Consider the following 57671-nt stretch of genomic DNA (forward strand, 5'->3'; position numbering starts at 1 on the left):
CCGGGCGTCGGCCGTTCGATTTCGGTCCATTGCAGCGTATCCACGCTGCCAGGCCGGGTTTGCACAATGGCGCGCATGCTTGTCCTCATTAGGTTAGGGCCACGCTGGATGCGGCATCCTTCACCTTGCCCGCCTCGTGCGGCAGGGCCAGATAGTCCATCGACTGCATTTCGGTCAGCCGGCTGGCAGTGCGGAAGAACTCGTTGGCGAAGCTTCCCTCGGTATAGATCTGCTCGGCATCGGTGCTGGCCGAGATGATCAGCTTGACGCGGTAGTCATAGAACACATCTACCAGCCAGGTCAGCCGGCGCGCCGCCGAGGCCTCCTTGGCCGTCAGCCTGGGCACGTCGGACAGGATGATGCTGTGGTACTGGCGGGCCAGCCAGAGGTAGTCGGTTTGCGAGCGGGGACCTTCGCACAACTCGGCGAAGCTGAACCAGACCACGCCCGGTGCGTGCCGCTTCGCTTCCAGGCGCCGCGACTCGATCAGCATGCCGGTCGGCAGATCGCCGCCGCTGGCCAGTTTGGAAAAGATCTCGTCCAGCTCGCCATCCGTGGCCGGCGTGATGGGCGTCAGGAAAATGCGGGCCTGGGCCAAGGTACGCATGCGGTAGTCATTGCCGCCATCGACATTGACGACATCGACATGCTCTTTGAGCAACTTGATGGTGGGCAGGAAGTTGCTCCGCTGCAGGCCATCCGGGTAGAGATCGTCCGGCGCATAGTTGCTGGTGGCGACCAGCACGATGCCGAGTTCGAACAGATGCGTGAACAGCCGTCCCAAGATCATCGCATCGGCGATATCGGAGACATGGAATTCGTCGAAACACAACACCCGGGTGTCGCGCGCGATATTGGCCGCCACGGTGGCCAGCGGATCAACCTCGTTCTTGAGCGCCCGCAGTCCTTCATGCACTTCCTGCATAAAGTTGTGGAAATGGATGCGGCGCTTGCGCTTGAACGGCAGTCCTGCAAAAAAGCCATCCATCAGGAAGCTCTTGCCCCGCCCTACCCCGCCCCAGAAATACAAGCCGCGCGGCACGGCCGGCGTGGGTAGCAAGGTGCGGCCAAACAACCTATCACGTTTGCGCTTGAACTCGGTCAAGGCTTCGTATAGGCCTTGCAAGTGGGCAATCGCCTGCGTCTGCGCGGTATCCCGCTGAAAACCCACCTGTTTCGCGGCTTCTTCGTACCATTGCGAAGGAGCGGTGCCGGGCTGGATATGGGCGGTATAGACGTGTTGTGACATGGGAGCTTCGTTGGACGGTGTAGCGAATTATAACTGTCATTAAGCGAAGCAAGACCTGTAGCAATCACTCGTATATATTGGCACCGACCGCGTCCATGCAGTGCACTAAAACCTAATAAAGCGGTCTCATTCCTAGCATGCAAAAACTCAGGAGCAAGCCACTATGGCCAGAATCGCACTCGTCACCGGCGGCATGGGCGGCATCGGAACCGCCATCTGCCAAAAACTCGCCGATGCGGGGTACACCGTCGTCACGACTTACAGCCGTCCCGGCAAGGAAATCCAATGGCTGGCGGACCAAAAGGAGAAGGGCTATCTCTTCCACGCCTATCAATGCGATGTCGCGGACTATGATGCCTGCCAGGCCCTGGCTGTCCGGATCACGGCCGAGGTTGGCCAGGTGGACATCCTGGTGAACAACGCCGGCATCACCAAGGACACCACCTTCCGCAAGATGAGCAAGGTGGACTGGGATGTCGTGATGCGTACCGATCTGGACTCGCTGTTCAATGTCACCAAGCCCTTTATCGATGGCATGACGGATCGGAACTTCGGGCGCGTGATCAATATTTCTTCGATCAATGGCCAGAAGGGCCAGTTCGGCCAGACCAACTATTCGGCCGCCAAGGCCGGCATGCACGGCTTCACCAAATCGCTGGCACAGGAAGTCGCCAAGAAGGGCGTGACGGTCAATACCGTCAGTCCCGGCTATATCGCCACCGAAATGGTCATGGCGGTCAAGGAGGAGATCCGCCAAGCCATCATCGCGGGCATCCCGGTCAATCGACTGGGCCTGCCCGAGGAAGTGGCCGAGCTGGTGACTTACCTGGCGGGGGAAAGGGCTGGTTTTATCACCGGTTCGAATATCGCCATCAACGGTGGTCAACATATGTTTTGATCTTGCGGGCCGGGCGGGCGCTACCGCCCTCCCGGCCATTCGGTCCGGCAAGCGCGCATGCGCCGGACCGAACAAACGCGTACCATTAAATTCCCTTATAAATCAGCAAACTATATTTACGCAATTGCTCCCCGCCGGGTGTGCGCGGTATCCTAACGCTTTGCTCGAATTCAGCTACCGATATGACTATCGTCATCAAGACCCAAGAAGATATTGAAAAAATGCGTATTGCCGGCCGCCTGGCCAGCGAAGTGTTGGACTACATCACGCCATTTGTCGTCCCCGGCGTCACCACCGCCGAACTGAATCGTCTCTGCCACGAATATATGACAAATGTGCAGGGCACCATCCCGGCACCGCTCAATTATTGCCCGCCCGGCTATACGCCCTACCCGGCCGCCATCTGTACCTCAGTCAACCAGGTGGTTTGCCATGGCATCCCCAACGACAAGGCATTGCGTAGCGGCGATGTGGTGAATCTCGATATCACCGTGATCAAGGACGGCTACCACGGCGATACCAGCCGCATGTTCGCCGTCGGCGAAGTCGCCAGCCATGCCAAGCGCCTGGCGCAGGTGACGTTCGAATGCATGTGGATAGGCATAGACCTGGTACGGCCCGGTATCCGCCTGGGCGATATCGGCGCGGCCATCCAACGCCATGCCGAAAAACAGGGCTATTCCGTGGTACGGGAATTCTGCGGCCACGGTATCGGCAAGAAATTCCACGAGGAGCCGCAGGTATTGCATTACGGCAAGCCTGGCACCGGCCTGGAGTTGAAGGCAGGCATGATCTTCACCATCGAACCGATGATCAACGCCGGCAAGAAGGAAATCCGCCCCATGCCCGACGGCTGGACCATCACCACCAAGGACCGGTCGCTGTCCGCCCAGTGGGAACATACCATCCTGGTCACGGAAAACGGCTATGAGGTCTTGACCCAATCGGCCGGCACCCCCGCCAAGCCGGCGCTGGAAGCGCATATGCACACGGCCTGACCGCCCCTCTGGCACTTAACGAGCGCAAGCGAGGCTCCCTCGCGGCGGCGAGGGCGGGGGGAGTTGGATTAAATCAAGCGAGGAGCGGCTGATTTGTCCCTGTGGCTTAACGCCCGGCTTTGCCGGGTGGTGAGTTGCAGTTTGAGTAAGCGCAATGGTTCAGTGCGTCCTCTTGCCGTGCGCTGGAAGCAGGCACGCGGTAAGCTTGGACCATTGCCGGCGCAACGGCTATCCGCGGAGTCTCCAGCATGCTGGTACAGATCGATCTTGCCGATACCCTGCTCGCCCTGGAGCTGCTGCAGGTGCAACGCGTGGCCTACCAGCAGGAAGCGGAACTGATCGGCTATCCCGCCTTGCCGCCGCTGCGGGAAACCTTGCCGGAACTGCTCGATTGCGGCGAGACCGTGCTGGGCTGGCGGGTGGATGGCGAGCTACGCGGTGCCGTGGGTTATCTGGCGCAAGCCGGACAAGCGGATATCTGCCGCCTGGTGGTGGCACCCGCCTGGCAGCGCCAGGGTATCGCCCGCCAGCTATTGCAGGCCTTGATAGACAACGACGAATACGCCGCAATCACCGTCACCACGGCAGCAGCCAATCTGCCGGCATTGGCCTTGTACCGGGAAATGGGCTTTTTACCCTCCACCCCATTTACCACCCCGGATGGACTGGCCCTGGTGCGATTGCAGCGTGGCCCGGCGCCAGACCGGTGCTGACGCGCCCCCCACTAAATACAGTACTTCCCTATCTACCGGCAAAGCGGTAAAGATAGTAGCTGTCCCTCCAGAGCTGGCCGCCATGAACGCTTCACTTCCCATCCCGGATCTGCGCCGGCAGTTGCAAAGCGCGCGAGCCTTGCTGCATCACGACTATCACGACCCCGAACGGGCAGCCGAGCTGGTGGAGGCCGATGCCCGCCTGGTCGATCATTTCCTGGTCGAGCGCTGGCGCGAACTGGAGATCGACCCGCAGGCCGCCTTGATCGCGGTGGGCGGCTATGGCCGTGGCCAGCTGTTTCCCTGCTCCGATATCGATCTTTTGATCCTGCTGCCCGCGAATGCCGGCAAGCACACCCTGCAGAAAGTGGAAAGCCTGGTCGGCCTGCTGTGGGATCTGGGCCTGGAAGTCGGCCATAGCGTCCGCACGCTCAGCGAGTGCCTGGCGGAAGCGCGCGATATCACCGTCAGCACCACCCTGCTGGAAACCCGTCTTTTGGCCGGTTCCGGCCCCGCCTATGGGGAATTGGTGGAATCGGTATTCGGGCAGCTCGATCAGCGGGCCTTTTTCGAGGCAAAGCTGCTGGAGCAGCAACAGCGCCACGAACGCTACCAGGGCTCGGTCAACAAGCTGGAGCCGAACGTCAAGGAGGCGCCCGGCGGCATGCGCGACCTGCACCTGGTCCTGTGGCTGACCGGTGCCTGCGGCCTGGGCGGCGATTGGGACAGCCTGCATAAATCCGGGGTACTGACCGGCCAGGAACTGCGCAAGCTCAAGCGCGCCGAGAAGATGCTGTGGTCTTTCCGCATCGCCCTGCATCTCACCGCCAATCGCCGCGAGGACCGTATTCTGTTCGACTATCAGAATACCCTGGCCAAACGGTTCGGCTATGTGGACAACGGCGCCGATCGCGCCAGCGAGCAGCTGATGGCGGTCTACTACCGGTCCGCCCGGATTGTCGCGCAGCTGCAGCCCTTGCTGATCCAGGCGGTGCGCCGCAAGCTGTATGGCCGGGCGCGCCTGGAGATCGAGGCCATCAACGAACGTTTCGTCGCCCGCGGCCATCTGCTGGAGATCGCCCACCCCGATGTCTATGAACAAACCCCGTCGGCCATCCTGGAAACCTTCCTGGTGCTGCAGCAGCATCCGCAACTCTCCGGCATAGGTGCCGACACCTTGCGGGCGCTTTGGCATGCCCGGCCACGCATCAATGCTGCCTTCCGCCGCGATCCCGTCAATAAGCGGCTGTTCCTGGAGATTCTTCGCCAGCCCTGGGGCACCACCCGGGTCATGCGGCGGATGAACCAGTACGGGGTGCTGGGACGCTATATTCCGGCCTTCGGCAAGATCGTGGGCCGCATGCAGCACGACCTTTTCCACGTCTACACCGTGGACGAACATATCCTGATGGTGTTGCGCAATCTGCGCCGTTTCGCCACACCGGCTTTCAACCACGAGTACCCGGCCTGCTCGCAGCTGATCGAGGCATTCGAGCGGCCCGAGCTGCTTTACCTGGGCGCCTTGTTCCACGATATCGGCAAGGGCCGCGGTGGCGACCACTCGCAGCTGGGCAAGGTCGATGCCCGCGAGTTCTGCGTCTCGCATGGCCTGGACCGCGAAGACACCGAGATGGTGGCATGGCTGGTGGAACACCATCTGACCATGTCCAGCGTGGCGCAGAAGCAGGATGTCTATGATCCTGAAACGGTGGAAGCCTTCGCCCAGATCGTCCGCAACGAACGCCACCTCAATGCGCTCTATCTGCTGACCGTGGCCGATATCCGCGGCACCAGTCCCAAGGTATGGAACGCCTGGAAGGCAAAGCTGCTGGAAGACCTGTTTCGTGCCACGCGGCGCTACCTCAGCGGCGAAACCCTCAATACCATCGACGCCCTCGATGAGCGCCGGCAGGAAGCAGAGAGCCAGATGCGCCGCCATGGCCTGCGCGACGATGCGCACCGGCCACTTTGGAAGACGCTCGATGCGGTCTATTTCCTGCGCCACGATGCGCCGGAAATTGCCTGGCATGGGCGGATACTGTGGGGTCGCTTCGACAAGGATGAAGTGGTGGTGCGGGCCCGGCCGGCCGAGGCCGACGGCGGCTTGCAGGTGCTGGTCTACTGCCCCGACCGTCCCGACCTGTTCGCCCGCATCTGCGCCTTTTTCGAACGTACCGGCTACAGCATTTTCGACGCCAAGATCTACACCACGCTGAAGGGCTATGCCCTGGACAGTTTCTACGTCCATACCGCCGACGGCCACGATACCGAGTACCGCGACCTGGTAGGCTACATCGAATACGAGCTGGCACAGCTGATCGTGCGCGACGATGCCCTGCCCCCACCCTTGAGCGGACGCGTCAGCCGTGTGCTCAGGCACTTCCCCTTGCCGCCGCAGGTATTGATACGGCAAGACGACAAGCAACGCCTGCATATCCTCTCCCTGGTGGCGGGCGACCGGCCCGGCCTGCTGTCGCGCATCGCCCGCGTGCTGTCGGCCCATGCCATCGCCATCCATTCGGCCAAGATCATGACGCTGGGCGAACGGGCGGAAGATACCTTTACCATTTCCGGGCAGGCGCTGGCCGATCCCAAGTCGCTGGTTCGGCTGGAAGCGGATTTGATGGAAACCTTGCGGCTGTAGCAGCGATGCCGCGCAAGCCCACGCCAGGCGACCATCGGCCGGACGGCCTGGTCGGCTATGCTGAAAGCACTCCCACCGGACTAGGCCTCACTCCCTTGCGGATCCAACACGATATGAACGCAGCACCACCCAGCGCGCTTGCCTCCAGCGCCGCCATTCTCGACATGCCGCTGGTCCTGCGTGAAGGCTTGCCGATGGCGGCTTATGCCTGCGATGCCGATGGCCGTATCCGTTGGTTCAACCGGCGGGCGGCGTCACTATGGGGTCGCGAACCGCTGATACAGGATGGCCGCGAACTGTATTGCGGTGCCTATCAGCTGCTCGACCTTGACGGCAGCTCCTTCGCGCATGACAAACAGCCCATGGCGCAGGTCTTGCGCACCGGCACGGGCAACCATGAGCAGGAAGTCATCGTACAAAGGCAGGACGGTACGCGTGCAGTGGCGCTATTGCAGATCGAGCCGGTATTCGACGAAGGCCAGGTACTGATCGGCGCGATCTGCTGCTGTACCGAAACCACCGCGCGCTACCAGACCTTGCAGGCCCTGCATGAAAACCAGCGCACGCCCAGCGAATTGCTGCAAGCGCTGCCGGCAGCCATCTATACCACCGACGCCAAAGGCTATATCACCTCCTTCAACGCAGCGGCCGTGGCGCTGTGGGGCTGGGAACCGGTCATCGGCAGCAGCCAGTGGTGCGGCGCCTGGCGGCTGCTATGGCCGGACGGCACCCACTTGCCCCATGAAGAGTGCCCGATGGCCATCACCCTGAAGGAGGGTCGCCCGCTACGCGGCATCGAAGCAATGGCCGAGCGCCGGGACGGTAGCCGCGTACCCTTTCTGGCCTACCCTTCGCCGATTTGGGATGAGCACGGCACCCTGATCGGTGCGGTCAATATGCTGGTGGACTACACCGCGCAGAAGCACTCCGAAAGGCGCCTGCGCGACGAAGCGAATATCAATGAAACGCTCAGCCATATCAGCGAGATGCTGGTCACCGAACTGGCCTTGCCCAAGATCGCGCAGTTGGTGACCGATGGCGCGACCAAGCTGATAGCCGCGCAATTCGGCGCCTTCTTCTACAACGCCCAGGATGGCCAGGGCGAGCGCTATATGATGTACGCCATCTCCGGCGAGGTGCATGAGGTCGCCTCGCCCTTCACCGTCGCGCCCGACACGGACATGCTGCGCCGCCTTTTCCAGGGCCATGGCGCGGTGCGGGTGGACGATCTGACCCAGGTACCCGGTTACAAGGAAAGCGTACTGGGCCACGCCGCCCAAACGATCAAAAGCCACCTGGCGGTGCCGGTAATTTCCAATAGCGGAGAATTCCTCGGCGCACTGCTGTTCGGGCACTCGCTGGCCGGCGTATTTACCGAACGGCATGAACAGTTGATCGGCGGCGTGGCGAACCAGGCCGCCATCGCCATCGACAATGCCCGGCTCTACACCCGCCTGCAGGAAGTCGCCGAACGGCTCAGCCTGGCATTGTCGGCGGCCAAGCTCGGCGACTGGAGCTGGATGGTCGAATCCGACCTGGTGACCTTTTCCGAAAACGCCGCCAGGATATTCGGCATCACGGCCGAGCCCCTCAAGCCGTGGTCCGAGATGGTCGATATGATTCATGCGGAAGATCGCGAGCAGGTCATCCAGGCGATTGGCCAGGCGGTCATCACCCGTCAACCCACCAGTATCGAATGCCGTATCGCACGGCCCGATGGCCGCAGCGTCTGGGTATCGGCCTGGGGGATGGCCAATAGCCACGTCGATGGCGCCAACCAGGGCCTGTTCGGCGTAATCCAGGACATCAGCGAACGCAAACAGATGGAAGAGGAATTGCGCAAGCGGGCCAGCGCGCTGGCCGATACCGACAAGCGAAAGGATGAGTTCCTGGCAACCTTGGCGCACGAATTGCGCAACCCGCTGGCGCCGTTGCGCACCTCCCTGGAGGTGCTGCAAAGAAAGGACTGTACCGAGGCGCAATATGTGGCCGCCCGTGCGGTCATGAGCCGCCAGGTAGCGCAAATGGCGATCTTGATCGACGAACTCCTGGATGTCTCGCGGATCTCCAGCGGCAAGGTGATATTGCGGCGGGAGAACATCGGGCTGCAGGCGATCATCGACCACGCCCTGGAAATGACCCTCCCCTTGATCACGGAATACGGTCACCGCATCAGCGTCAATATCCCGGCGGCGCCGGTCTATCTGCATGCCGACAAGACCCGCCTGGCCCAGACCCTGTCCAACCTGCTCAACAACGCGGCCAAATATACCCCGAAGGGTGGCGATATCTGGCTGGACGCCACGGTGGACGGCCATGATATCGTGATCAATATCCGTGATAGCGGCATCGGCATCGCATCGGAGATGCTGGAACGGGTGTTCGATGTCTTTCTACAGATCGATCGCAATTTCGAGCAGGCGGAAGGCGGCCTGGGCATCGGCCTGTCCCTGGCAAAACGCCTCACCGCGCTGCATGGCGGCAGTTTGACCGCCCATAGCGAAGGGCTGGGCAAAGGCAGTCTATTCACGCTGCGCTTACCCCTGTTGGCAAACCTGGAGGCACCGATGCACGACACCTTGCCGATATCGGCCGAGCACGGCGCGAGTACGGCGCGCCGCATCCTGGTCGTGGACGACAATGTCGATTGCCTGGAAAGCATGGCCATGCTGCTCGAACTGGAAGGCCACGAAGTCTTGCGGGCCCAGGATGGTTTGGATGCCTACCGGATCGCCATGCAGAAACGTCCCGACATCGTATTCATGGATATTGGCTTGCCCAAGCTCAATGGCTACGAAACCGCGCAAAAGCTAAGGGAAGATTACGGCTCGCAAGCGCTTACCCTGGTGGCGATCAGCGGCTGGGGGCAGGACAAGGATAGGACCTTGTCCTTGCAGGCGGGCTTCGATTTCCACTTGGTCAAGCCGGTGGATTTTTCGGCGCTTACCATGGTGATCAATGAAGGGCGGCCTGGTGCGTAAACCTTATTGACGCGCGCCCAGACCATCCGCCGCCAAACGCGCGCGCACAAAGGCAATATGTTCACGCAGCACATAGATCTGGTCGATAAAGGCAAGCGGCACGGTCAGTTTGTTCACACCCTGCTCGATCTCATCCAGACGGGCCAGCAGCGGACCGCGATCTTCTGGGATGGGCTGGCTGAGCAAGCCGCGCTCCAGCGCCATCAATGCGCCATACCAGGGATAGATACGCGAATGGATCCGCCAGCGGTATAGCCACGGCAACAGGCGTATAGCGGGAATCAGCAGCACCGCGATAGGCAGGACCAGGATCACGATGCGATCCAGCAAGCTGGCCAGCCAGAAAGGCAGATGACGATAGAAAAAGCCCTTGCCGAATTTGTAATAGCGGTCGGCATCGTCGCTGAGCCGGAAATCGCTGCTCTGCGCGACCGGAAACTCGCCGGCTTCCTGCAATAGGCCGCGCCTGCCGTGCACCTCGCGGGCCGCGTCTATCAACAGGTCGGACAAGGCGGGGTGCAAGCTTTCCCGTGCCAGCAGTTCCACGTTTGGGGCGACCAGGGCGATATCCAGACTGGGAATATTGCGCGCCAGGTCGATCGCCCCCATCGGTAGGGTCAATTTACCCAGGGACGGTATGCGACGGGTGTAGGCCTCTGCCTGGGACAAGTTCAGCAAGTGCACATCGGCGGCGAACATCAGCTTGCGCATGGTCGCCAGGCTGGCGGAGTCACCCATCAGAAAAGCTGCATCGATCTCGCCGGCCAGCAGCGCCTCAACCGCGTCTTCCGCTTCCAGGCCCCGCAACTGCGTCGTGCCCCCCTGATCGATACCGTTGGCCTTGAACAAGGCCAGGGCCAGAACACGCGCACCGCTGCCCACTCTGCCGATGGACACACGCTTGCCAGCCAGCTCGGTCAGCTTGCCTACCGTCTCCTTGCCGCGATAGAACATAAACATCGGCTGGTGCGAAATGCTGCCGAGCGAAACCAGCTGGTCGGCCTTCCCCGCCGGCGTGATCCCATCAATGACGAAGCCGAGATCGACCTTGCCGGCGCTCAGGCGATCCAGGTTCTCCAGGGATCCTTCCGATTTGAGCACCACCAGCGTGATGCCGTTACGGGCCAGGATCTTCCGGTACTTCTCCGCATGCTTATGGAAAGCACTGCCTTCCGGCCCGCTGGAAATGGTGATGGTTTTAGGCGGCGCCGGGTCGAGCAGGGTAATGACCGCGGCAATCAGCAGCACCGAGAACAGCAGGAAAGGCCCCAGGGTAACCGCCAGGTCGCGCCAGGACACCGCGCTGATACGGGCGTGGAATCGTGCCGGCAATACCTTCCTGGCGATCTTCCGGCGTATTTCCCGGCGCCGTTGCCGGCCGGTGGGAGGGGTTGTTTCCTGCATGGCGGCTCCTGGCTAGCCCGAGAGTTTGCCACAGCTCGGAGCTAGCCCATACGGTAGCGGCGCCAGAGTGTATCGACGATATTGCGGGCCGCGAGGCAGGCGGTGTGCAGTGCCGACAATTCGCGATAGCGCTCCGGCGTGACCGGCTGGCGCAGTTGCCTGGCCAGCTCTGCCTGCCGAACGGCGAGTTGCTTGATCAACCTGGCGTGATAGCTCCCGTGCTGATCGGCCTGCAGATTGGTTTCCAGTTCGGTGATGCGTGCCATACCCTACCCTCGCTTATAAATACCGGTACGTCCTTACCAGCCAAGCGGCAGGTAAACCACGCTATTGTTCGAAAGCAAGCCTATCCCCTTGTTGGAGAACGAAATGACTTCATAGCCATTGGGTAGGTAGCTACCGGCTTGCAGGCGGAGTCCGTTGGCCAATTCCAGATAGGGCGCGCCACGATTGCCGCCTATGCTTTGCGGCGGGGCGGGCAGGTATTGATTGATGTCCACGGCCGAAGGGATATTCTGGAATGCTGTCTTCAGCCTGAGGTGCGCCTGGCCATCGAACTGCCGCAAGGCCCGCTTCAAATGCGTTTCCGTCGCGGTATCGAGCGCCCCCGTGACCATCATGGTGTCGTTGAGCAAGGTGATGCTCACCCCCTCCCCCAGTCCCTGCTCCTTCAGCCATAAGGCCAGTTGCCGCACCGCGCCATCCACGTCATTGCGCACCTCCCAGGACCGTAGGCCGCTTACCCGCCGGAGATCCTGTAGTACGCCTTCCCAACGCTCGTCCGCGCGAATCGGGCCTTCGATCTTGATCGAATCCAGGCTGTCGCCGTCCCGGACCTCGACATCCCGATAGCCATGCAGCTGGATGATGTTGAGTGCATTGCGTATCAACTGGTCGCGGCATACGGTTTCGTTGCGGAACAGCGTGCCGCTCTGCCTCAGGGCCTGCAGCATCAGCTCCACCTGGACGGAGTCGGCACAAGGCCCGGAGATGGTCAGAACATGCTGCTGGTCCCATTTGAAGCGCAGGCTGCTTAACTCCGGGTTGCGCGGCGGCAACGCGGGCGTCGTCGTGGAATCCGCCGCGCGCGCCTGGGCCGACGGTGTGCCGTCCTGGTTAAGCAACAGATAGGAAAGCAGCAGTATGGCCGCGGTGACGCATACGATAGCCAGCGGTAGCCAGACTTGCCGCTTACCGTGCTTGCCACCCTGCCGGTTCATACGCACCGGCACCGTCAGATTGGCCAGTTCATCCTCGACCCGGCCAAAGACCATGGCCACGCCATCCAGATCGACCGCACGGCCGAGCGGCAGGGGCTGCGCGGTATCCCATACCTCGCCGTCCACCCAGCACGGCGCGGGCGTCGCTACGACGACCCCCTCTTCGTCGATCAGCAACTGTGCCATGCCGCCGCCTTCAAGCGGCACGACGATATCCGAATCGCTGTCGCCATCGCCGATATGTATCGTACCGGGTGGCAATTTCAGTTCGCGCCCGAGCAAGGGGCCATTCAATAGTCTCAGCTTGTACTGGAAGTTCATGAGCTCGTTTAGCCCTTATTGCTGACGGGCTCTGCTTTTATAAGGAACAGGCGGACAACGCGGTTGTTGGTTTTGGATCTGCTGCTGAATAACTTGCCGATAAGGGGAAGATCGCCCAAAAACGGAATCTTGCGCTCGCCCTCTATTTGCTCGTCCTGCACAAAGCCGCCAAGCAGCAAGCTTTGGCCCGCCTTGAGCGAGGCTTGGGTCGTGATTTCGGAGTTCAGTACCTGCGGTAGCGTCTCGGCATGGCTGGTGGGCTGGCCTTGCTTGCCGTCCTGGATATTCAGCATCAGCATCACCTGCTGCTGCCCCTCATCCTCGAACAGGCGCGGCGTTACCCGTAGCAGCGAGCCGGTGGCGATCGACTCCAGCTTGGCGACCTTTTCGCTGGTCACCTTGGTATAGAAAGTAATGTTGCGGTCCAGGATCGCCTGGACATTGTTGAGCGTGACCAGCGAAGGGCGAGACAGCACCTTTGCCTTGGAGTGCTGTTCCAGGGCGCTCAGGCGCATCATGAAATTGCCGGTATTGCTGATGACGGTCGAGAAGCCGCCGGTATCGGGCATGCCGGTATTGAATTCTATGCTTCCCTTACCCAGCTTGGCCGAGGCCGACCAATCCACGCCCAGCGCGGAGATATCGCCGGCATCGACATCGATGATGGCCACGGAGATTTCAATCAGCTTGGGTTTGAGATCCAGTTGCGGAATCAAGTCTTCATAGAGCTTGAGGTTCGCACTATGGTCGCGCACGATGACGGCGTTCTGCCTGGTGTCCGCGGAAAAATAGGCTTGCGCCCGATCGGCCGGCACCAAGGCCTCCTTGCTGCCGTCGGGGGCCAAGCCCCTGGACTGGACCATGTCGCGCAAGACCGAAACAACGCCGGGCACGACGACACGCTGCCCCCGGTAGGTATATTCACCATCGCTGGCCGTGGCGTACTTGAGCGGGAATACCCGTACCGTTTCCTTGTTCTTGTCCTGGTTCAAGGCCTGTTCGTCGAGGCGCTTCGTCAGGCGGTTGACCCGTTCGACGCAGATGGGCACACCGAATACTTCCAGCGCATTGGTCGATGGTAAGGCACGCACCCGGCAAAACCGGCTATCCAGGCGCCCATTCTGGCTCAACTCGGCCATGACCGTGCTGGCCGGCAAATAGACCGGCGTGACCAGATCGGTGCTGACTTCCTGCGCCTGATAGACATAGACGGCTTCACCGTCGTAGTACCACGCCAATCCATACAGGCGTGCGAGCCTATCCAATACCTCGTCGGGCCCAGGCTCGTTCAGCGTGCCGACAAAGACATTGTCGACCTTGCTGCTGACCACGACCGACAAGCCATAGTTCGAGCCCAGATCCTTGAGTAGGCTGGTAAGTTTGATACCCCGGGTGACCAGGCGATAAGGCTCGGTATTGTCGGACTGTAGAACCGGCGGCGCCGCATGCACCCATGCGTGCATCAGTAGGCCCAACACGCCCAGTGACCACCTCATGCCAGTCTTCCAACACCACCCACCACCGCGCGCTCTATTTTCCGCGCCGCATTATTGGCGAGAAAGTGCGCGACGGTCATCAACAGACCAAGATTGGCTTCCCATTCAACCGGCGTCATGGCGAGCGAATAGGTTCGATACAACCACACCTTGCCGCCGTCCAGGATCAGGCAGAATTCTTCCGTGTCGTCGCCGGCGCCCAGCAGCAGGCTGGTCTTGCGCAACCATGCGTCGCTCACATTATTGACATCGATCTGTACCGCAATGCCCGCACGCTCTTCCACTATCCATATCCACCCCGCCGCGCCGGCCACATCAAGAAGGAGACGCGCACCCGAGGTTCCGGTTACCCTTACCGAGGTCAGATTGCCCAACAGTTCCAATACATCCATTGCATCCTCATCAAAAACATGACAACGGGCTCATTGTTGGTCATTTAAACTACTGGACCCATCAGGTAATCACCTGAACCAACTCGGCCAAACAGGCTCTGAGAAGCACGTCGGTGTGTTATCCCGGGTGCATGGCCAGCGGCTGATCCGCCCTGCCCCCTTACGCGCCAACCCTGGTATACAAAGGCTTCCAGCGCGTTTCCGAGGGGTTTGCGATGAATCGCGGGAGGGCTTTGTCGGCTTGCGCTTGCCTAGGCAAGGAAGCTTTAGGTAGTTTCCCGTACAGCGCGCAAAGAATAGAATAAAATAATTCACTAATACTAAAACCGTAGCCGCCTCCGAACAGACCCATATGCAAATAAACCCGCAAGCGCGCGTCAACATCCTGATTGTCGAAGACCATGCCCTCCTGATCGAGGGCATTAAAAACCTGCTGGGCAATTTCCCTCAATACCATGTGGTGGGCGAGGTGGAAGATGGCCTGGATGTCTACCGCGCCTGCCAAACCCATCACCCCGACCTGGTCTTGCTCGATCTGGGACTGCCCGGCATGGATGGCATCGACATCATTCGCCAGTTGCGGAAGCGGTGGCCGGACCTGTTGATCGTCGTGATTACCGCCAACGCCGCCGAGCACAAGGCCAGCGACGCCTTGCAGGCCGGCGCGCAGGGCTATGTCCTGAAGAAGAGTTCACAGCAGATCCTGCTTGCCGCCCTGCAGACCGTCCTGCTTGGCAAGGAATTCATCGACCCGGCGCTGAACGAATCGCAGGTGCGCAAGCAAACCGACCACGGCGAAAACACCGTGCTCACCAGCCGGGAGCGGCAGGTGCTGAAGCTGATCGCCGAGGGCTGCCGCAACCGCGACGTCGCCGAGCATCTGTCCATCAGCCTGAAAACGGTGGAAACCCATCGACTGAATCTGATGCGCAAACTCGATGCGCATAATTCGACGGAGCTGGTGGGGTGGGCGCAGCGGATTGGCTTGATCGAGTAAGGATGGCTGGGCCAGGGCGGCGGCGCCCGTCGAAAACGGTGCGCAGCCGCGCTGTAATTCGCCCTCCTGCAGTCCAGGCACTTATGGCCGACGAGCAATTCGATGTTCAAAGTGCTCGGGCCGGCATCCGAGAAGCAACTGGGCAGCCAGGAGAGTAGGAAAGAAGCCAGCCCACTCGATGCCATCCCGCCCGAGGCGTCGGGCAAGTTATACCAATGAGTGTTTGGGAGTGACCCATTCGTCAAGCGGCTGGCGGCATGGGTCAACGTGCTTGGTTTGGCTGGCTTTGGTTCATGAAGCCCTCACCAATTTGCCGGAAAACATAGGTAGGACTATTGATTTAATAGAGGATTCGTTGACCCATTACCACTATCGATTGGCTGAAAAGCTTCGGTCACGTTGTCCTCCTGATCACTTGGTGAAGAAAGCCTATGCGTAACGCTCGGACCGGTGGGCGAGTCGTCCACCTTGAATGCATTGAGCCATACGGAATCGGGCAACGATTTCCTCGTGTCTTTTATGCTTCCATACCTACTGGCAACAGTAAGGCAATGCACACTTCCTGAACTGTCGGTGTAGAAAGTGATGGCAGAAAAGGAAACGCTGCGGAGCATATGGGATTTGTCTGTCTCATCGAATCCCTTAAACATAGAGGCGATTGCGTGCTTGATTTCCGCTGATGTGGGTCGTTTTTTTCCCAGCATCTTACTCACTTCGTTCAACATGAATCCCAGCAATTTCCCGGCATCGGCTACGTCGCCTGTTTGATTGGCGGTTTTTTTGGTATTAAGCGACACAACCGTCGCAATCGCCGGAGTTGCGTTATTCCCAGAGGCTGCGGCAGGACTACTGTTGTCGGTAGTATGGACAAAGAAAACATTGCTATCGGTATTAAGTTTTAAACGAAACGCACCATATACATTTTCCAATGTATTAGTACCACTCTCAAACGTGCGAGAATTAGCAGTCCCGTCCTTCCAAACTTTGTCATTCTTTCCTTTTGCAGAAATCATTGAGACTGCCGCATCCGCTATAGCGGCAGCTTCTTTATTTAATCCGGTATTAGGTTTCAAGTTATTAAATTTCTCTTTACTTGGCACTGATGCTGGTGATCCCACTTGTGGTTTGTAGTGATCGTGCGGTACGCCATTAGTCCTATTAGTATTTGTTGGAATATCCATGCCAAGCTGGGGCCGCTTTCTTGAACCGGAACAGAAAAGTGTCCGCACAAATGACAGGAAGCTGTCAATTACGCGATCAAAGAAACCATTTTTCTTATCAGCGTTTTGAGCGGCTTCGCTATGATTAATTTGATTACTCTCGCCATTACTTAATTGATTGACTTCGCCGTCCGCGTCCGAATCTTCCACCTCCTTGAAGGAAGTTTCGCTTAATTGATTGATTTCGTTGTCCGCGTCCAAATCTTCCACCTCCTCAATGGCCACCTCCTCGAAGGAAATTTTGCGCAAATCGGGTTCATGCGGCATAAGCTGATGGCTGTCAACGAAGAAGCTTGACGAGCGCAGAGCTTCGAGCGGCGGATCTCCATCTACCTCTAAAGTAGAGTCACTCTGTAAGGTATTGACTTTATTGACTGGCGCAATTTCTCCGACTAGCGTTCCGCCGAATGAACTCGATGAGGAGGGCGACTCAATGGGAGAGGTTTTCATTTTTTCAGTTCCTTTTGATTATCCGATAAAATTAATCTATCCGGCGACTTTGGCAGCAAAAAAGATTGCCACCTTATTAAGTAAAACCAAAATAATTAATAGTTTTTAGTTAAACAGGAAATACGATAGCGGGCTATTGTAAAACTTGCGGCACTTTATGTTTTGGCACTTTTGGCTTTAGAGACGCGCTACAAAAGCCTCTTTTAAGCACCACCCACTAGGTTTTTGGAGCATTTTGGCTGCAAAAGGCCGTCCCCACTCATCTCCGGATCACACTTGCCTTCAGCATTTTTTTGAGCCGGGAGCCACAATCAGGCCCGTGCCATAATGGATTTTTACAGAGCGCCCCTGAATGTATTCAACCATGACCAGAATTTCTCCATGAGCGAGTGATTGCCGGAGCCATCGGGACTCTCTGTGTCACCGCCTACAGCGACCGGGTTTAATATTTCACAGGTGGACAGTGAAGACGGGATTTTCGCCTGTGTGGCTTTTCCTCGCCAAAGGCGTATTTCGCAACCGGGGTCTGACAGCAGCTTCGAAATGTCGCAGGCTGATTTGTCAGGTGATTTTTCAAATTGGTACGGACCAGATTTTTTATCATAACAAGTTGGCGCCATGTACATCAGTGACGCAACTTTATGCAAAATGTTCATCACACTCATTTTGGTCTCCTTTCGCGTGCATCTCTCCGGTAAGATCGGCTATCCGGCGGCGCTGGCAACTGCCAATAGCACATGCAAAAAATAACCTATTTAAAATCTAATCGAATGATAAGGAAGCTGCTATTGTAAAATTTTTGAACTTCATGTTTTGACAATTTAAGTCATGACGCGATGTGTTCAGCCGCACCAGTACGGACGAAGTACGCCATTCAAGACTTGCGCTCACCACTCTCCAGCAAACTCACTTGAAAGGAACCAGGCACACCCCACGGAACAACACGCCGAGCGTGCCATCCAACGTAGGGTGAGCTTGGATCGCCTGGCTAGAAAGCATTCTCGATCAATATCGCAATATCGCGCACATCCAGCTCCGCAGGCCATACCCCGGTCTGCAAACGCGCCTCCAGCTCCTCCACCGCATCCCAGACCAGCTCGGCGCCGCCCTGCCCCGCGCTCCCTTTCAGTGCATGGAGCGCGTCCTTGAGCTGGTTTTCGTCCAGCACGGCCAATGCCCCGGCCACCCGTTCGAGCAAGCGGTACAGCTCATCCTTCAGGCGCATGCGCATGGAGTCGTCGTCCGAATCCAGCATGGACTTCTGCAAATGGGCGTTGGGTGTCAATTCGATGCCGCGGCTCAGTTGCGCGCTGACCGCGAAGTCCACTGCCCAGGCGATATGGTTGATCGACACCGGCTTGGCCAGGTATTCGTCCATGCCCGCCGAGCGTACCCGTTCGCGTTCCGCGGGCAGCGCATTGGCGGTCAAGGCGATAATGGGGCATAGATTGTCCAGCACTTCATAGCGTTCGTCGCGCCACCGCCGGGTGGCTTCCAAGCCATCCATATCGGCCATGCGCACGTCCATCAACACCAGGTCGAACACATGCTTGCGCCCTTGCGCCAGTGCCGCCTCGCCGCTCTCCGCCGTGATGACGTCGTGGCCCAGATGCCGGATCATCTTGCCCACGATATCGCGATTGGTCGGTACGTCGTCCACCAGCAGCACCTTCAGCAGCCAGGGAGATTGCTGGATCCTGGCCGAATCGCTGCCTTCCCCGGAGGGGTTCTGCAGCCGTTGCCATAGCCTGCCCGGCAGGAAGATCAATTCCATGGCGGCGAGCGGTCCGTCGTTGCCCACCACGGGTTCAAAGCCCCACTCGGCCAATTGCTCGTGCAATCCGATCGGCGCGGCCAGGGGGCCACTGAAAGGCAGTGGCTCAGCGCTGCTGCCGGAAAGCTGCAACTTGAGAACAAACCGGGCGCCGCCCTTGGCGCCGGTCTCCAGTTCCACGCTGCCGCCCATCAGCCCGGCCAGGCGGGTCGAAATCGCCAGGCCCAAGCCGCTGCCGTTGGTATGCGGACGAACTTGTTCGAAGGGTTTGAAAATTCTGGCCCGCTCCTCCATGGGAATACCCGGGCCGGAATCGTCCACCGCAATGCACAGCGTGTCGCCTTGTACCGAAACATGCAGCTGGACAAAACCGCGCTCGGTGAACTTGACCGAATTGCCCAGCAGATTGATCAGGATCTGTCGTACGCGAAGCGCGTCCAGCGGTACCGATAGCGGAACATCCTTCTCCACCAAGGTCTTGAGGGTCAGTCCTTTTTCCGCCGCGCGCAGGTGTACCGTCAGCATGGCTTCGTCCAGCAGCGGAAGGAGCTTCGTCGGCTCCACCGATAGCTCCATCTGCCCGGCTTCGATGCGGGAAAAATCCAATAGATTGTTGATGATGCCCAGCAGATAGCCCGAGCTTTTCAAGGCGGTATCGATCAGATCATGCTGGCTGGTCTGCCAAACGCTGTGCTGGAGCAGCCCCAACGCACCGACGATGCCATTGAGCGGCGTGCGGATATCGTGGCTGATGCTGGTGATGTGCTCGCTCTTGCGCTGATTGGCCAACTCGGCGATGTGCTTCGCTTCGTCCAGTTCCCGGGTCCGTTCGGCGACCTTTCGCTCCAGGGTCTCGTAGTGCGCCGAGATCGTATCCAGCAAACCATTGTATGCCTTGGCGATACGTCCCAACTCATCGCGCCGGCGCTGCGGCAAGCGCAATTGCAGGCTGCGCGGCCCGGTCAGATCGATAATGGCGGTGAAATCCTGCAGGGGCCGGGCCAGATCATGCCGAAAAATATAGAACATGGCCGTCAACAGGAAGATGCCAAGGCATAAGGTCATCGGCAACCAGGCCAGCATGGGCTCGAATACGGCCGCCCTGATTTGCCTCTCCGGATACAAGACCAGTGCTTCCCATGGCGCGCCCAGCAGGGGCTTGCAAATCACCAGGTAGTCGGCGGCGGTTTGCGAGGTCAGCTCCTTGCACGGTGGTGTCTGCCTGAATACCTCTTCCACCTCCGCTATCGGCAAGGGATTTTCCGGCACGGGGAGCAGGCGGCCGGAGTGTCTGTCGCGTACCAGCAGGGTGCCAATTGATTCGTTGAACTTGTTGGCGGTGGGCAGATCGATGATGCGCAGGCCGAATCCCGCCATCGCACCGGACTGCGGGTCGATAGCCGCAACGGAAACGCGCCAGCCATAGGCGGGATCGAAATAGGGATCGCTCCATTGGAAGCCATCGCGGATCGGCGCTTTGCGCAGTTGCTGTAGCTCTTGCTTGCGTCGGCCGAGATAGTTCGCATCCGACTCGAGCGGCGGAAACATGACCAGGCCCTCTTCGGGCAGCACCACGAAACTGTCGAGATAATCGGTGAATCCGCTGATGCCGAATTCCTGCAGAATCGCCACCGTGACCCGCACTTCCGGCGACTTGGCTTCAACACTGTCGTCATTGCCCAGGAATCGCGCCGTGTGAAAGGTAAAAAAATGCGGTGCCGGCTTATTGCTTACGGCGAGCGAAAGGTTTTTTGCATTGTGGTACTGCTCCCAGCGTTCAAGCAGCTTTCGCGCATTCTGCTCCGCCGATAGACCGCGATAGTTCTCCAGCTTTACGCGTAGCTGGGTCGCCCGCGTAATCTCCGCGGTCACTATCGTGCGCGATTCATGATAGATATATAGATCGGCAAGCCCTTCGTTGATGAACCAGAATGTCGCGGCCAGCGCTGCTATCTTCATCAATAGTTTAAGGGCGAGCGAACTACCCAGACGAGGAAATGTCATACCGCCACCCCAAACCGTACCAGCATAATTATATTGAAAAGGCGAAAAAGCCCATTATTTTACAACATACGCAATGTTAATTTCTTTCGAAAAAATACAAACCTTTCTATTTTCTGACATAAGACAGCCGGAATGGCTGCATGAGACGATGAATTCGACACCAATCACACCGCTTTACCTGTCCTCCCCCGCTGAACCATTCCCCGTCCACCGTATCGCCAAGCTTCCGCCGACATTCGCGCGAAAGCCGTTCATGGCGGCCCTGCTGGCAACAACGATGTTGCTGACGCAAGCACAAGCTGCCTTGGGTCCGGTCGAGACCGCGCTTGTAAAAACGGTGGGACAAAACTCCCAGGAACAGCTGGCCACGCTGGAAAAGCTGGTGAACATCAACAGCGGCAGTACCAATCCGGCCGGCGTTATCGCGGTAGGCGAAGTGCTCAAGCCCGAATTCGAGGCGCTGGGCTTCGAAGTCAAATGGCACGCCCTTCCCGCCGAAATGCGCCATGCCGGCAGCTTGGTCGCCACCCGCCCAGATGGATCAGGTAAGAAAATACTCTTGATCGGCCATCTGGATACAGTGTTTTCTCCCGCAAGTCGGTTTCAGCGATTTATCCGAAGTGGCGACAAGGCGTCCGGCCCCGGCGTAATCGACGATAAGGGGGGTGTTGTCACGCTTCTCCATGCCCTGAAGGCATTGCATGCGGAAGGCTTGCTCAAGCGCAGCAATATTGTCGTGGTCTTGACCGGCGATGAGGAGCAGTCCGCCAAGCCAACCAGCATTTCGCGCAAGGCCTTGATGGATGCCGCCGAAGGTGCCGAAGTCGCGTTGGAGTTTGAATTCTCCCTGGCCGATGACTCGGCGGTGGTGGCGCGGCGGGGCATAGGAGAATGGCTGCTGCGTTCCAGCGGAACCAGCGCCCATTCATCGACCATCTTTTCGCCCAAGGTAGGCGTGGGCGCGGTGTTCGAGTTGGCCCATATGCTCGATACCATGCGAACGCAGCTTGCCGATATTCCAGGCCTGACCTTCAATCCCGGCCTGATCATGGGCGGAAGTGAACTGGAAGAGGATGCGGAGAATGGTCGCGGCACCGTCACGGGCCGCAAAACCGTTGTTGCGCAGACAGCCCTTGCCCACGGTGATCTTCGCTTTATCGACGGTGCACAGATGGCGTCCACGCAAGCACGCATGCGCGGCATCGTCGCCAATAGCCTGGCGGGCGCGCATAGCACCATCGAGTTCAAGGATGGTATCCCCGCCATGGCCGATACCGCGGCAAACCGCGCGCTTTTGCAGCAGTATCATGAAGTAAGTGAGGCGCTTGGCTATGGTCCTGTCCGCGCCGTTCCCCCGACCGCGCGCGGTGCGGCGGATATTTCGTTCGTGGCGGACAAGATCAAGGCCAATTTGGCCGGTTTAGGCCCGGCGGGCACCGGCGCGCATACGGAATCGGAAACAATTTGGCTGGATTCTCTGCCGAAGGCCACCTCGCGTGCGGCGATTTTGATTTACCGTCTCTTACAGGACTGAGGACGGGTGGATAGGTATGCCGTGGATTCCAAGCCGTCATTGGCGGCCAGGAATCCACGCGCCGGCAGCTTACAAACCCAGCTTTTCGATACGCACCATCAGCTTTTCTCCCACTTTCACGAGCGAGCCGCTACCAATGGTCTTGCCATTTATCTTCAGCCTGATATCGCGATTATGTCGAATATTGGCATCCAGCAACTGACCTTCGTGCAATGAGGCCAAGCTACTCAAGGGAAGTTCGATACGGCCTGCTTCGGCAACGACAGTCATGACAATATCGTTCACGCCGGTAAACGGCTCCGGTTCGCACTCACCGAGTGTCTTTTCTATCTCGGCGATATTCAGCCAATCGTCAAAATCGTCCATTAGTTCCTCTACAGTCGCCAAGCTATCGTCTTCGGCGCACGATATACGTGCCAGGGGTTTACGCTCGAACAAATACCATTCACCCTCGTCGATCCGCGCGGACGTATCCAGTACCAGGCCATCGCCAATCCGCAAAGAGCGTAAATTGTTCAAGGTCATACGCGTCCAACCGGCAGCCACACACACCGGCGCCGTCATCTCGCAGGCCTGCATTTCGAAGGGCGCTTGCTGTTCGGCAATGCACTTTAGCCAATCCAGGGGCCAATCCAGCAGACTCAAACAGAGCTGCCCTCTATCACCCTCGATGGTCAGTACCCACCCCTCCTCCGCGTCACCCTCCCCGCGCGCAATGCTGTCCCCCAGTATTTGCTCGAAACCCAAGGAGGTCAGCCAGGCATCCAATGGCGCCAAGCTCCAGGTGCAAAGCAAAGGAAATAGCTCAGGTGGAATCCTGTCGGCGCTCGGTACGGGAAGCATCGGCTCGATCCAACGGCAGTACTCATGCTCGGCTACCCAAGCGCTCAGCGCCCGGTCGCCCATCCGGAAATTCAAGACCAGGCCGTTGCCACCGGATTTTTTATACTCCAAGGTAATGCGATCGCCGCTGGCGGTATCGATGGTCCGACCAGAAGATACCAAGAGCAAAAGCGATTCAAGTTCATCGTATACATCAGCAAGGCTCATGCAGGACCTTTAGCGAAAGCGGGTAATCGAACAAATCCTGCAGGCTCGCTTCCAGGCTTGCCAGTTTTCCGGTCAATTTATCGTGATGGCGCTTATCGGAAGTACTGAGTTTCAAGGTCAGTGCACCGGCGACCAAGGAAACGTGCAATTCGATTCCGGGTAAGGGGCCGCTTAATAGCCGAAGATGAAGCACACTGCCCGCTCCGTCCAGCGTGGAACTGGCTGTGAGCAGCGGCATCTGGGCTGGCTGTGACTGCTTGCTTGCCTGGGGCGCCCCTCGAAGCCGCTGTTCAGTTTCAAGCGATAGCGGGGTGGACATTGCTTGCCAAGGGCTGGCTTGTCCGCTTGGCGGTGCGGTAACGGCATCTTGCAGATCGAGAAGTTTTTTGAATCGCCTCTTGCTCTCTTCGTCAGGTTCCTGCCGCCCGCTTGTTCGACCAGCGCGTAGCGGCTTGGTACCTTCAAGAGGAAATGTGCTCATCGCTCTGCTCCAGTAAATACAGCAACTTCTCCTGTTCAAGGAGATTTTTTCTTAACAGGCTTAACTGCTCGGCCTTGGCGACCTTTAATCGGCCAGCTTCCGCATGGAGCGCTTCAATACGATCGCCAATTACCCGATCGCGCTGGTAGCACATGGCAAGCTCGCCTTTAATGGTCTGGAATTGGGTTTGCGTCACCACACCCTGCGCGGCGCTGCCCGAATTCCATTCTTCCCATAGTTGCAAGCGCTCCTGGACCAAGCGGGCCTCTTCTTCTTCCAATGCGGCTTCTTGCCTGGCAATCATGGTCAAGGCCGAACGCATACCTTGTTCACGGCGACGTTTTACATAGAGCAACTGATTTAGCATGGCCCCTCCGCTACATTCCAAAGCATGCGCACGGTATCTTCAAGACTGCTTTTCTCGTCGACACCCTGCCGAAGGAAAGCGCCGATGGCATCGCGTCTCGCCAGAGCCTCATCTGCTTCCGCGTCTTGACCCTTTTGGTACTCACCCACACGGACCAGCAGTTCAATTTCTTTATAACGCGCCATCATCCGGCGAACCTTACCGGCCAATTCCCGCTGTTTCGCCGGCACAATCTGGTTCATGATCCGGCTGATGCTGGCGCCGACATCGATGGCTGGATAATGATTACTTTCGGCCAATTTCCGCGACAAGATAATATGCCCATCCAGAATGGACCGGACTTCATCCGCAACCGGTTCATTCATATTGTCGCCCTCGACCAGGACGGTATAGATGCCCGTAATACTGCCGGTCACCGCAGGGCCGGCGCGCTCCAATAAGCGCGGCAATTGTGCAAACAGGCTGGGGGGGAAACTCCCTGCCGCGGGCTTTTCCCCGGAGGCCAGGCCAATTTCCCGCACGGCACGGGCAAATCGCGTCAGCGAATCGACCATCAGTAATACGCTCTTGCCCTGGTCGCGGAAGTATTCGGCGATGGTGGTGGCGGTATAGGCGGCTTTCAATCGTTCCAGCGCGGGTCGGTCCGACGTCGAAACAACCACCACGGTTCTGGCCCGTGCTTCCGGGGTCAGCGCGTGCTCCAGGAACTCGCGCACCTCGCGGCCCCGCTCGCCAACCAGGGCAAGGACAATCACGTCGGCATGGCTACCGTCGCAGATCATGCTCAGCAGCGTGCTCTTACCACCGCCAGCCGCCGCAAAAATACCGATACGCTGCCCCCTGCCGCAAGTCAACAGCCCATCGATCACCTTGACCCCCAGCGGCAACGGCGTATCGATGATAGGCCGGGTCAGGGGATCGGGCGCCCGCCGATCCAGCGTGCGGTATTCCGTCCGGGAATCATCCCGCGCCGGCAGCTCGGTCAGGGGATTGCCCAAGCCATCCAACACACTGCCCACCAGAAAATCCCCTACCGCAATGCGATGGCGGTAGCCCAAAGGCCGGACCAATTCTCCGCGCCCTATACCCACCGGTTCCGCAAAGGGTGACAGCAGCGCAATCGGTCCCTCGATCGATACCACTTCGGCATCGATACCCCGCCCCTCCAGCCGGCAAAGCTCGCCCAAGCTCACACCGGGTAGCGAGGCACGCAAGATCGTCGGACCGACGTCGATGATTCGCCCCAAAAGCCGGACACTCTCGTCATCGCCACGACCCGCTGTCTGGCCACTCAGTTTATTGGACAGGGGTAGGCTTATCCGTCCTTCCTCAGGCAGGCGCATACTCACCCCCGCCGATCAGGTCGATATTGCCTAGCACCCTCAGCTCCGCTTCATCCCCCAGTTCCTGGAAGGACAGGACAGGGGTGGCAAACATCTCGCGTTCGATGATCTTGCGCAGAAAACGACGGACATCGATCGCGGTCAGCAAGACCGTGTGCTTATTGTCGCTATCCTCGCCCAAGGATTTGCGGATGCGGCCGAGGATCTCCTGGTTCTGTTGATGGTCCAGGGCCGAATAGGCGCCGGCGGCGGTTTGGCGGATGGAATCGCGAATCAGGTTTTCGATATGGTCGCCAATGGTGAAAGCCGAGATCCACTCTCTGCCGCGGCGATGACGGCTGATGATATGGCGCCGTAAACCCAGGCGTGCGTATTCTGTCAGCATGATGGGATCCTTCTCGCTGGGAGCCCATTCGATCAGCGCTTCGAAAATGGCACGGAGATCGCGAACCGATATGCCCTCCTCGACCAGCCGTTGCAATACTTCCGCAACCCTGCCGATAGGCAGCTGCCTTTGCAGTTCCTTGACCAGCTCGCCGTAGCGCCCTTCCATGGCATCCATCAGAAAGCGTGTTTCCTGCACGCCGATGAATTCCGAAGCGTAGCGGTCCACGGTCAGGGACATGCAATGCACCAGACGCTCCTCGCCCTGATAGTATTTGATGCCGACGCTGGCCAGGCTTTGTGCGGCCGTTACATCCATCCACTGCAAGACCATCCCACCGAACGGCAATTTGTCGAGGCGTTTCACGTCCGGCATCGTTGTCGATGCCACATCCAGCAACAGCCAATTGGGAGGCGCTTCCATGCGCAGGATCCGTTCCTGATAGAGCTGGATCTCGAAGTGACCGGCTTCCATGGCAGGATCGACATGTAATCGGATTTCCGGCAAAGGGACGCCCAGATTGTCGAACTTCTCGCTACGCAAGCGTTCGATGGCCTTCTGCAGCAAGTCGGATTTCAAGTCGGTCGCCACATGCAGGGCCAACGGTTGCGCGCCCGGCGACATCTGCCCTTCCGCGCCTTCGCCATGTTCACCCACCGGGGATCCATCGGCCGACTGGCCTCTGGCCTTGCGGCGCTTGACCCCCACCCAGCCCGCTGCGAACACCATGACGGCCAGGGGGAGGAAAACCACCGCCGGGAAACCCGGAATGATGGCAAAAATAACCAGAACACCGCCGGAAATCATCAGGGATTGAGGCTGGCGGCCGATCTGCTCCGACAGGTCCTTGGCCAGGTTCTGCCGCTGCTCGCCCGGCACGCGGGTGACGATGATCCCCGCGGCGATCGAAATCAGCAGGGCGGGAATCTGCGCGATCAGGCCATCGCCGACGGACAGCACGGCGTAAGTGGTAGCCGCTTCGCCCGCGCTCATGCCATGCTGGAAAACGCCGACGATCACACCGCCGAGAATGTTGACCAGGATGACGATGATCGCCGCGATGGCATCGCCCTTCACGAACTTCATCGCGCCATCCATTGCGCCATAAAGCTGGCTTTCCTTCTGTACCAGGGCCCGGAGCCGCTTGGCCTCGACCGCGTCGATCACACCCGCCCGCATATCGCCATCGATACTCATCTGCTTGCCCGGCATGCCGTCCAGCGAGAAGCGCGCCCCCACTTCGGCCACCCGTTCGGAGCCCTTGGTAATGACGATGAATTGCACGATGGTGATGATGGTGAATACGATCAGCCCGACCGCCAGGTTTCCGCCCACCGCAAAGCTGCCGAAGGCATAGACGATCTCGCCGGCATCGTGCTGCAGCAGGATCAGGCGGCTGGTACTGATGGTGAGTGCCAGGCGATATAAGGTCGTTATCAGCAATAAGGATGGAAAGACGGAAAGTTCCAGCGGGTCGCGAAGATAGATGGCAACCATCAGCAACACGATTGAAAATGTCAAATTGATGGCAATCAGCACGTCCACCAATGGCGTTGGCAGCGGCACGATCATCATAAACACGGCCACCAGCAACATAACCGCCAGCACTACATCTTGCCGGCCTGCTGCGATGATCAGCCAATCACGTATTCGCTTCACGATTCCGACACCACATTTTGAAGTAATTTACATTGGATACGATAAAGCCGGAGCCAGCGGGATTCATCCATTCCCTCGGGCAAATGGCAGGACAGCACCAGCCAATTCGATATCAGAAACGCCCGCATCGGCACGCCCATGGTGCGCTCCGGTATACATAGCATCAGTGCCTGCCTGAGTTGGGCCATGCTTCCTACGGGCGACACGGAGATCGCCACCGACAGGGAAATACGCCTATTCCTCACCTCGACGAATAATCTGAAGGGAGGTAGCCAGAACTCCATTTTTGTTTCGATGCGAACATTGGGAAAGCCCATCAAAACGAAAAACCGTTCGAGCTGCCGTTCGATTTGTAGATCCATGCGCACTCTTTGTTTGCAAGCTTTAGTGGCAAATGATGGCAATTTCCGAAGAAATTACGTATCAGGTGAACACCTGAAGCGCGAGTGCATAAGCCAGGTTCTCGCGGACTAAACGCAAGTCGCCGACAAGCGGTATTATTTTCGCTAAAAGCCGTAGTTCGCTTTGGATTCAAATAGATTTGGCGCAGGCAAGCATGAAGAATGGGGGAAGACGGGTCATTCGTCTGCAGTCAACTCTTCGAGGTAGTCTTTAATCGCCTGCAGGATTTCGTCACGCTGCATATCTTCCTTGAAGCAGTCTCTCGAGAGCAACCTCATGGTTTCGGTAAATGCGCGGCCATAGCCATAGCGCAGGTTTTCGGCAAGCCCCAAGGCCTGGACACGGCCGGAAAACCAATCCATCGACACCCAGACCTGATCGATGGTCTGCAGCAATTCACTCATATATTGATCGGCGTTCATACCCCAGGCGGGAAAAACTTGCGTCGTCTTCCTGGCATGTTCCTCAAAGCCGAAGAACAGCAGGATACGGCGCAAGTCCATGATCACCGCCACAAGTCGATTGCCTTCGATGGGCGCCCCCTGGGAGGAAAGCTCGAATGCCAAGGCTCTCAGCAAGGCTTTCAGCTTGCGCTTGCTATCGGGCATGCTTTTCAGTTCCGCGAACCACTGGCTCAAGGAGGTATGCCTGGCGCCGGCACGCTGGTAAAGCGCCTTCAGCTGCGCGAGCGCGGCGGGGCTGGGTTTGCCGAATTCAAGCTGGGCAAACAGCTTCAGCTCCCATTCCTCGTCGCCCATTACGGCGAGCAGCGCCTCTTCAAGCCGCTTGCGACGGCCACCCGTCAGGTTCTTGTCCGTTAGCCAAATACCCAGCAGTAGCGCCATCTGCCCGCTGTCCAGTCCCGCTTCGCGCATGGCCTCGAATGGATTGGCATGATTGGCCAGATCCCCGAATCGACCCAGCAGATCATCCAGCCCAACCGCTTCGACCGCGCTGATATCTTCAACCAGACGGAGCAGATTGGTGCGCGCACGCGCGGTATCCGACTTGGCGTTGCCACGGGCCAGTTCGCGCATGCGGCCGCCCAGTACAAAGCCCATATCTTCCTGGGTTTCGGCCAGCGCGTCTTCGTTCAGTTCCGCCAACTCCTTGCCGACCAGGTCCGAGATGGCGTTGCCTGGAATGATCTGACGGGGTGTTCTATCAGCCCATTTGCCTATGTCGGCATCTGGATCGACGCTGACAATCGGGGTAGACGGTATGAAAACCGGTTTATCAATTTTGTTCATACATCTCCACCTCGCGGTTCGGCTGCTTCAAGCGGTCGACCAGCAATTGCAGATGCCTGTCCAGATCCAACTGGATTTGCACGTAAGCACTATTCAAAATTGCCTGCTTGATGGTCAGGCTCTTGTCCGGTATCACCAGGATTCTGGGTTCCGCCGCGAAGGTATCGATGGCGCGCGCCCAATGTACCGGATTGACCCTAAGTTCCAATTTGCCCTCGTTGATGGAATCGGATACATATTTGCCCAGCTGTTGCAGCAATAGCTCGCCGGCATCGAGTCCACCCACGAGTTCGGCGAAAGCCTGTGCCGCCAATGCCCGTATTTCCTTTTCGAGCCGGACAACGATATGTCGCTCCAGCTGCTGCTCTTGCACCAGCCATTCGACGGCATCCTCGATCGCGTCGCGTTTGGCCTGCTCAACCTCCTTGGCCGCCTGGCGTAGACCTTCGTCCCGCGACCACGCCAGGATGGTTTCGCCCTCGGCCTTGGCCTGCTCCAATTGCCGCAAGGCTTCCTTGCTTATCACGCCGGCACGAAGCTTGGCCCTATCCAGCACCCTATTGGCTTCAAGCATACGATCCAGCTGCTCGCGTTTTACAATCTGCCCCAGCGGAGAGAGGCCCGGTAATACAAGGAGGTCTTGTTGGAATCTGCTCATAGAAAACGTGCCATCCTGATGAAGAACGACATCGGCAGGTCGAATGCGTCGGGTGGCGCATCCATCGCCGGCGGTAGCAACACCGCCAACGCTTGACCTGCCGGGCCTAAATCCAATCGCTGCAGCCAGCCGGCGCCGACCGCGAGTGCATGCGCCGGCAGATCATCGGCAGCAAGCTCGACCATGCTGGCGCCCGCCCCCCTCGGCCAAAGCATCAGGAGCTGATCGCAGCCGCCTCCACCGAGGATGCGCGTCAATGCACGCCGGTATTCACCCATCATCAAGTAAGGTTTGCCGCCCAGCAGGACAAGCCCCATGCCGGTCAACAGCACCGGTAGCCGCGGTTCCAGCGAAAGCAGGTAGCGTGCGTCATCCGGCACCTGGGCCGGCAGCGCGCTAGCGGGGAAGCCACGGCGCTTGATGATCAGTTCATCGAGTGCCTTGCGCACCGAGGACATACGCGCATACTGTTCCCGCCACGCAGCAAGCCCCAGCTGCTCCCACCATGGCTCGGCCATCCATGCGCCGGGCTGCCAGGCCAATTGGTGCATGCGGGTGACTTCCGGCAGCGGGGACAGCATCATCGCTCACGCTTTCTCAGCAAAAACAGGGCGCCCAGTACCAGGACCAAGGCGCTCAAGCCGGCAAACAGCCAAAGGCGGATATCCGCCGATTCGGTAAAGGATGAGGTAGCCGGCTGTTTGGCGGGCCGATGGGCGGCCGTTTCGGCCGATGTGGGCACGGCAGCCGCGATGGGGGTCGGCACCGAAGCCGAATAGCGAAATACCGCCGCTTGCATCACCACGCTGATATTTTCAGGCAGCAGGTTGGGGATCGCATCGTGGATAAGGCTTTTGATCTCCCCCTCGCGGGTAGCCAGATTCACCTCCGGGTTGTATTTTATAAATACCGACGCCGAGGGCTGGCTAACTTCGCGGCTATTGGTTTCCTTGGATTCCGCAATGGAAACCATGGACAGGATCACGCCATCCATGCCCGATAGCATTTTTTCCAGCTGCTGTTCTTTCAGATAGACCATCTTGGCCTGTTCCTGCGCGGGAGAAGTGACCAATTGATTGGAAGGAAACAATTCGTTCATCCCGTCGCGTTTTCGCTCGGGAAGCCCGTTCTGCCGTAAAACTTCCACCGCATCGACAAATTGACCCTTATCCACGTGGATGGCCACCGAACCGCTTTTAATGGGCACCTTATCGGCGTTGATCTTTTTAAGCATCAGCACCGCCATCATCCGGTTGGCTTCTTCTTCAGGCAAATTACTGTATAGCTCGACCTTGCATGCGCTCAGAAAAAGCACCAACAACCATACCCATTTTTTGCCTTGCAAAAACGACTTCATTGCAAATTGACCAATTTATTGATGGACTGGGATAGCGAGCCGGCAACCTTCGAGGTCATTTCAACATCCAGCACCATTTTCATCAGCTTTGTTTGCGCGTCCAGCATCGCTTTGGGATCGGCAAATTGACCCATGGTCGGCTTACCGCTTTCCATTGCCTCGCTGAGCCCCAGTGCATGCGTTTGGATGTCTTTCAGAATCGAGGTTTCGGCACCCGGCTGTCCATAAAGCGCACGATTGAATTTTTCGATATCCGCAGGGTCGATACTTTCCAGGCGCGGCTTGACGGGATCCACCGACGCCGATGCCGAGGCCATATTCAGTGCTTCAATTGCTGCCATTTTTCGCTTCCCTGAGGTTTTGTCATGGATTGATCGGGTGCGGCGTGGGCATCCTGGCCGGCCAGTTCACCGCTCGGGCCATGGGTAATCATGGCGCGCAGCAGCAAGGCATGCGCGCTGTCCAATCCGGCCAGGCTTTCCAGCGCCTGCCCGGCCTTGCCTATGCTCCACAGCAGTACGGCGCCGCTCATTGCTCTATCTTCCATATCCTCGATCAGCCAAGGGAGGGCATTTAAAAGATCGGACACTTCAAGCTGCATACCATGGTTGACCGCCGCGAAAGCCGCTTCAACCAGCAGCTGGCGATCCTCTTGAGTAAGGGTACTCATATCTTGGCAATAATCCCCATGACCATGTCTTTGACCATCTTCATCACCGCGCTATTGAAACCGATGAAAACCGAGTATTGCTGCAGCGCGAACTGAACCTTGACCAACTTGGCGGGATTATTCAAATCATCCCCGGTCATCATGGACTGCACACTTTTGCCGGATTGGTCGGTCAAGCGCTCAAGATTGCCGACGATGCTTTCGATATCCATACCGTTCTTCTTTTCCGTTCAAGCCAAACAAGAGATTTACGCTACAGACAATACCGGCGGCGCCAAATCAAAGGAAGTATTGACTTCCGGCTGCCGTCCTTGGCGCAATTCGGTGGGGCTGCGCTGATAGCGCTTTTTGAAGCTATCGGTAAAATGGGCATGGTTGCTGAAGCCACATTCGAAAGCAATATCGATTACGCGCATTTCCGTGGTCAATAATAGCTTCCTGGCGAGATTCAGGCGACGCTCCAATAACCAATGCTTGGCCGACATGCCGAATTTTTCATGAAACAGGAAATTCAGCTTACGGACCGGCAAACCAAGTTCGTCGGCAAATTGTGTCACGGTCCACGGCTTGCAGAAATTCGCTTCGATAAAATCAAAGAAACCTTGATCACCCGCCACGCACTGTTTCAACAGCGCGGTGAAATACGTCTTGTCGCAACCCAGGCAATAAGCATAGATAAAATGCAGCATGGCGGCGGGGCTGGCCTCCGCCAATAGGAGTGCGACATTGATCAATGCCTCATCCACCTGTATCTGGCGCAAGGCGGCCGGCTTGAACATCGAGACTGGCGCATCGTCCAGCAGATCGATTACGCCCAGGTAAAGATCCTGAAAATCGCCCACGTGAAATACAAAAGGCTTCCAATTTTCCGTATCCGAGGCAATTAATGCCTTGTCATCGGTGAGCACCAAACTATTGGGTTGGATAGTGTGTAGTTCGCCTTTTACGCGAACTTCGCTGGCCTGCTTGAATAAGATCAATTGCACTGTCATCACATCATCCGATTGGTTGGAAGCATGGGGCGAATGATTACCCGGCCGTCGCAAGTGACACATCAGGTATTCACCTGAACCGACGGCGCCGGACCTAATCTACATGCGGCCTGGAACGGTACTCACGACAGGAATGCGGCTGCTGCACGAGTCATTTCTCCCCACCGCGGTGGATATAGTGCGGCGGCTGGCGTAGCGTACGGACCGCCCGGCGAAGGGTCGCCAGGGTGAGCAAGGCGGAAAAGCCGGGCGGAATAGATCAAGCAGGGAAACGCTGACTTCACCCCGGGCAATAACGATCGTGCGAATTCGTTGCCCCTTAGGCTCATACCCCCAGCCTCCTCCACTGGAAGCTGCCGGGGGCTGAGTTGCACTTCCGGCCTTCGCCATCCCACAGGGCATCCTGAGGCATATCGCGCCGGGTAGTGCTCAATCCAACTTGTTCACACCTACCTACACGATACGTGTCAATGGCGGCCGGCTGAGCTTTTGCATGGCCGCCGCAGGTGGTTCGGCCAGGGTCATTTCGGCGCCCGATATGCCGGTCTTGATGGTCCGGATAAACATATCCAATGCAGCCTCCAGCCGCTGCAAATTCAAGCCGGCAATGGGAAGGGAGTGATACATCATCAAAAGCTCGGAATCGGCGTCATAGCCCACGCCGGGTTTGTAGCCCGCGAGGGGATACAGGGCCATCGTCAGGGCGGTCCTTATCCATGCTGGGGAGGCGGTTTCCAGTAATTGTTCATGCAAGGGGGAAATCATGATCAGGCGCTGTCCTTCGCGATCACGCCGCAGGGTAAGCGGATATTCCTTATCGATCTTCAGATGGCAAAATCCGTCGTCGTCGAATTGCAGCCCCGACAAGCCAATGGCGGTTCCGAATTCGGTTAGCAAACGGTCAAAAATCATGGCGACATCCTAGGGATTGATGAAATAGTCCTACTACGATATCCCCTGGTCCCCAAAGACATTATCGGATTCCGGTTGCACCTTTCAGTTCCTGTTCTGTTCACCACGGCTTCATCAAGCCGCGCAATGCTGCTCGCTACTCATTCGATAGTCGCAACCATAAAGCACCGCAAGCGGCAGGCGTTCCAGTAGATCGGCGACGTTCAGCCATTCCTTTTCCAGGCGCAGGGCCAGCCCACTCACCACGTCCGTACAGTTCAAAGGCAGGATGCCGGCCGGGATCTGCACCGCCGTGTCGGCCCAGGCGGAGGGAGCGATGGCCGGCTCGGTGGCTTGCGGCATCAGTGGCAGCGGCAATCGCGGCAGAATGACCAACAGGCATTCGTCGCCGGCCTGGCGCAGGAAGGCCAGCACCCGTTCGGCGTGGATACCCCTGAGCAGCAAGGGCTGATAGTTGCCTTGCAGCAATAAGGCCGGCCGATTGCGGCGCAGTTGCAGCAATCGGTGTATGACAGCCTGCTTCAGCCTGCCATCGCGCCAGTTGCGCCGCAGCTCGGTCCAATATGCCGCATCCTGCTTGCCCTGCACCCGGGCCAGCGCGGCAATACGGGGCGGGTAGTCGATGGGACGCCGACTATCCGGTCCGACCAGGCTCCAATCCCAGAATTCCGTGCCCTGGTAGAGGTCGGGCACACCGGGCGCCGTGTAATGCAGCACGGTCTGGGTGAGTCCGTTGACGGCGGCGGCGGGGGCGATGCGGCGTACCATGGCGATGATTTCCCCGAGAAAGCGGCTGCCCGACGCCAGTACCGCATGGCGGAACTTGGTCACCGCTTCATCGTAGGCACGATCGGGCACGTATCCCATGCCTTGCAACTTGCCTTCGTGCTCGGCTTTTTGCTGCCACGCGCCGATACGGCCGGCAAATTCGATCAGCGCCGGGTCGCCTTCCCTCTCCAGGTCGGCCGGCCATGCTCCCAGCAGGGTCTGGTAAAACATGACCTCATCCGCGATCGTCGGCGCCTCGCCCTCGGCAAGACAGCTGCGAAAAGGCGCATGCGCACCCAGCCAGCGGTCGATTTGCGCCACCCATTCCTCCGCCATTTCACTCAATACCGCCAGACGGGCACGTACATCCGCGCCGCATTTATGATCGTGGGTAGCGAGGGTAAGCATGCCGAGCGGCGTGTGCTGCCGACGCTTGGCGTTGCCCGCGTGGAAGTCGGCGACGGAATAAGCGAATCGCCCCGGGTCGCTACCCACCTCGTTGCGCGACAGGAGCAGTCCAAGGTGATAGGAGGCACGGTCCTCGAACGCGGCGGCCGAGACAGGCGAGGTCAACAGCTGGAACCGCCGCAACGCCAGCATGCGGCCGGCGGCAAGGGCAGGCCCCGCGCCGACCATCCAGCCCGCCACCTGGTCGAGGGCCGCATGGTCCACCTGGCGCAAGGTCGAACGGGCAGCGGCGAGCGCCTGGGCAAAGACGGCGGCATCGAGGGGTGAGTGGCCGCGGCGGTCCGCATAGATTCGATACTGCGGAAAATACACCACCAGTTCGATCAGTACCCGCCGCAATGCGTGAAAACTGATATCGCGGCTGCGATGGTCGAGACAGGCCAAGGCATGCAGCGCGCGGGTCGCGGCATCCAGATCGGCGGCGAAGTTTTCCGTGAGTACTTTGCGGCGTGCCAGCCATGCCTGTCCGGCGAAATCCTTCTGAGCCAGTCCGCCCAGCCACTGGTGCCAACCATTGCGTAGCGCCGGCACGCCCTTCGGGTCATGGAGCACCCCGGCTACCTCGTTCATGAAATCATATCCGGTGGTGCCGTCGAGTTGCCAATCCTCGCGCAGCCGTTCGCCGTCGGTCAGGATCTTTTCGGCGACCAGCCATGGCCGCCCATTGGGTGCGCCGGCCGGACGCAGTATGGTCAGCTCGCTGAGACGTCGCCGTAGTTTGCGGCAATAGCCGGCCGGATCGGTCAGGCCATCGATGAATTCTATGCGCAATCCATCGATCAGCCCTTCCGCATAGAGCCGAAAGTAAAGGGCGTGGCTGCATTCGAACACATCGTCGCGCTCCACGCTCAGCGCGGCGAGATGGAAGGCGCCAAAGCACCGTCGCCAATTGATCTCGTCATTGGCCAGGCGCCAGCTGGCCAGGCGGTAGTGTTGCTCCTCCAGCAGTTGGTGGAGGCGTCCTCTTCCCGTCGCCGAGCTTGGATCATGCTGCGCCAGCAGGCCTTCCAGGGTGGTACGGCCGCCTTCTCCCTCGAAATGGTCCCGGCACCGTCCATAGGCGATTTCGCAGGCCTGGGCCCGGACAGCGGCGCAGTCCACATTCGCCATGGCGGCGGCAAAGGCTTGCGCCAGCGAACGGCCGACTTCGGTACCGATGGCATCGAACAGGCGGATCAAGCTGGCCGCATTGAGTGGATAGCGATGGCCGGAATAGGCGATCTGCAGGCGTCCGGCGGGGCGCTCGTATACCAGCCGCAATTCGCCGTTCGCCAATGTTTCGCCGTAACTGGCGTTCAGGAAAGGCGCCAACACCTTGCCCTGGCCGGTAAGCGGGCTATCCCAATCGATATCGAAGAAAGCCGCCCGGTCGCTGGTTCGTCCAAACTCCAGTACTTCATACCACCATTGATTTTCCGCCCCGCCCACATACATATAGTTAGGCACGATATCGATGACCAGGCCCATCTCGCGCTGCCGCAGGCAGCGGACCAGGCGGCGCAGGCCGGTTTCCCCGCCCAGTTCCGGATTGACCCGGCTCGTATCGACCACGTCGTAGCCATCCGGCGACGCGGGCATGGCGGTGGTGATAGGAGAAAGATAGAGGTGGCTGATGCCCAGATCGGCGTAGTAGTCGATCAGGCCGCACACCGATGCGAAATTGAAATCCCGATGCAATTGCAGGCGCAATGTGGCCAATGGCGCCGCCATAAGACCCCCTAGAAAATGGATAACAGCGACTCGACCGTGGCAGCGGGCGGAACCCCGCCTAATTCAGCAAGCTATGTACCAGCACCGAGCCGCGCTCCACCCCGGATGACTGCGCGCCCGACAGAGGGGGTTCGGTATGGCGCTGCAGTGCCTTTCGCATGGCGTCGAGTGGACAGACCAGCACCATCAAGGCAGCGATAGCGGCCAAGGACTGGCCGATTTCCGCTCGATATTCCGCCGCCAGCTGGACAATCGGCAACAATGGCCAACGGTCGGGGCCGGCGGCGATGACAATATCGCTCCCGTTTAGATAGACCGCGCGCCGGCCCGCATCGATATGCGCCTGGAGCGGACCGCAATCGACTGTTTCGGCGAACAATACCGGCTCCGTGCCGGCGGGCAATTGCGCTGCCGCGAGGCTATCCGCGGCATGCAGGACCACGGCGCGCGTGGCGCTATGAAGCAATAGCCGCGCCGCCCGTCCATTGGATGGCGGGCCGGCGTGGTTGCCCAATAGTATCGCCACGTCACAGCGGTCAAAGGCTAGACCCTGCACCAGCACATCATCCTGGCTCAGTTCCAGCACTACGGCTTCCGTATCGATCGCGCTCAGCACGCTGCGGCTGGCATTGAATGCGCTGCAGCCTTGGCGATCGACCCGCCGGCCGCGGGCAAGCACGCCGTAGCGGTTGGCGTGGCCGGTACGCAATCCCTGTTCACCCAGGGCCGCCGCCACCAGCGCGGCTGCGCTGGTGGCCGGTTCGCCCAGGAGGGCGACCAGCGGGATGCGGCTGGCTTGCGACGAGACGAACCAACGTTCCAGCAGCGCCGAGCCGGCCAAGCCGACCGCGTGCGCCGACCAGGGCCGGCCAGGCCGGCCGGCTTCGGGATTGACATCGACAAGCGCCCCGCCCTGCGCCAGCAGGGGTTGCGCCGGGTCGCGGCAAACCAGATCGACACAGGCAACGGTCAAACCTATGCATTGCACCGCCCGAATGCAATCGTCCGCATTGTCCGGATGCAAGCGTACTTCGCCCTTGTCCAGCGCCGTCTCGCCGGGCCGCCGCGCGGCCTCGACCACCCGGCCGTCCGCCACCAGTACCTGGTAGCCCTGCCCTTCCACATAGCGTTCCACCATGACGCGCGGCGTCAGTGCAGCGGCGTGAAAGAAGGCCTGCCTGAGTTGCGGCTCGGTAACGATGCGCAGACAGCACCCTTCGCCCAACTCGCCTCGTCCGGGCCGAACCGCGACCAGCCCCCCCAGCTGGACGGCCAATGCCAACGCGGCTTCGTAGCTCTCGGCAACGCCTCCCTCCGGCACCGGCAACCCAGCATCGTGCAGCAGCGACTTGCTCAACTCGCGATTGCAGGCGATACCCAGCGCCACCGGGCAATCCTGGCCGGATAAGCCGGCATGCAGGCGATGCTGCTTGCTGCCCCATCCCAGCTGGTAAAGCGGGTAGACGGCGGCATTCTGGTAGAGTTTGAAATAGGGTACGCCACTTGCGTAGGCGGCATCGATAATGGCCTGGGTCAGGCTACAGGGCGTGAGTTCCGCACCCAGCACCGCCAGGCAAACGGCAAGATCGACGGTCTCGCCGCTTATCAGGCGCGCGACCAGGCGTACCGCCTGCTCCAGCACCTGGCCAGCCAGTGCTCCGTCGCGACAGGCGCAGGCCAGCAGGCTGTTGTCGATACGCCGCTCGAATCCTTCCAGGCACACCAGGGATGCATCACGGCCCAGGCGATGGTGCAGCGCAACCACCACGTGCTCGATCACATGCACTACCGTGTCGTCGCCGTCCTCCTCATCCAGGTCCAACTGCAGCCCCCACCCGGCCCTCCTCCGAGCGGAAGCGCCTGCAGGCAGCGATAGCGCGCCAGTTCGGGAAGGCAGGCACAAAGCGAAGCACTGAAACCTGGTACGGCATTCACCGATAAATATTGCCAGTTGGCCATATCCAGTACCGCAATCAGGCATGGCTGCTTCGAGTAGATACTGGGACCATCGAAAAAATGCTGCTCGACAATCCTGATCATATTGGCCGTGTCGCGGTCGGCTTCGACAGGGGTGGGGAAAATTGGGTTTGTCATCATGGGTTTCGCGCCTGAGAAAGCTCGCTGTCTACGAGTATTTGATCGGATGCGTTTTTGCGCTGGGTACGGTCCAGCTACCGGCAAGCGCCATACCCGGGGCGCAGGCTGGTGAACGGGTCGCGTAATATCGAAGCGGAAAATGCAATGCGCCGATCACGGCCGTGGCCAAGCCGGGCCCACTGGCATGTTTACCGGTAATTTCTGCCGGGAAATTCGGAACCAATCCGTACGCGGCCTCAGGGCAGGCTGCGCAGATCAGCCGCCAGCGCGGCAGCGATGCCGGCCTGGGCCTGGGCGTGCGCTTCGAACAAGGCACCATAGCTATCATCGCGACAGCGCACCCTTTGCCCGGACTGGCCGCTGCGCACTAGCCGATGTTGGGCATCATAGATCGACCAGGCCACGGTCTCGCTGGCGGCCAGGCCCAATTCGGAGTCGAAGCGGATCACATCCAGGGCCACCCGATAGCGCGCGCCATTGGCGCCGGCCTGGCCCTGGGTGAAAACCGGACGGCCCAGCAAGCGGCCCAGCCGCGCCGCCATGGCCGCGGCGATATCGGCCTTGGGTGGCTGCAGCCAGCGCAACTGCTCTCGTATTTCAATGTCCGCGCCCCGCCGCAGCACCAACTGCGGGCGGTCTATCGCTTCGGGAATGGTCAGCGGGCCGAGGGCGATCCGCGCTTCCGCCGCTGCAATGGCCGTGCTGTCGGCTGTGTCCGGCACCAGGCTGAAGAACCGGGCCGGCGGCGTCGTACCGCAAGCGGCCAGCAAGAGGCAGGCAAAAAAGGTCGCTTGGCAAGGACCAGGCTTCATGGCGGATCCTCCGGCTTACCCCGCAACAGGGTCTCGGGATGGCGTTCCAGGTAATCGGTGAGATGGCGCAGCGAATCGGCCGCCCGCCTGACATCGTTGAGGGTCGCGCGCAGATCCTGCTGCAAGGGCGCCTCATCGGCCAGAACGCGCTCGGCCGCGCCGAAGGTCTGCTGCGCTTGCTGCAAGGTTGCCTTGGCTTGCGGGGCCAGTTCCTCGTCCAGCCGTTTGGCCAATTTACCCGCCGCCTTGATGCTGTGATCGAGATCCTGCAAGGCACGGCGCAGATCGCGGCTCAAGCCGTCGAAGGGAATCCGGTCCAGCTTGCCGACGATGCTGGCAACCGAGTCCTGGATCTGGCCCAGGCTGCCGGCCCTGGTAGGCAGCCGCGCGGGTTCATGGGACCTGTCGATGCGCCCCGCGGCTTCCTTGCGGAAGAAATCCAGTGCCACATACATCTGGCCGGTAAGGAGATTGGCCGAGCGCAATTGCGCGCGCATGCCGTCGGCGACCATGCTGTCCAGCAGGCGGTCCTGGCCGATATCGGCCGGCGGACGACGGAAGTAGGTGCGCATCTGCTCGGGATACAGCACGATATCGACCGGAAAACGGAAGGTCTTGCCTGCTTCATCGTATTCGATGCCGATGGTTTTGACCTCGCCGACCGGTAGGCCGCCCATATCGACGGGCGCACCCACGCCAAGGCCGCGCAGCGTATCGTTGAAGTACAGGCGGTAGTATTGCTCGCCGCCTGCCGCGTGCTTCATGGCTTGCACGCGACTGTCCGCCAGTTCGAAGGCTGTCTCGGCGGGTGCCGGTGCCGCCGGCAAGGCGCCATCCAGGCCGGATTGGAAAGCAATGCCACCACTGATCAAGGTGGCCATGGACTGTGTATCCAGCCGAAAACCATTCGCGTCCACGGTGAAATCCAGCCCGCTGGCTTGCCAGAAACGTGCTTGCGAGGTGACAAAACGGTCGTAAGGCGCCTTGATAAAGATCTCCAGCGTGACGCTCTGACCGCTGGCATCCAATTTGAAGTCGCTGACCTGGCCAACCTGGATGCGCCGGAAATAGATAGGCGAACCGATATCCAGTGAACCGATTTCCTTGGCCCGCAGGACGAATTTCCGCCCGGGCAGATCGAAAGCGACCGCCGGCGGCACTTCCAGGCCGGTAAATTCGCGGCGCTGTTCGGAAGACCGCCCCACTTCCATACCGATATACACGCCTGACACCAGGGTACCCAGACCGGATACACCGCTGAGGGAGATACGCGGCCGCACCACCCAAAAGCGGCTGTCCGCGCGCAGCATGGTGTCGGCGTCACGGGTTGTCTGGGCGGTCACCAGCACCCGGCTCAGATCGGGCGACAGCGCAATACCCCGGACCACGCCGATATCGACATTCTTGTACTTGAGCCGGGTCTTGCCCGCCTCTATCCCTTCCGCGGAAGAAAAACTGATGGTGATGGTGGGACCGTGCCGGGTCAGGCTGTTCCAGGCGAACCAGGCGCCGATCAACGCGGCGATAAGCGGCACCACCCACACCAGGTGCACGCTGCGCAGCTTGACCCGCTTATGTTCGGCATACGGCAACCGCTCCAGTTCGGCGCGCAGCTTATCCACCATGATGCATCACCTGGCTGTCCGGTTGACCGACGGGGTCCCAGATAAGTCGCGAATCGAAGCTCAGCGAGGCAAGCATGGTCAGCACCACCACGGCGCCGAAAGCCAGGGCGCCCGGACCGGCTTCGACACTGGCGAAAGCGTGCATGCGCACCAAGGCAGCCAATAAGGCCACCACATAGATGTCCAACATCGACCAGCGGCCGATGAATTCGATCAGGCGATACAGCCTGGTCCTGACCATGGGTTGCCAACGCGGACGATAGCGAAGGCTGAGCAAGAGCATGACCAGGATCAGCATCTTGAGCATGGGCACCACGATGCTGGCAAAGAACACCAGGATGGCCAAGGGCCAGGAGCCATGGTCCCACAGGTAGAAGACCCCGCTGAGTATGGTATCGGCCTGTTTTCGGGGAAAGCTGTGGGTGGTCATGATGGGCAGCAGATTGGCGGGTACGTACAGCAAGGCGGCGGCGATCAGCAGGGCCCAGGTACGGCTGACGCTGGCGGGTTTGCGCAAATGTATCAAGGCATGGCAGCGCGGACAGCGGCCCGAGCGACGAGCCAGCCTGGCCAATTGCCGACAGACAGGACAGACGGCCAGGCCAAGGCTGGCGGCGCTGATATCGGCGCTCATGACGGGTCGTCCTCCTGCGCCAGCCTGGCCCAGATATCGTCCGGACGGTAGGCGGTAAACATGGCGGACAATACCGGCATCAAGGCGCAGAGCGACCATAGCGACGGCCCGGGTTGTACGCTGCCGTAATTGAACAGTTTGGCGATGGCCACCAGTGCGCCCAATACGAATACCTCCGTCATCGCCCACGGCCGTAGCAGGTGCAGGATTCGCAAGGTCAGCCCGACTCCGCTTGGTTGGAGTCCCAGCATCAAGGGAACGTAAAGGTGCAGCAGCAAGGCCAGCAGTGCCGCAGGGACCAGGATGGTGGTGAAGAGCACGATCAAGGCGATAAAGGGGCGCTCCTGCTGCCACAAGGCCAGCACCGCGCCGGGCAAGCTGACGTCGCTGAGGTTGCCGCGCATATTGATGGTGACGATCTCGAAGCTATTGGCCATCAGAAAAAGGATGGTGGCAGCCCAGAGCAAGGCCAGCGTGACGACCAGGCTATCCGGGCCGGAGCGGAACAGTACCGCGCCGCAACGGATGCAGCCGTGGGTTTCCCGGCCGGTGATGTGCTGCAGGCGCTGCAACAGGTCGCATTCGGGGCAGGCATGCAGTTCCGCGCACTCGGCTTGGGGTTCGGCTTCGGTCGGGGACGCCACGTCGGTCATGAATTTCGGAGCCATTTTCTGTTGGTTGTAGCGGTCGCTTGTCCTGAACCTACCGGGGGACATCCCTTCAACTTCGAACAGCCTGTCGCAAATTGCGGTCCCGCTCGGGTTGGGCCACTAAACGGGTTTCGCGCCCCCCTTTAGGTATAGCGCGGGAGAGCACCGTTTTACCAATCCTGGTCAAGCGGTGGAAAGCTTTGCATAAGCCCGCCGGAGCGGGCATTCCCACATGGTTTATTTTCTATAAAACTCCACGAAATTCAATAAATAAAAAATGCAAGTCATTGTTTAATAAAGGTATTTTTTGACGAAAATGTAGCAAAAACCAGGCAAAATCCTTGCTTGGGCACGTCAAAAACGGTATAATTCCTTTCGCTTTTGAAAGCGAAGAAATTCTTGAAAACCGTCACAGGAGACTCAATGAAAATCAAACACGCTCTTATTCAAACAGCCCTTGTTTCTGTCGCTACGCTGGCGCAAGCCCAGCTGCTTTTCGATGTAAAATTTTCCTCCCCACCCAATACCCACGGCCAACCGATAGTCGTCGATGGCAGTGCGCGCACGCCATCCCGCATCACCATGGGCGCACCGGACATGCTCAGCAATTTCGCAGGGCTGCCGGGAAACTGGGGGGTTTTCAATACGCCGCAATGCAATCTTTATGACCAGATTCAATTCAACCTGCCCGCCGGCATCAAATCACTTTATATCGACTACGATATCTACACCCAGCAATTGAACAATAGCGAAAACGCCTTTTCCCTCTACCTGGATAGCAGTGACTATGGCGCCCGGAGCATGACGTTCCATGGCAAGTTGAATACGATTTCCTTATTCAACAAAGGTGGCCGATACAGTAATTTCGGCAGCTTTTCCGACCTGCGCAAATACGCTGTCTCGATTTATGCCAGCACCACCGCCGATATCCTGAAAATCAATATAGACGGCAGCACCGTACATGATGGCCCGCTCGGCAGTAGCGATCTCAACGGCATCCGCATGTCCTTGAGCCCCGCGACGGGCGCCGCCACCGTATGCAACAAGAGCAATATCGCGGTAAGCAATATCAAGGTCTACGAAACACCGGCCGATCTGGAAACCCTCCCACCGGTCAAGGAGGTCGATGTCGAGCTGGCTTTGCAGCCTGGCGCGCCCACCACGGTACCGGCCGGCGGCGGCTATGTCATGCATCGCCGTACCATTCGCAATACCCACCCCAGTACCGCCCGCAACATCCGGTATTGGGCATACACGGTCATGCCCAATGGTCTCGCTTATCCCCTGCTGCCCGCCAGTAGCCGCACACTCGCGGGGGGTGGTCAGATCACCGAATCCGCGTCCTTTTTCATTCCCGCCTGGTTTGCCGGCGGCAACTATGTCGCCACCCTGGTTGGCGTGGATGAGCGCAGTGGCGCGTTGGACAGTGAGCGTTTGGTCTTCGGTAAATCAATGAACTAAGCACGTGCACCGGCGGTGGGCTTACCGGCCACCGCCGGCACCCCCAGCTGGATTCCAGCCATCGCTCTGGACCAGCCGTCGCGCGATATTCTGGTCTGGCCCGGCGATCTGGCCAAAAGGAACAACGTCAATTTCCGAAATCGGTCCGTCGCCGTTGCCGAACAGAAGCTTGTGCGGGCTACGCTCGACAGGATGGAAGTGGCCGGTGTGGAGCAAGGCGTTGCGCATCGTTTCGAATTGAGGCCAACCATCAACGGCCACGGCAAAATCGACGTCGCGCGTGGTCCTGCCAGGCGGCATGCCATAGACGCCCTCCAGCAAGACCACGCGGGCTCCGGCGCCGATCAAGAAATGGCGTAGGCCGATATCCCGTAGCGCGCCGTCAACGCCATGCAGTACTGACCCGAGTTCTGGGTTGGCGGTGAGCCAATCAGTGCGAATGGAGCATGGGTTTGACATAGTCGGCATAAATTCGCTGAGCAGCCTCCAGGTTGCGCGGATCATTCGAGTTGACGAGGTCGGCGTAGATCAACACAGGCGGGACCGTCTCCTGAGGTCCATCCAGGTCAGGGGACCAGAATGCATCCAGAATCTCTACATCGCCCTGCGCGTCAGCTTGAAGCCGACATTTGATGATGAACTGCCTGAGATCATGCGGATCGTCGCTGGCATGATGGTATAGCGTCGCCTTCGCGGGCCTCAGATGACCGATGAGCCGATCTGCAGCAACCTCAGCTCCCCAGCGCAACCTGCTTCCTTCCAGGTCAGCGTATTTCCACCAATCCGCCGAGGGTGCACGCATGCGATATCGGATGAGTTTGGACCGCAGCTTCATGGGATAGTTGGACACCCACTCTGTCAGAAGCCTGTCTGGCTCCAGCAATTGGCGCCGTTCATCGCGGTCGATCGCTACCAGGCCACGCTCAACCAGGCCATCGACAACGCGGCTCATCATACCGATGGACACGCCAACCTCCGCAGGTATGCGGCGGTACGGCATGCTGAACGTCGCAGGTGCGCATAGGGTTTGGAAGGTGTAGCGCAGAAAAGCGCTTCCGACACTATGGCTTGTTTTCGGAAGACTGGCGGCAATTGTCTCCGGCAGTGAGCGACCGGCAATTTGGACGAAGAACGCCTCGTCATGGAGATAGGCGTTGCCTGCCGCATCGATGAACTGCAGGCCCAGCTCCTGGCACTGGCGGGCCCAATGCGGACGCATGATGGGGATGACGAGGAGGAAGGGCGTCTCGTGGGTATCTGCTACTTGGGCGAATCTTGCAATCTGCGCCGCATGGTCGATCTTTTGACGGATCTCAGCGAGGTAGTCCATTCGCCAGTTCCCGACCTTGAGCTCAATCCTTCGGTCGTAGTTTTGCCCCGGGTCCATATGGCTCAACGTCGAGACGGAGACTGGCCTGTGCATGCTCTGCGCCAAGGCGTCGGCGGCGAGATTGAGCAAATGCACTTCACTCGGAGATATAGAGATCTGCGTGTTCATGTTTACTACATTCATCATGTTTAATAAAAGTAAACATACCACAAATAGTAAACATTAAAACTTCCTCTGCCCCAGGAGACAACGGCAGAGCCTGAGGAAAAAACAGAACTGCCTATGAGGACCAATACCGCGAACTGCTTGGGCTCTTCCAGCGGCAGGTGAAATCAGAACGGCCTGAGTTTCGCTCAGCCCAGGACGTCGCGTGCCAAGCGTAGCCCGGCAAACTGCCAGCGGGTAGCAGGCGGGAAGAAATTCCGGTAGCTGGCGCGAAAGTGTTCGCGCGGTGTGGCGCAAGAGGCCCCACGTAGCACCATTTGATTGATCATGAACTTACCGTTGTATTCCCCTACCGCGCCGGCCGCGGTACGAAAGCCGGGATAAGGCAGATAGGCGCTCGCGGTCCACTGCCAGACTTCGCCGAACATTTGCGAGGGTTGCGCACCCGTCACGGGAGGTGGGACGGGGTGGAAATCGCCACTTTCCATAAATCCGCCAAAGACTTCACGCGCGGTGCCGGCCTGCTGGGCGGCGTGCTCCCATTCCGCTTCGGTGGGTAGCCGCGCGCCGCACCAGCGGGCATAGGCGTCGGCCTCGTAGTAGCTCAGGTGGCAAACCGGCTCGTCCAAGCGCAGCGGCTGATCGCCCGACAGTGTGAAGATGCGCCAACCCTGCCCCGCTGACTCCGGTGCTTGCCAATAGAGCGGCGCCTGCCAATTCTCGCTCCGCCGCCGCTCCCAGCCTTCGGACAACCAATACTCCGGTTGCCGATATCCGCCATCCTCGATAAAGGCCAGATAGTCGCGGTTATTGACCAGCCGCTTGCCTAATGCGAAGGGTTGCAGCCAGACCGTATGGGCCGGTTGCTCATTGTCGAAGCCGAACGAGTCGCCGGCATGGCCGATGCGCGTCTTACCCCCCTCGTACTCGCAAAATTGCATATCCATGGCGGGGTGGGCGGCGACAGGCCGTGCCGCCCGATAGACCGGGTGGAGCGGGTTGCACCAAAGGTGGTGCTTCAAATCGGTCAGGATCAATTCCTGATGCTGTTCCTCATGGTTGATGCCCAATTCGATCAACGCCAGCCACTCCGGCGGACAAGGCCGTTCCAGCAGCGCCACGATAGCTTGGTCGATATGGGCGCGGTAGCGCCTGACCTCATCGAGGCCAGGACGCGACAGCACCCCGCGCAGGGAGCGAGGATGCATCTCGCCCACGCCGTTGTAGTAGGAATTGAATAGCATCCGATAGGCCGGGTCGAAGGTTCGGAAATCCGCCCCGGCCTGTGCCAGTACAAAGGTTTCGAAGAACCAGCTGGTATGGGCAAGATGCCACTTGATCGGGCTGGCATCGGGCATGGACTGCACCATGCAGTCCTCCGCGCTGAGTCCCTCGGCCAGTTCCTCGCTGCGCTTGCGTACCGCCAGGAAGGACTGGATGGCCGGCCCACGGATAGCCGCCCCCCGCACCAAACCGTGGGCCGGTTGCTCATCCAGCGGGAAAAGCAGCTTTGCGTCCCCGACCATGACTAGCTGAAATCCGGCGCCGCGACATAGACATTGAACAGGGAGGCAGGGTCGCTCCAACGCCGGATCTCTTTGAAACCGGCCATGCCCAACAGCGCTTCGAATCGTTCGGGGCTGTATTTGTACGAATACTCGGTGACGATGGTATCGCCCAATTCGTATTGGCAACGCCGCGTGCCGATCTGCACGGTCTGCGGCTCACGCGCCACCAGGTGCATCTCGATGCGGTTCTCCTCCTGGTTGTACCAGGCGCGATGATTGAAGCGCTGGGGGATGAAATTACTGCCGATCAGCCGGTTCACCACCCGCAAGACATTGCGGTTGAAAGCGGCGGTGATGCCCAGGCTATCCGCATAGGCGGCTTCCAGCATCTGGGCGTCCTTGGGAGCGTCCACGCCGATCAGCAGGCGGCCCTCCGGTCCCAGGTGAGCCCGGATCGCGCAAAGCAATTGCAAGGCCTCGGCCGGCGTGAAGTTGCCGATGGACGAACCGGGATAGAAGAAGATGGGCGGCAAGGTGGTATTGGAGCGCATGACCGCGCGCAGCAACAAGGGTCGGGTGAAATCCGTCACCACGCCGAGAAATTCCATGCCTGGGCAGCGTTGCGCACCGGTCATCAGCGTGCTGCCCAACCAGTCCTTGGCGATATCGACCCCCACGTAGCGACTTGCCGCCACGGCCGGCAGCCAGGGCCAGGATTTGCTGCCATCGCCGCAGCCCAGGTCCACCCACTGTCCACCCTGGGGCAGATGGCAGGCAATCTCGCTGCGGTATCGCTCGAAGATCGCTTTCTCGGTGCGGGTGGGATAGTACTCGTCCAGCTGACAGATCGCTTCGTACAGGGCGCAGCCTTGTTCGTCGTAAAAGAATTTGGAGGCGATGCGGGGCGGGTGCTCCAGCAAGCCGGCTTCCAGCGAATGTAAGCGCTCCTCGGCATCCTCCAATGACTCGACACTGATACGCGGCCGGCTGGACACCACCTTGAGCCTGGGCGCTTGATTGACGGCACGGGGGAGCGTACGACGTTCTACCAGCATGGGTAAGCCTTTCTCGGCATTGTTATAGGCACGTGCGGCGAGCATCCGCGGCGCGGTCAAGTCCGAAACAGGCAAGTCTTATTCCCACTTTGCCCGCGCTCAAGACCAGTTCGCTTAGGTGTGATAGCCCGTGTCGACATCCTTGCCAAATGTTCACGGTAAATCGCGGGTGGTAAACACTACGGTAGGATTTACCGGCAATGCCTTCCAACACGTCGCCGTCCATTGCCTAAGCGTACTCAGCAGTCCATTATTGCCGGGCATGCCAAATGCTTAGTCTTGTCTGTCTCTCTTGACCGCTGCGTCCCTGCTTGCGCGCGGGCAATTTGATCGGCCGCATGTTGCGACCGGATACCGGTCGCTGCCGTTAGAATGCATGAGGAGCCGATGCCACTTCCCGCCTTGGACAGTTCAGCGATCGCGCGCGTTACCCTGACTGCCATACTCTGCGTACTGCCCTTGGTCCTGCAAGGGCTGTTCGTGCCCTTTGGATCACGCATCCCCTTTTTGTTCTTTCTGCCTTCGCTGATGCTGGGGGCGATGCTGATCGGCCGTTGGTCGGCCACCCTGGTCTGGCTCACCGGCGTGATCAATGGCGTGAGCCTGCTGAGTGCGTCCGTGGTCTGGTCCAACGACCCGCGTGCCTACCCCATCGCCTTATTGGCCTATGCCGGCATAGGCTTGCTGCTGATCCATTTCTGCGGCAACGCCCGCATGATCAGCCGCCGTGCCGCCGAAGCCGAACGGCGGCTCGGCCTGGCCCAGGAAAAGACCGGTGTGGGCCTATTCGAGATCGATGTACAGCACGGGCAAATTCTCGCTTCACCGACCTTATGGCGGCTGATAGACCGTGCCCCGATCAATACGGCCGTACCACTGGCCGAATGGCAATCGATGTGGACGGCGGCGGATGTGGCGGAGGAAAACGCCCTGCTGCAAAGGAAGCTGGCGGCGGACGAAGACAGTTACGAATATGAACGGCATATCGTGCTGCCGAATGGGCAACAGCTTGGGCTGCTGACCAAGGTGCATATCGAACGCGATGACATGAACCGGCTGGCCAGACTGCATGGCGTGCTGATCGATATCACCGAACGCAAGCGGGTCGACGCGCTACTGGCCGAAACCCAGGCGGAGCTGACCCAGCAGGTCGCCGATCTGCAGCATCTGCATGAGCTGAGCAGCCGGCTGTTGGAATTGAGCGATTTACCCAGCCAGTTGCAGGCCATCCTGCAGGCCCTGGCCGACTTTCTCGGCAGCAAGCAAGGGGTGGTCGCGCTCTATGAACCCGGCTCGGGCAAACTGGGCATGCTGGCCAGCGTCGGCGTACGCGGAACCGGCTGGCCAGGCCCGACCGCCCCCGTCTGTGAGCTGGCTTGCCGTGAAAAACGCCGGATCGTGATCGCGGATACCGAAATGGATACGGTGTTTTCCGGGTTGGCGGCATTCGCGCGCGCGCAGGGCTTTCGATCTCTCTATATCACGCCCTTGATCGGCGGGGCCGGCGAAATGATGGGCGTGATCACGCTCTTGTTTGCCTTGCCGTTCCAGCCCGATGAGCGGGCCTTGCGGCTGACCGATATCTGCGTCCGCAAAGCGGCGGTCTTTATCGAACGCGCCCGTGCCCGCGCCATTGCGCAGGAAACCAATCAGCGCTTCAGGGTGGCGTTGGAATCCTCGGCCGTACCCTTTATGATCCTGCAGCCCTTACGGGGAAATTCCGGAAAAATCGACGATTTTCGCTGCAATTACCTGAATGCGGCCGCGCTGGATGTGCTGCGCGTGGCCGAGCCGGAGTTGATCGGCCATTGCCTGTCGGCCGTGCTACCCGGCACCTGGGAGGAGCCAGGCTTGCTGGCACACTATACCGCGGTCGTCGAACAGGGCGAGGCGCATGAATTCGAGGTGTCTTCGGTGGCGGCGGGCATCCGTGGCTGGTTCCATGTCATCGCCTCGCCCATGCAGGGCGCCGTAGCCATCTGGTTCGCCGACGTTACCCAGCGCAAGCAGCAGGAGCAGGCCTTGCGCGATGCCGCCGGCCGCAAGGATGAGTTTCTCGCGACGCTTGCGCATGAACTGCGCAACCCGCTGGCGCCCATACGCCAGGCGGCACTGATCTCGAAGTCTCCCTCGGCCAACGAAGCCCAGAAAAACTGGAGCCACGACGTGATCGACCGGCAGGTGCAGCATATGGCCCTGTTGCTGGACGATCTGCTGGATATCTCGCGGATCACCCGCGGCATGCTGCATTTGCGCAAGCGGCGCACCGAGTTGGCCGCGGTGGTGGAGGCGGCGGTCGAAACCGTCCGCCCCAGTATCGATGCCAAGCAGCACCACCTGACCATCGATATCCCGTCCCGGCCGGTCTATATCGAGGTCGATCAGCTGCGGCTGGCCCAGGTCCTGGCCAATTTGCTGACCAATGCCGCCAAATATACCGACCCGCGGGGCTATATCCGCCTCAGCGCCGAGTGCGTGCACGAGCAGGTGATGATCAGCGTGACGGACACCGGCATAGGCATCAAGTCCGAGGCCTTGTCGGAGGTCTTCCAGATGTTCAACCAGGTCCGCTCCGTCCAGGACCGCTCCGACGGCGGCCTGGGCATCGGGCTGGCCCTGGCCAAAGGCCTGGTCGAATTGCACGGCGGCACCATCCACGCTTATAGCGCCGGGCCGGGCAAAGGCAGCCAGTTCACATTGCAGCTACCCAGCGGGGTCGGCATGGTCCAAGCCATCATCGGCGAGGATGGCACTGGCCATACACCCAAGCACAGCAGGCGCCGTATCCTGGTCGCCGATGACAATCTCGATGCGGTAGAGAGCCTGGCCGAGCTGCTGCGCCTGAACGGCCACGAAGTCGCGGTCGCCCACGATGGCGAAGCGGCCTTGAATCAGTTCAATCGCTTCCAGCCCGAGATCGCCCTGCTCGATATCGGCATGCCCAAGCTGAACGGCAATGAACTGGCGCAGCAGATACGCCGTAGCGCGGACGGCAAGGAGGCCATGCTGATCGCCATTACCGGCTGGGGCCAGGACAAGGACAAGTCGCTGGCCCTGGCTTCGGGCTTTGACCACCATATGACCAAGCCGGTTGATTTCGAACGCTTGAATCAGCTTATCCTGGCCGACTGAACGCGCGCTTTCCTTGTGCGCCACGAGCCTTCCCCACCCCTGCCATCGCGCTGCGGATGGCCACCAGCCTAGTGTTGGCAAAACCCCTCACAGAAACTATTTTTTTCCGTTTCATGCATATGTCATTGCAAAGTCCTCGATCCCGGTCTAGTTTGTTACCTGCCAAGCGCTTGTTTGCTTTGGCAATTCACGCCCGGCCTTACAGGGTGATCAATAAGATTTGAGGAGTTTCAATGAAATTTACTACCATATGGCGCCAACTGAGTATTGGTGCATTGTGTCTTGCTGCCTTTGGTACCCAGGCGGAGGAAATCCGGGCGGTCGCCGCCCCCGAAATGTTGAATGGCATGGCGGTACAACCCACCGCCATCGACCTTGCCAAGCGTCAAGCCGCCCAACAGGTGGCCCGTCTCTTGGCCGATCCGGCATTCGCCGCCAGTCTGGACAAGCAGCTGAAAGTCCCGTCGCAACATCCCGGCCGGCCCAAGGCCGCCGCCCTGCGCGCGGTGCTGGACGACTTCCAGCAACGCCAGCCGCGCCATATGGGCGCCATCCTGCGTGAGGAAGGCGCGGACCAGAAGCTGCGTCAGCTCGATACCACGGTACTGCGTAAAAAGGGCCTGGTCGGCATGAGCCCTGGCTTGCTGCAGGTACGCCTGTATCAACCCAAGCAGGCCTTCGCGGCAGCCGAACTGAGCCCGGCTGATCTGAGCCAGACCCTGGTTGCGTTCGAACCGGCCGGCGACGACAAGCAATGGAAGGTCGTGGAAGCCTACGACCGCAACGGTCGCGTGCACAAGCTCGATGCCAAGACCGCGCCGCAGTTCCCGGTGCTGGTTGCCGATATCGACGGCCATGAGGATCTGCGTGCCGGCCTGGCGCTGGCCAACAAGACGCTGGCGCAACAAGGCATGCAATTGAAGCGGCCACCGATGGCGGCGGCAGGCGCCAGCGCGGGCTATGTCGATACCGCCAAGCTTGACCGCATCCGCGTCGGCAACGACCAGGAGCCGTGGATTTCCGGCGCGGCAGAAGTCTATGCCATGGTTTCGGGCGTGCAGCCCGACCAATCCAAGGCGCAGATCGAGCTGGTCGACATGCCCTACCTGGACTACGACGGCCAGACCTATTCGCCGAACCAGATCCTGATCTTCTGGAGCAACTACCGCTACGCGGCGGCCAACGTCCAGTTCTTCGAGCACGACGACAATACCAACTACAAGGACCTGGTCTTGGCCGTCACTTCGGGCGTGGAGAAGATCCTCGGTGTGTTCAAGCCGGAATTCGCCGTGATCGCCACGGTGGCGAACGCCATCATCCAGGCCATGCCGGCACATTGGTTCTCCAATGACGACGACTACATGGACAGCTTCTACACCCTGGAAAAGAACCGGACTTATACCGACTGGGCAGGCGTGGGCGGCAACGTCACCATGACGCTGACGCCATACAAACTGCAAGAGCAGTAAGCACCGGTACGAATACGCGGGTGCTGGGTCGCCCGCGTAAGGAAAAACGTCCCGCCAGGGTTAACCGGCGGGACGTTTTTTCTCCCATCGCGGCAAAACGCCGCAGGAATGGACTTAGTTCTTCTTGGTCAGCGCAGCGAACGCCAAGGCCATGGCCGAATCGCCGGCCGGGGCTACCTGCTTGCCGGCTGGCTTGCGCGGTGCATCGCTGCGCGGCGTCGAACGGGCGGGCGCGGCGCCCGCTTCGTCGTCCAGCCGCATGGTCAAGGCAATCCGCTGGCGTTTGACATCCACCTCCACCACCTTGACCTTGACCACGTCACCGGCTTTGACCACATCGCGCGGGTCCTTGACGAACTTACTGGCCAACGCCGACACATGGACCAGACCGTCCTGGTGCACGCCGATATCGACGAAGGCGCCAAAGGCCGCCACATTGCTCACGACGCCCTCCAATACCATACCGGGCAGCAGATCCTTGATATCTTCCACTCCATCGCGGAAATTGGCGGTCTTGAACTCCGGGCGGGGATCGCGTCCCGGCTTTTCCAGCTCGGCCAGGATGTCGCGCACCGTGGGCAGGCCAAAGCGCTCATCGATGAATTCGCGCGCATCCAGCTGTTTGAGAAAGCCCGATTCGCCGATCAATTGCTTGATCTCGCGGCGGGTCTTGAGAATGATCTTTTCCACTACCGGATAAGCTTCCGGGTGGACGCTGGAGCCATCCAGCGGATTGTCGCCATTGCTGATGCGCAAGAAACCGGCGGCCTGCTCGAAGGTCTTTTCGCCCAGCCGCGGCACCGCCTTGAGGGCGGCCCGGCTGCGGAAGGCGCCGTGGCTGTCGCGGAAGGCAACGATATTGCCGGCCAGGGTGGGCGTCAGGCCGGATACCCGCGCCAATAGCGCGCTGGAGGCCATATTGACGTCCACGCCCACGGCGTTCACGCAATCTTCCACCACGGCATCGAGGGTGCGGGCCAGCTCGCCCTGGTTCAAATCATGCTGGTACTGGCCCACGCCGATCGCCTTCGGGTCGATTTTCACCAGTTCGGCGAGCGGATCCTGCAAGCGGCGGGCAATGGACACCGCACCGCGCAGGCTGACATCCAGCTCGGGGAATTCGCGGGCGGCCAGCTCGGAGGCCGAATACACCGAAGCGCCGGCTTCCGATACCACGATCTTGTGCATGGGGAACTGCGGCAGTTGCTTGATCAGATCCTGCGCCAGCTTGTCGGTCTCGCGGCTGGCGGTGCCATTGCCGATGGCAATCAGTTCCACCTGGTGGACCGCCACCAGGCGGCCCAGCCGGGCCAGGCTGCCGTCCCAGTCGTTGCGCGGCACATGCGGGTAGATGGTATCGGTCGCCAGCAGTTTGCCGGTGGCATCGACCACCGCCACCTTGACGCCGGTACGCAGCCCCGGGTCCAGGCCCATGGTGGCGCGTGGTCCGGCCGGCGCGGCCAGCAGCAGATCCTTCAGATTGCTGGCGAATACCTTGATCGCGTCCGCCTCGGCCGCTTCGCGCAGACGATTGGTCAATTCCACCTCCAGCGAGAGGAAGATCTTGGCGCGCCAGGCCAGTCTTACGCCATCCAGCAGCCAACGGTCGGCCGGCCGGCCTTGGTCGCTGATATTGAAGCGCGCCGCGATGCGGAGTTCGCCCGTGCCGGCCTTGCCGGCCGGTAGATCGGCTTCCTCCGGCAGGAGCAGGGCGAAATTCAGCACGCCTTCGTTGCGGCCGCGCAGGATGGCCAGCGCGCGATGCGAGGGCGTCTTCGCCAAGGCTTCGCGGTGATCGAAATAATCGGCGAATTTGCTGCCCGCCTCGCGCTTGCCCTCATCGGCCAGGCTGACCGTGAGTTCGGCGCGCTGCCACAGCAGTTCGCGCAATTCGCCCAGCAACTGGGCATCCTCGGCGTATTGCTCGATCAGGATATGGCGGGCGCCGTCCAGCGCCGCCTTCACCTCGGCCACGCCTTTATCCACGCTGATGAAGGCGGCCGCCTCGGCTTCCGGATTGCGTCCCGGCTCCGCCAATAGCAGCTCGGCCAGCGGCGCCAGGCCTGCTTCGCGGGCGATCTGCGCCCGGGTGCGGCGCTTCTGCTTGTACGGTAGATATAAGTCTTCAAGACGCTGCTTATTGTCGGCCGACAATAGCGCGGCATGCAGTTCCTCGCTCAACTTGCCCTGCTCCTGCACCGAAGCAATCACGCTCCCGCGCCGTTCCTCCAGCTCGCGCAGATAACGCAGCCGCTCTTCCAGGTGGCGCAACTGGGTATCGTCCAGCCCTCCCGTCGCTTCCTTGCGATAGCGCGCGATAAAGGGCACGGTCGAACCTTCGTCCAGCATGGCGACGGTGGCGCCGACCTGGGCGGGACGGCAATTGATTTCCTGGGCAATGCGTTGTTCGATGGAAGGCAGCATGGGTGCGAGACTTTGAGGCCGGATGAAGACAGGGTTAAACGGATAAAAGACGGCGGGGCGGCAATGCCGTCCCGCCGTCCCTGGATGGATAGCTTACTTGTCCAGCAGGATACGCAGGGTGCGGCGCAATGGCTCGGCCGCGCCCCACAGCAATTGGTCGCCACAGACAAAGGCGCTCAGATACTGGGGACCCATATTCAGTTTGCGCACTCGGCCGACGGCGATATCCAGCTTGCCGGTCACGGCGGTCGGCGTCAGTGCCTGCACGCTGAGGGCACGATCGTTCGGAACGAACCTGACCCAAGGATTGCCGCCCTTGATCAGCTGCTCGATCTCGGCCAGCGGCAGATCCTGCTTGAGCTTGAGCGTCAGCGCCAGGCTATGGCAGCGCATGGCGCCGATCCGGACACATAGGCCATCGACCGGAATGGGGCTGGCGTTGCCGAGGATCTTGTTGACCTCGGCCTGGCCCTTCCATTCTTCCTTGGATTGGCCGTTGTCCAGCTGCTTGTCGATCCAGGGGATCAGGCTACCGGCCAAGGGCGCGCCAAAATGCTCGGTCGGGAAACCGTCGTCGCGCATGGTCTCGGCGACGCGGCTATCGATATCCAGAATGGCGGAAGCAGGATCTTCCAGCAGATGTGCCACCGAGGCATGGATAACGCCCATCTGCTTCAACAGCTCGCGCATATGCTGCGCACCGCCGCCGGAAGCCGCCTGGTAGGTCATCGAGCTGACCCATTCCACCAGGCCGGCTTTGAACAGGCCGCCCAAGCCCATCAGCAGGATGGAATTGGTGCAGTTGCCGCCGATGAAATCGCGTCCGCCCTGGGCGATGGCGGTCTTGATCTGGTCCAGGTTGACCGGATCGAGCACGATCACCGCTTGTTTTTCCATGCGCAAGGTCGAGGCCGCATCGATCCAGTAGCCCTGCCAGCCCGCCGCCCGCAGGCGCGGATGGATATCGCTGCTGTAGTCGCCACCCTGGCAGGTGATGATGATATCCATGGCTTGCAGTTCGGCCAGGGACTTGGCGTCCTTCAGGCTGCCGCTGCCATGGCCCACATCCGGCGCGGGTCCACCGATATTCGAGGTAGTGAAGAACGTGGCCGCGATATGGGCGAAATCGTTCTCCTCGCGCATACGCTGCATCAGCACCGAACCCACCATGCCGCGCCAACCGACTAAACCGACTTTCAACATTTTGATTCCTTGATCCAGTTTGTTAAGTGAAGCCTCGTAGCCTGGATCGGCAATACTTGGCGGCAGCCACGGGGGCATTTCACCGCCAAAGCCTCGACTTGAGGGAATCGAGAGTTTACCGCAGGGCTTACAAGGTAGGGATGGATTCTGCCTATGGAACAGCCATAGCAGAATCCGATATCTCCTTATAGTTCTTATAAGCCCTGCTTATTTCTGAGACAGCCTTACAGCGCGGCAACCACGGCATCGCCCATGGCGGAGCAGCTGATGCGCTCGGTGCCGGGCTCGAAGATATCGGCGGTACGATAGCCTTGCCGCAATACCGTCTGTACCGCCTGCTCGATACGCGTGGCCAGGTCTTCACGGGCAAAGGTGTAACGCATCATCATCGCCAGCGACAGGATGGTGGCCAAGGGGTTGGCGACATTCTTGCCGGCGATATCGGGCGCCGAACCGTGGCAAGGTTCGTACAAGCCTTTATTGGCGGCATCCAGCGAGGCGGACGGCAGCATGCCGATCGAGCCGGTGAGCATGGAGGCTTCATCGCTGAGGATGTCGCCGAAGATATTGCCGGTGACGATCACATCGAACTGCTTGGGATTACGCACCAGCTGCATGGCGGCATTGTCCACATACATATGGCTGAGTTCGACATCCGGATAATCCTTGGCCACGTCGATCAGGATTTCCTTCCAGAACTCGGTGCATTCCAGCACATTGGCCTTGTCCACCGAGCACAGCTTGCGATTGCGCTTCTGCGCGATCTCGAAGGCCAGCTTGGCGATACGGCGAATCTCCGACTCGCTGTAGCGCATGGTGTTGAAACCTTCGCGCTCACCGGCGGCGTTGACGTGGATGCCGCGCGGTTGACCGAAATAGATGTCGCCGGTCAGCTCGCGCACGATCATGATATCCAGGCCCGCCACCACTTCCGGCTTCAGCGTGGAAGCACCGGCCAGTTCCGGGTAGAGGATGGCGGGACGCAGATTGCCGAACAGTCCCAGGTCCTTGCGAATGGCCAGCAGACCCCGTTCCGGACGCTTCTCGCGCGGCAGCGCATCGTAGGCCGGGCCGCCCACGGCGCCCAACAGGATGGCGTCAGCACTGCGGGCCAACTGCCGGGTCGCTTCCGGATAGGGTTCGCCGTACTGGTCATAGGCGGCGCCGCCCAGCGGGGCCGTTTCCATCTCGACCTGCAGACCCTCGGCCTGCAGTTTTTCCAGCACGCGCACCGCTTGTGCAACGATTTCCGGACCGATACCGTCACCGGGGAGAATGGCGATCTTCATAATCATCTTTCTGGAGGGCTTGAGAAAATACCCATGACGCCAGCGCGGCG

General features: G+C 59.8%; 49 protein-coding genes (1 of these 49 only partly in view). 10 read left to right on the plus strand and 39 right to left on the minus strand.

Features of this window, described 5'->3' with window-relative positions; genetic code table 11:
* Nucleotides 1–77 carry the 5' portion of an NAD(P)H-quinone oxidoreductase gene (locus FNU76_RS01045; RefSeq protein ID WP_143855971.1) on the minus strand. Its footprint begins 892 nt before the window's first position, so 77 of the gene's 969 nt are visible here — the first part of the coding sequence; its start codon is at nt 75–77; the stop codon falls past the left edge of the window.
* Between the two features lie 11 nt (nt 78–88).
* Nucleotides 89–1249 (minus strand): cell division protein ZapE, encoded by a 1161-nt coding sequence (gene zapE, locus FNU76_RS01050; protein ID WP_143855972.1) that lies wholly within the window; start codon nt 1247–1249, stop codon nt 89–91.
* A gap of 163 nt (nt 1250–1412) precedes the next feature.
* On the opposite strand from zapE, the gene phbB reads away from it, so the two are divergent.
* From phbB to FNU76_RS01075, 5 genes are all read left to right on the plus strand, one after another.
* The gene (gene phbB / locus FNU76_RS01055; protein ID WP_143855973.1) at nt 1413–2147 is read left to right on the plus strand and encodes an acetoacetyl-CoA reductase; all 735 of its coding nucleotides are present in this window, start codon (nt 1413–1415) and stop codon (nt 2145–2147) included.
* A 182-nt stretch (nt 2148–2329) separates the two neighbouring features.
* On the plus strand, nt 2330–3145 hold the full coding sequence (gene map, locus FNU76_RS01060; protein WP_143855974.1) for a type I methionyl aminopeptidase: 816 nt from the start codon (nt 2330–2332) through the stop codon (nt 3143–3145).
* A gap of 248 nt (nt 3146–3393) precedes the next feature.
* Nucleotides 3394–3858: a GNAT family N-acetyltransferase gene (locus tag FNU76_RS01065; protein WP_143855975.1), complete on the plus strand. Its 465-nt coding sequence runs from the start codon at nt 3394–3396 to the stop codon at nt 3856–3858.
* A gap of 82 nt (nt 3859–3940) precedes the next feature.
* A complete protein-coding gene (locus tag FNU76_RS01070) occupies nt 3941–6502 on the plus strand; it encodes a [protein-PII] uridylyltransferase (RefSeq protein ID WP_143855976.1) in 2562 nt (853 codons plus the stop codon).
* A 5-nt stretch (nt 6503–6507) separates the two neighbouring features.
* Entirely contained in the window at nt 6508–9483 is a 2976-nt protein-coding gene (locus tag FNU76_RS01075; protein WP_143855977.1) for a PAS domain S-box protein, read from the plus strand.
* Between the two features lie 3 nt (nt 9484–9486).
* On the opposite strand, the gene FNU76_RS01080 is transcribed toward FNU76_RS01075, so the two are convergent.
* Genes FNU76_RS01080 through FNU76_RS01100 form a run of 5 tightly spaced genes read right to left on the minus strand, consistent with a single transcriptional unit; the run spans nt 9487 to nt 14316 of the window.
* Nucleotides 9487–10887, minus strand: a complete 1401-nt coding sequence (locus FNU76_RS01080; RefSeq protein ID WP_143855978.1) for a TAXI family TRAP transporter solute-binding subunit — start codon at nt 10885–10887, stop codon at nt 9487–9489.
* A 41-nt stretch (nt 10888–10928) separates the two neighbouring features.
* Nucleotides 10929–11153, minus strand: coding sequence for an EscE/YscE/SsaE family type III secretion system needle protein co-chaperone (locus FNU76_RS01085; RefSeq protein ID WP_143855979.1), 225 nt, complete (start codon nt 11151–11153; stop codon nt 10929–10931).
* Between the two features lie 33 nt (nt 11154–11186).
* Complete coding sequence (gene sctD, locus FNU76_RS01090; protein WP_143855980.1) at nt 11187–12428, minus strand: type III secretion system inner membrane ring subunit SctD; 1242 nt, start codon at nt 12426–12428, stop codon at nt 11187–11189.
* Between the two features lie 8 nt (nt 12429–12436).
* The gene (locus tag FNU76_RS01095; protein WP_143855981.1) at nt 12437–13924 is read right to left on the minus strand and encodes an EscC/YscC/HrcC family type III secretion system outer membrane ring protein; all 1488 of its coding nucleotides are present in this window, start codon (nt 13922–13924) and stop codon (nt 12437–12439) included.
* Nucleotides 13921–14316, minus strand: a complete 396-nt coding sequence (locus tag FNU76_RS01100) for a hypothetical protein (protein ID WP_143855982.1) — start codon at nt 14314–14316, stop codon at nt 13921–13923. Before FNU76_RS01100 ends, FNU76_RS01095 begins: the two co-directional genes overlap by 4 nt.
* Nucleotides 14317–14668: 352 nt before the next feature.
* On the opposite strand from FNU76_RS01100, the gene FNU76_RS01105 reads away from it, so the two are divergent.
* Nucleotides 14669–15313 (plus strand): two component system response regulator, encoded by a 645-nt coding sequence (locus tag FNU76_RS01105; protein ID WP_143855983.1) that lies wholly within the window; start codon nt 14669–14671, stop codon nt 15311–15313.
* A gap of 332 nt (nt 15314–15645) precedes the next feature.
* On the opposite strand, the gene FNU76_RS01110 is transcribed toward FNU76_RS01105, so the two are convergent.
* From FNU76_RS01110 to FNU76_RS01120, 3 genes are all read right to left on the minus strand, one after another.
* Entirely contained in the window at nt 15646–16983 is a 1338-nt protein-coding gene (locus FNU76_RS01110; RefSeq protein WP_143855984.1) for a hypothetical protein, read from the minus strand.
* A gap of 335 nt (nt 16984–17318) precedes the next feature.
* Nucleotides 17319–17648, minus strand: a complete 330-nt coding sequence (locus FNU76_RS01115; RefSeq protein ID WP_143855985.1) for a hypothetical protein — start codon at nt 17646–17648, stop codon at nt 17319–17321.
* Between the two features lie 323 nt (nt 17649–17971).
* Nucleotides 17972–20761: a two component system sensor kinase gene (locus tag FNU76_RS01120; protein WP_143855986.1), complete on the minus strand. Its 2790-nt coding sequence runs from the start codon at nt 20759–20761 to the stop codon at nt 17972–17974.
* Between the two features lie 148 nt (nt 20762–20909).
* Here FNU76_RS01120 and FNU76_RS01125 point away from each other — a divergent pair, with 148 nt between their 5' ends.
* Entirely contained in the window at nt 20910–22295 is a 1386-nt protein-coding gene (locus tag FNU76_RS01125; RefSeq protein ID WP_223879179.1) for a M20/M25/M40 family metallo-hydrolase, read from the plus strand.
* 69 nt (nt 22296–22364) lie between these two features.
* Here FNU76_RS01125 and sctQ read toward each other — a convergent pair whose 3' ends face one another.
* The 22 genes from sctQ to FNU76_RS01235 form a co-directional block, all read right to left on the minus strand.
* Nucleotides 22365–23345 carry a type III secretion system cytoplasmic ring protein SctQ gene (gene sctQ, locus FNU76_RS01130; RefSeq protein ID WP_143855988.1) on the minus strand — a complete coding sequence of 327 codons (981 nt, stop codon included), beginning with the start codon at nt 23343–23345 and terminating at the stop codon, nt 22365–22367.
* A complete protein-coding gene (locus tag FNU76_RS01135; RefSeq protein ID WP_143855989.1) occupies nt 23332–23826 on the minus strand; it encodes a hypothetical protein in 495 nt (164 codons plus the stop codon). Before FNU76_RS01135 ends, sctQ begins: the two co-directional genes overlap by 14 nt.
* Entirely contained in the window at nt 23807–24193 is a 387-nt protein-coding gene (locus tag FNU76_RS01140) for a hypothetical protein (protein ID WP_143855990.1), read from the minus strand. The genes FNU76_RS01135 and FNU76_RS01140 overlap by 20 nt, the downstream gene beginning before the upstream one ends.
* The gene (locus FNU76_RS01145) at nt 24187–25536 is read right to left on the minus strand and encodes an EscN/YscN/HrcN family type III secretion system ATPase (protein WP_143855991.1); all 1350 of its coding nucleotides are present in this window, start codon (nt 25534–25536) and stop codon (nt 24187–24189) included. Before FNU76_RS01145 ends, FNU76_RS01140 begins: the two co-directional genes overlap by 7 nt.
* Nucleotides 25523–27580, minus strand: coding sequence for an EscV/YscV/HrcV family type III secretion system export apparatus protein (locus FNU76_RS01150; protein ID WP_223879180.1), 2058 nt, complete (start codon nt 27578–27580; stop codon nt 25523–25525). The genes FNU76_RS01145 and FNU76_RS01150 overlap by 14 nt, the downstream gene beginning before the upstream one ends.
* Nucleotides 27577–27942 (minus strand): hypothetical protein, encoded by a 366-nt coding sequence (locus tag FNU76_RS01155; protein ID WP_143855993.1) that lies wholly within the window; start codon nt 27940–27942, stop codon nt 27577–27579. The genes FNU76_RS01150 and FNU76_RS01155 overlap by 4 nt, the downstream gene beginning before the upstream one ends.
* A 216-nt stretch (nt 27943–28158) precedes the next feature.
* A complete protein-coding gene (locus FNU76_RS01160) occupies nt 28159–29232 on the minus strand; it encodes a TyeA family type III secretion system gatekeeper subunit (RefSeq protein ID WP_143855994.1) in 1074 nt (357 codons plus the stop codon).
* A complete protein-coding gene (locus FNU76_RS01165; RefSeq protein ID WP_179958299.1) occupies nt 29219–29806 on the minus strand; it encodes a hypothetical protein in 588 nt (195 codons plus the stop codon). Before FNU76_RS01165 ends, FNU76_RS01160 begins: the two co-directional genes overlap by 14 nt.
* An 80-nt stretch (nt 29807–29886) precedes the next feature.
* Nucleotides 29887–30474: a type III secretion system domain-containing protein gene (locus FNU76_RS01170; protein ID WP_143855996.1), complete on the minus strand. Its 588-nt coding sequence runs from the start codon at nt 30472–30474 to the stop codon at nt 29887–29889.
* Nucleotides 30471–31247: a type III secretion system inner membrane ring lipoprotein SctJ gene (gene sctJ, locus FNU76_RS01175; protein ID WP_143855997.1), complete on the minus strand. Its 777-nt coding sequence runs from the start codon at nt 31245–31247 to the stop codon at nt 30471–30473. Before sctJ ends, FNU76_RS01170 begins: the two co-directional genes overlap by 4 nt.
* Nucleotides 31244–31588, minus strand: coding sequence for a type III secretion system inner rod subunit SctI (gene sctI / locus FNU76_RS01180; RefSeq protein WP_143855998.1), 345 nt, complete (start codon nt 31586–31588; stop codon nt 31244–31246). Before sctI ends, sctJ begins: the two co-directional genes overlap by 4 nt.
* Nucleotides 31567–31917: an EscG/YscG/SsaH family type III secretion system needle protein co-chaperone gene (locus FNU76_RS01185; RefSeq protein ID WP_143855999.1), complete on the minus strand. Its 351-nt coding sequence runs from the start codon at nt 31915–31917 to the stop codon at nt 31567–31569. The genes sctI and FNU76_RS01185 overlap by 22 nt, the downstream gene beginning before the upstream one ends.
* Nucleotides 31914–32129, minus strand: coding sequence for a type III secretion system needle filament subunit SctF (gene sctF, locus FNU76_RS01190; RefSeq protein ID WP_143856000.1), 216 nt, complete (start codon nt 32127–32129; stop codon nt 31914–31916). The genes FNU76_RS01185 and sctF overlap by 4 nt, the downstream gene beginning before the upstream one ends.
* A 36-nt stretch (nt 32130–32165) precedes the next feature.
* Entirely contained in the window at nt 32166–32909 is a 744-nt protein-coding gene (locus tag FNU76_RS01195) for a helix-turn-helix transcriptional regulator (RefSeq protein WP_179958300.1), read from the minus strand.
* A 453-nt stretch (nt 32910–33362) separates the two neighbouring features.
* Complete coding sequence (locus FNU76_RS01200) at nt 33363–33821, minus strand: CesT family type III secretion system chaperone (protein ID WP_143856002.1); 459 nt, start codon at nt 33819–33821, stop codon at nt 33363–33365.
* A 114-nt stretch (nt 33822–33935) separates the two neighbouring features.
* Entirely contained in the window at nt 33936–36755 is a 2820-nt protein-coding gene (gene treY / locus FNU76_RS01205; RefSeq protein WP_263405643.1) for a malto-oligosyltrehalose synthase, read from the minus strand.
* A gap of 70 nt (nt 36756–36825) precedes the next feature.
* Nucleotides 36826–38589: a hypothetical protein gene (locus tag FNU76_RS01210; RefSeq protein WP_143856004.1), complete on the minus strand. Its 1764-nt coding sequence runs from the start codon at nt 38587–38589 to the stop codon at nt 36826–36828.
* Nucleotides 38553–38864 (minus strand): hypothetical protein, encoded by a 312-nt coding sequence (locus FNU76_RS01215; RefSeq protein ID WP_143856005.1) that lies wholly within the window; start codon nt 38862–38864, stop codon nt 38553–38555. The genes FNU76_RS01210 and FNU76_RS01215 overlap by 37 nt, the downstream gene beginning before the upstream one ends.
* 236 nt (nt 38865–39100) lie before the next feature.
* Nucleotides 39101–39676: a PqiC family protein gene (locus FNU76_RS01220; protein WP_143856006.1), complete on the minus strand. Its 576-nt coding sequence runs from the start codon at nt 39674–39676 to the stop codon at nt 39101–39103.
* Nucleotides 39673–41301 carry a PqiB family protein gene (locus tag FNU76_RS01225; RefSeq protein ID WP_143856007.1) on the minus strand — a complete coding sequence of 543 codons (1629 nt, stop codon included), beginning with the start codon at nt 41299–41301 and terminating at the stop codon, nt 39673–39675. Before FNU76_RS01225 ends, FNU76_RS01220 begins: the two co-directional genes overlap by 4 nt.
* Nucleotides 41291–41935 (minus strand): paraquat-inducible protein A, encoded by a 645-nt coding sequence (locus FNU76_RS01230; protein ID WP_143856008.1) that lies wholly within the window; start codon nt 41933–41935, stop codon nt 41291–41293. Before FNU76_RS01230 ends, FNU76_RS01225 begins: the two co-directional genes overlap by 11 nt.
* Entirely contained in the window at nt 41932–42603 is a 672-nt protein-coding gene (locus FNU76_RS01235; protein ID WP_179958301.1) for a paraquat-inducible protein A, read from the minus strand. The genes FNU76_RS01230 and FNU76_RS01235 overlap by 4 nt, the downstream gene beginning before the upstream one ends.
* Before the next feature lie 405 nt (nt 42604–43008).
* Here FNU76_RS01235 and FNU76_RS01240 point away from each other — a divergent pair, with 405 nt between their 5' ends.
* Nucleotides 43009–44046 (plus strand): RbmA family biofilm matrix protein, encoded by a 1038-nt coding sequence (locus tag FNU76_RS01240; protein ID WP_143856010.1) that lies wholly within the window; start codon nt 43009–43011, stop codon nt 44044–44046.
* A 21-nt stretch (nt 44047–44067) separates the two neighbouring features.
* Here FNU76_RS01240 and FNU76_RS01245 read toward each other — a convergent pair whose 3' ends face one another.
* From FNU76_RS01245 to egtD, 4 genes are all read right to left on the minus strand, one after another.
* A complete protein-coding gene (locus tag FNU76_RS01245; protein WP_143856011.1) occupies nt 44068–44373 on the minus strand; it encodes a hypothetical protein in 306 nt (101 codons plus the stop codon).
* A gap of 103 nt (nt 44374–44476) precedes the next feature.
* Entirely contained in the window at nt 44477–45544 is a 1068-nt protein-coding gene (locus FNU76_RS01250) for a type IV toxin-antitoxin system AbiEi family antitoxin (protein WP_179958302.1), read from the minus strand.
* 185 nt (nt 45545–45729) lie between these two features.
* Complete coding sequence (egtB, locus tag FNU76_RS01255; protein ID WP_143856013.1) at nt 45730–47067, minus strand: ergothioneine biosynthesis protein EgtB; 1338 nt, start codon at nt 47065–47067, stop codon at nt 45730–45732.
* Nucleotides 47068–47069: 2 nt separating this feature from the next.
* Nucleotides 47070–48149 carry an L-histidine N(alpha)-methyltransferase gene (egtD, locus tag FNU76_RS01260; RefSeq protein ID WP_143856014.1) on the minus strand — a complete coding sequence of 360 codons (1080 nt, stop codon included), beginning with the start codon at nt 48147–48149 and terminating at the stop codon, nt 47070–47072.
* 342 nt (nt 48150–48491) lie between these two features.
* On the opposite strand from egtD, the gene FNU76_RS01265 reads away from it, so the two are divergent.
* Both FNU76_RS01265 and FNU76_RS01270 read left to right on the plus strand, forming a co-directional pair.
* Entirely contained in the window at nt 48492–51236 is a 2745-nt protein-coding gene (locus FNU76_RS01265; RefSeq protein ID WP_179958303.1) for a hybrid sensor histidine kinase/response regulator, read from the plus strand.
* A 233-nt stretch (nt 51237–51469) separates the two neighbouring features.
* Nucleotides 51470–52705 carry a DUF3103 family protein gene (locus FNU76_RS01270; protein ID WP_143856016.1) on the plus strand — a complete coding sequence of 412 codons (1236 nt, stop codon included), beginning with the start codon at nt 51470–51472 and terminating at the stop codon, nt 52703–52705.
* A 114-nt stretch (nt 52706–52819) separates the two neighbouring features.
* Here FNU76_RS01270 and FNU76_RS01275 read toward each other — a convergent pair whose 3' ends face one another.
* From FNU76_RS01275 to leuB, 3 genes are all read right to left on the minus strand, one after another.
* Entirely contained in the window at nt 52820–55129 is a 2310-nt protein-coding gene (locus FNU76_RS01275) for a Tex family protein (protein WP_143856017.1), read from the minus strand.
* Between the two features lie 93 nt (nt 55130–55222).
* The gene (gene asd, locus FNU76_RS01280) at nt 55223–56332 is read right to left on the minus strand and encodes an aspartate-semialdehyde dehydrogenase (protein WP_143856018.1); all 1110 of its coding nucleotides are present in this window, start codon (nt 56330–56332) and stop codon (nt 55223–55225) included.
* A gap of 224 nt (nt 56333–56556) precedes the next feature.
* Nucleotides 56557–57621: a 3-isopropylmalate dehydrogenase gene (gene leuB, locus FNU76_RS01285; RefSeq protein WP_143856019.1), complete on the minus strand. Its 1065-nt coding sequence runs from the start codon at nt 57619–57621 to the stop codon at nt 56557–56559.
* Between the last annotated feature and the right edge of the window lie 50 nt (nt 57622–57671).

Source organism: Chitinimonas arctica (genome assembly GCF_007431345.1).
Lineage (GTDB): Bacteria > Pseudomonadota > Gammaproteobacteria > Burkholderiales > Chitinimonadaceae > Chitinimonas > Chitinimonas arctica.

Bases quoted from the DNA above. Each gene is read 5' to 3' on its own strand.
- sctJ (WP_143855997.1), bottom strand. From the start codon at position 31,247: ATGAAGTCGTTTTTGCAAGGCAAAAAATGGGTATGGTTGTTGGTGCTT.
- sctD (WP_143855980.1), bottom strand. From the start codon at position 12,428: ATGAACTTCCAGTACAAGCTGAGACTATTGAATGGCCCCTTGCTCGGG.
- FNU76_RS01110 (WP_143855984.1), bottom strand. From the start codon at position 16,983: ATGAAAACCTCTCCCATTGAGTCGCCCTCCTCATCGAGTTCATTCGGC.
- asd (WP_143856018.1), bottom strand. From the start codon at position 56,332: ATGTTGAAAGTCGGTTTAGTCGGTTGGCGCGGCATGGTGGGTTCGGTG.
- sctF (WP_143856000.1), bottom strand. From the start codon at position 32,129: ATGGATATCGAAAGCATCGTCGGCAATCTTGAGCGCTTGACCGACCAA.
- FNU76_RS01095 (WP_143855981.1), bottom strand. From the start codon at position 13,924: ATGAGGTGGTCACTGGGCGTGTTGGGCCTACTGATGCACGCATGGGTG.
- FNU76_RS01075 (WP_143855977.1), top strand. From the start codon at position 6,508: ATGCCGCGCAAGCCCACGCCAGGCGACCATCGGCCGGACGGCCTGGTC.
- FNU76_RS01215 (WP_143856005.1), bottom strand. From the start codon at position 38,864: ATGATGACAAACCCAATTTTCCCCACCCCTGTCGAAGCCGACCGCGAC.
- FNU76_RS01235 (WP_179958301.1), bottom strand. From the start codon at position 42,603: ATGGCTCCGAAATTCATGACCGACGTGGCGTCCCCGACCGAAGCCGAA.
- FNU76_RS01125 (WP_223879179.1), top strand. From the start codon at position 20,910: ATGAATTCGACACCAATCACACCGCTTTACCTGTCCTCCCCCGCTGAA.
- FNU76_RS01085 (WP_143855979.1), bottom strand. From the start codon at position 11,153: ATGGCACGCATCACCGAACTGGAAACCAATCTGCAGGCCGATCAGCAC.
- egtD (WP_143856014.1), bottom strand. From the start codon at position 48,149: ATGCTCGCCGCACGTGCCTATAACAATGCCGAGAAAGGCTTACCCATG.
- map (WP_143855974.1), top strand. From the start codon at position 2,330: ATGACTATCGTCATCAAGACCCAAGAAGATATTGAAAAAATGCGTATT.
- FNU76_RS01105 (WP_143855983.1), top strand. From the start codon at position 14,669: ATGCAAATAAACCCGCAAGCGCGCGTCAACATCCTGATTGTCGAAGAC.
- zapE (WP_143855972.1), bottom strand. From the start codon at position 1,249: ATGTCACAACACGTCTATACCGCCCATATCCAGCCCGGCACCGCTCCT.
- phbB (WP_143855973.1), top strand. From the start codon at position 1,413: ATGGCCAGAATCGCACTCGTCACCGGCGGCATGGGCGGCATCGGAACC.
- FNU76_RS01140 (WP_143855990.1), bottom strand. From the start codon at position 24,193: ATGCTAAATCAGTTGCTCTATGTAAAACGTCGCCGTGAACAAGGTATG.
- FNU76_RS01115 (WP_143855985.1), bottom strand. From the start codon at position 17,648: ATGAGTGTGATGAACATTTTGCATAAAGTTGCGTCACTGATGTACATG.
- FNU76_RS01250 (WP_179958302.1), bottom strand. From the start codon at position 45,544: ATGAACACGCAGATCTCTATATCTCCGAGTGAAGTGCATTTGCTCAAT.
- FNU76_RS01120 (WP_143855986.1), bottom strand. From the start codon at position 20,761: ATGACATTTCCTCGTCTGGGTAGTTCGCTCGCCCTTAAACTATTGATG.
- FNU76_RS01225 (WP_143856007.1), bottom strand. From the start codon at position 41,301: ATGGTGGATAAGCTGCGCGCCGAACTGGAGCGGTTGCCGTATGCCGAA.
- FNU76_RS01270 (WP_143856016.1), top strand. From the start codon at position 51,470: ATGAAATTTACTACCATATGGCGCCAACTGAGTATTGGTGCATTGTGT.
- FNU76_RS01165 (WP_179958299.1), bottom strand. From the start codon at position 29,806: ATGCTTGAAGCCAATAGGGTGCTGGATAGGGCCAAGCTTCGTGCCGGC.
- FNU76_RS01240 (WP_143856010.1), top strand. From the start codon at position 43,009: ATGAAAATCAAACACGCTCTTATTCAAACAGCCCTTGTTTCTGTCGCT.
- sctQ (WP_143855988.1), bottom strand. From the start codon at position 23,345: ATGAGCCTTGCTGATGTATACGATGAACTTGAATCGCTTTTGCTCTTG.
- egtB (WP_143856013.1), bottom strand. From the start codon at position 47,067: ATGGTCGGGGACGCAAAGCTGCTTTTCCCGCTGGATGAGCAACCGGCC.
- FNU76_RS01220 (WP_143856006.1), bottom strand. From the start codon at position 39,676: ATGAAGCCTGGTCCTTGCCAAGCGACCTTTTTTGCCTGCCTCTTGCTG.
- FNU76_RS01135 (WP_143855989.1), bottom strand. From the start codon at position 23,826: ATGAGCACATTTCCTCTTGAAGGTACCAAGCCGCTACGCGCTGGTCGA.
- FNU76_RS01070 (WP_143855976.1), top strand. From the start codon at position 3,941: ATGAACGCTTCACTTCCCATCCCGGATCTGCGCCGGCAGTTGCAAAGC.
- FNU76_RS01275 (WP_143856017.1), bottom strand. From the start codon at position 55,129: ATGCTGCCTTCCATCGAACAACGCATTGCCCAGGAAATCAATTGCCGT.
- FNU76_RS01065 (WP_143855975.1), top strand. From the start codon at position 3,394: ATGCTGGTACAGATCGATCTTGCCGATACCCTGCTCGCCCTGGAGCTG.
- sctI (WP_143855998.1), bottom strand. From the start codon at position 31,588: ATGGCAGCAATTGAAGCACTGAATATGGCCTCGGCATCGGCGTCGGTG.
- FNU76_RS01155 (WP_143855993.1), bottom strand. From the start codon at position 27,942: ATGGATCTACAAATCGAACGGCAGCTCGAACGGTTTTTCGTTTTGATG.
- FNU76_RS01100 (WP_143855982.1), bottom strand. From the start codon at position 14,316: ATGGATGTATTGGAACTGTTGGGCAATCTGACCTCGGTAAGGGTAACC.
- FNU76_RS01170 (WP_143855996.1), bottom strand. From the start codon at position 30,474: ATGATGCTGTCCCCGCTGCCGGAAGTCACCCGCATGCACCAATTGGCC.
- FNU76_RS01145 (WP_143855991.1), bottom strand. From the start codon at position 25,536: ATGCGCCTGCCTGAGGAAGGACGGATAAGCCTACCCCTGTCCAATAAA.
- FNU76_RS01195 (WP_179958300.1), bottom strand. From the start codon at position 32,909: ATGACAGTGCAATTGATCTTATTCAAGCAGGCCAGCGAAGTTCGCGTA.
- FNU76_RS01230 (WP_143856008.1), bottom strand. From the start codon at position 41,935: ATGAGCGCCGATATCAGCGCCGCCAGCCTTGGCCTGGCCGTCTGTCCT.
- FNU76_RS01185 (WP_143855999.1), bottom strand. From the start codon at position 31,917: ATGAGTACCCTTACTCAAGAGGATCGCCAGCTGCTGGTTGAAGCGGCT.
- FNU76_RS01200 (WP_143856002.1), bottom strand. From the start codon at position 33,821: ATGATTTTTGACCGTTTGCTAACCGAATTCGGAACCGCCATTGGCTTG.
- FNU76_RS01265 (WP_179958303.1), top strand. From the start codon at position 48,492: ATGCCACTTCCCGCCTTGGACAGTTCAGCGATCGCGCGCGTTACCCTG.
- FNU76_RS01080 (WP_143855978.1), bottom strand. From the start codon at position 10,887: ATGCAGGAAACAACCCCTCCCACCGGCCGGCAACGGCGCCGGGAAATA.
- leuB (WP_143856019.1), bottom strand. From the start codon at position 57,621: ATGAAGATCGCCATTCTCCCCGGTGACGGTATCGGTCCGGAAATCGTT.
- FNU76_RS01160 (WP_143855994.1), bottom strand. From the start codon at position 29,232: ATGAACAAAATTGATAAACCGGTTTTCATACCGTCTACCCCGATTGTC.